We start from the raw sequence: 57,155 nt of genomic DNA, 5'->3' as shown, positions 1-57,155 counted from the left end.
CTGAAGATGAAGCCGCTCAATTTGAAAAACGCTTAGATGAAGGAAAAGTGCTTCTCTTTGTGACAGATAACGAAAAAGTGAAAGCTTGGGCATAAAGCAAGGAAAAAACCAAAAGGCCAATGTCGGCCTTTTGGTTTTTTTGCGGTCTTTGCGGTGGGATTTTGCAGAATGCCGCAATAGGATAGCGGAACATTTTCGGTTCTGAATGTCCCTCAATTTGCTATTATATTTTTGTGATAAATTGGAATAAAATCTCACAAAATAGAAAATGGGGGTACATAGTGGATGAAAAAAGTGATGTTAGCTACGGCTCTGTTTTTAGGATTGACTCCAGCTGGCGCGAACGCAGCTGATTTAGGCCACCAGACGTTGGGATCCAATGATGGATGGGGCGCGTACTCGACCGGCACGACAGGCGGATCAAAAGCATCGTCCTCAAATGTGTATACCGTCAGCAACAGAAACCAGCTTGTCTCGGCATTAGGGAAGGAAACGAATACAACGCCAAAAATCATTTATATCAAGGGAACGATTGATATGAACGTGGATGACAATCTGAAGCCGCTTGGTCTAAATGACTATAAAGATCCGGAGTATGATTTGGACAAATATTTGAAAGCCTATGATCCTAGCACATGGGGCAAAAAAGAGCCGTCGGGAACACAAGAAGAAGCGAGAGCACGCTCTCAGAAAAACCAAAAAGCACGGGTCATGGTGGATATTCCTGCAAACACGACGATCGTCGGTTCAGGGACTAACGCTAAAGTCGTGGGCGGAAACTTCCAAATCAAGAGTGATAACGTCATTATTCGCAACATTGAATTCCAGGATGCCTATGACTATTTTCCGCAATGGGATCCGACTGACGGAAGCTCAGGGAACTGGAACTCACAATACGACAACATCACGATAAACGGCGGCACACACATCTGGATTGATCACTGTACATTTAATGACGGTTCGCGTCCGGACAGCACATCACCGAAATATTATGGAAGAAAATATCAGCACCATGACGGCCAAACGGATGCTTCCAACGGTGCTAACTATATCACGATGTCCTACAACTATTATCACGATCATGATAAAAGCTCCATTTTCGGATCAAGTGACAGCAAAACCTCCGATGACGGCAAATTAAAAATTACGCTGCATCATAACCGCTACAAAAATATTGTCCAGCGCGCGCCGAGAGTCCGCTTCGGGCAAGTGCACGTATACAACAACTATTATGAAGGAAGCACAAGCTCTTCAAGTTATCCTTTCAGCTATGCATGGGGAATCGGAAAGTCATCTAAAATCTATGCCCAAAACAATGTCATTGACGTACCGGGACTGTCAGCTGCTAAAACGATCAGCGTATTCAGCGGGGGAACGGCTTTATATGACTCCGGCACGTTGCTGAACGGCACACAGATCAACGCATCGGCTGCAAACGGGCTGAGCTCTTCTGTCGGCTGGACGCCGTCTCTGCATGGATCGATTGATGCTTCTGTTAATGTGAAATCAAATGTTATAAATCAAGCGGGTGCGGGTAAATTAAATTAAGAAAGTGAAAAACACAAAGGGTGCTAACCTTTGTGTTTTTTAATTAATTAAAATGTTTATTAACTTAGTTAAGGAGTAGAATGGAAAAGGGGATCGGAAAACAAGTATATAGGAGGAGACCTATTTATGGCTTCAGAAAAAGACGCAGGAAAACAGTCAGCAGTAAAGCTTGTTCCATTGCTTATTACTGTCGCTGTGGGACTAATCATCTGGTTTATTCCCGCTCCGTCCGGACTTGAACCTAAAGCTTGGCATTTGTTTGCGATTTTTGTCGCGACAATTATCGGCTTTATCTCCAAGCCCTTGCCAATGGGTGCAATTGCAATTTTTGCATTGGCGGTTACTGCACTAACTGGAACACTATCCATTGAGGATACATTAAGCGGATTCGGGAATAAGACCATTTGGCTTATCGTTATCGCATTCTTTATTTCCCGGGGATTTATTAAAACCGGGCTCGGTGCGAGAATTTCGTATGTATTCGTTCAGAAATTCGGAAAAAAAACCCTTGGACTTTCTTATTCACTGCTATTCAGTGATTTAATACTTTCACCTGCTATTCCAAGTAATACGGCGCGTGCAGGAGGCATTATATTTCCTATTATCAGATCATTATCCGAAACATTCGGATCAAGCCCGGCAAATGGAACAGAGAGAAAAATCGGTGCATTCTTATTAAAAACCGGTTTTCAGGGGAATCTGATCACATCTGCTATGTTCCTGACAGCGATGGCGGCGAACCCGCTGATTGCCAAGCTGGCCCATGATGTCGCAGGGGTGGACTTAACATGGACAAGCTGGGCAATTGCCGCGATTGTACCGGGACTTGTAAGCTTAATCATCACGCCGCTTGTGATTTACAAGCTGTATCCACCGGAAATCAAAGAAACACCGGATGCGGCGAAAATCGCAACAGAAAAACTGAAAGAAATGGGACCGTTCAAAAAATCAGAGCTTTCCATGGTTATCGTGTTTCTTTTGGTACTTGTGCTGTGGATTTTTGGCGGCAGCTTCAACATCGACGCAACCACAACCGCATTGATCGGTTTGTCCGTTCTCTTATTATCACAAGTTCTGACTTGGGATGATATTAAGAAAGAACAGGGCGCTTGGGATACGCTCACTTGGTTTGCGGCGCTTGTCATGCTCGCCAACTTCTTGAATGAATTAGGCATGGTGTCTTGGTTCAGTAATGCCATGAAATCATCCGTATCAGGGTTCTCTTGGATTGTGGCATTCATCATTTTAATTGTTGTGTATTATTACTCTCACTATTTCTTTGCAAGTGCGACAGCCCACATTAGTGCGATGTATTCAGCATTTTTGGCTGTCGTCGTGGCAGCGGGCGCACCGCCGCTTTTAGCAGCGCTGAGCCTCGCGTTCATCAGTAACCTGTTCGGGTCAACGACTCACTACGGTTCTGGAGCGGCTCCGGTCTTCTTCGGAGCAGGCTACATCCCGCAAGGCAAATGGTGGTCCATCGGATTTATCCTGTCGATTGTTCATATCATCGTATGGCTTGTGATCGGCGGATTATGGTGGAAAGTACTAGGAATATGGTAGAAAGAAAAAGGCAGACGTAGTCTGCCTTTTTTTATTTTCACTCCTTCGTAAGAAAATGGATTTTGAAAAATGAGAAAATCCCCTGTGAAAAATGGTATGATCTAGGTAGAAAGGACGGCTGGTGCTGTGGTGAAAAAGCGGTTCCATTTTTCCCTGCAAACAAAAATAATGGGGCTGATTGCGGCTCTGCTGGTCTTTGTCATTGGTGTGCTGACCATTACGTTAGCCGTTCAGCATACACAGGGAGAACGGAGACAGGCAGAGCAGCTGGCGGTTCAAACGGCGAGAACCATTTCCTATATGCCGCCGGTTAAAGAGCTCATTGAGAGAAAAGGCGGACATGCGGCTCAGACGCAAGAGGTCATTGAACAAATGAAAGAACAGACTGGCGCGTTTGCCATTTATGTTTTGGACGAAAAAGGAGACATTCGCAGCGCCTCTGGAAAAAGCGGATTAAAGAAACTGGAGCGCAGCAGAGAAATTTTGTTTGGCGGTTCGCATGTTTCTGAAACAAAAGCGGATGGACGAAGAGTGATCAGAGGGAGCGCGCCGATCATAAAAGAACAGAAGGGATACAGCCAAGTGATCGGCAGCGTGTCTGTTGATTTTCTGCAAACGGAGACAGAGCAAAGCATCAAAAAGCATTTGAGAAATTTGAGTGTGATTGCTGTGCTTGTGCTGCTGCTCGGATTTATTGGCGCCGCCGTGCTGGCGAAAAGCATCAGAAAGGATACGCTCGGGCTTGAGCCGCATGAGATCGCGGCTCTATATCGTGAGAGAAACGCAATGCTTTTCGCGATTCGAGAAGGGATTATTGCCACCAATCGTGAAGGCGTCGTCACCATGATGAACGTATCGGCGGCCGAGATGCTGAAGCTGCCCGAGCCTGTGATCCATCTTCCTATAGATGACGTCATGCCGGGAGCAGGGCTGATGTCTGTGCTTGAAAAAGGAGAAATGCTGCCGAACCAGGAGGTAAGCGTCAACGATCAAGTGTTTATTATCAATACGAAAGTGATGAATCAAGGAGGGCAGGCGTATGGAATTGTCGTCAGCTTCAGGGAGAAAACAGAGCTGAAGAAGCTGATCGACACATTGACAGAGGTTCGCAAATATTCAGAGGATCTCAGGGCGCAGACTCATGAATTTTCAAATAAGCTTTATGCGATTTTAGGGCTGCTCGAACTTGGGGAGTATGATGAAGCCATTGATCTGATTAAAGAGGAATACGCGATGCAAAATGAACAGCATGATCTTTTATTCCATAACATTCATTCGCAGCAGGTGCAGGCCATTTTGTTAGGGAAAATAAGCAAGGCATCGGAAAAGAAGGTCAAGCTGGTGATTGATGAGAACAGCTCACTCGCGCCTCTTCCTGCACATATCGGCTTGTCCCATCTTATTACGATTATCGGAAATTTAATTGATAACGCTTTCGAAGCTGTAGCGGAGCAAAGCGTGAAGGAAGTTTTGTTTTTTATCACGGATATGGGCCATGACATTGTCATTGAAGTATCAGACACAGGGCCCGGTGTGCCGCCAGAGAAAATAGAAGCTGTGTTTGAGAGAGGCTATTCTTCAAAGGGGATGGAGAGAGGCTACGGTCTGGCCAATGTGAAAGACTCAGTGCGTGAACTGGGCGGCTGGATCGAACTGGCGAATCAAAAAACTGGCGGGGCGGTATTCACTGTGTTTATACCGAAGGAGAAACAAAGGGGGAATCCATTTGATTCACATCGCGATTGCGGAGGATGATTTTCGAGTTGCGCAAATCCATGAGAGATTGATCAAACAGCTTGATGGATTCAAGATTATCGGCAAGGCGGCTAACGCAAAAGAGACATTGGCGCTTTTGAAGGGACACAAGGCTGATTTGCTTCTGCTGGATATTTATATGCCGGACGAGCTTGGGACCGCGTTGATTCCTGAAATACGAAGCCGATTTCCTGAAGTGGACATTATGATTATCACAGCGGCAACAGAAACCCGGCATTTGCAGGAAGCGCTAAGGGCAGGAATTGCCCACTATTTGATCAAACCCGTAACGGCTGACAAGTTCAGGCAGGTGCTGCTTCAGTATAAAGAAAAAAGGAAGCTGCTCATGTCTCAGCCGGAGGTCAGCCAAGCCATGATCGACCATATTTTTGGGAACAGTGTGAAGACAGCTTTGCCGGCAGAGGATTTGCCGACTGGCATTAATTCGATTACACTGCGAAAAATTAAGGAAGCGCTTCAGACTGCGTCAGAAGGATTGACAGCGGAGGAACTTGGGGAAAAAATGGGGGCGTCACGAACAACTGCCCGCCGTTATGCCGAGTACCTTGTGTCAAAGGAAGAAGCAAGAGCCGAGCTTGAATACGGGATTATCGGCAGGCCGGAGAGAAAATATTATTTGGCGGCGGATTAGATATGAAAAGATCTATAATATTATTGATTTTTCTATTGATCTTTATGCAGGGTGATATCAGGCAGGCGGCTGCGCCGCGCCTGCCGGACGGGCCGATAGAAATTGTCGTCCCTGCCGAACCTTCTGGCGGTTGGGATGTCACAGCGCAGGCGATCCAATCAGTTTTGAGGCAGAAGCAGATCGTGAAGGATGATGTTCATATCGTCTATAAATCCGGCGGCGGGGGAGAGAAAGGCTGGAAATATGTCAACAAAAGCAGCAAACAAACCATCAGCATGACGTCCAGCTTAATATTGAGCAATGATCTTCTCGGGCAAAGCAAATTAAAAATGGCTGATTTTACTCCGCTCGCCATTCTCTCCAAGGAATGGCAGACGGTTGCATTGCCAAAAGGATCAGCGTTAACAAATGGCAAAGATGTGCTGAATGAGATCAACATGCATCCCGGCAAGGTGAGAATCGGCTTTGCCCCGGGGTTTGGCAATGATGATCAGCTCTCGTTCGTCAGAGCGGCAGATATGTACGGCATTGACCCGTTTGACATTCAATTCTCACAGTATGACAGCAGCGAACAGCTCATTCAGGCGCTGATCAGACATGAGATAGAAGCGGCTTCCATGACACTTTCTGAAGCGAAACCATATGAACGAAACGGCGATATCACGTTAGCCGCTGTAACATCTGATAAAAGACTTCCCGGTTTTCCAAATGTACCGACGTGGAAGGAGCAGGGAATCCCGTTTGTTTTTTCTCATTGGAGAGGGATTTTGGGCCCGAAAAATATGTCTGAGGAAGAGATTTCTTACTGGGATCAAGCGCTAAAGAAGGTCACCTCCTCACCTGAATGGAAGCGGAAAATAAACGAACAGGACTGGGAAAGCTTTTATTTGAACAGCAGGGAAACGAAACGGTTTTTAGAAGAGCAATCTGCTTTTTATCAAAGCATCATGACAGGAAATTAAGATCCCGGCATCCCGGGATTTTTTTCATGCCGAAAATTGATCAAAAAGAACAAAACGGTTTTAAAAAATTAAAAATACAAAAAAACCAAATTATTTACTTGCGGTTGGTTTTCCCATACGATGGCAAAAAGGCAAGACAAAAAGGGGAGTAAGGGAGAAAAAAATGTAAGCGGATTCATTTAAGGGGGAATGGATGTGTTAGCAATCTTAGGCTTTCTCATGATGCTTGTGTTTATGGCATTGATCATGACAAAACGGCTTTCTGTTTTAACAGCATTGGTTTTGACGCCGATTGTGTTTGCGCTTATCGCCGGATTTGGATTTACTGAAGTTGGGGACATGATGATTTCCGGGATTCAGCAAGTCGCGCCGACTGCGGTCATGATTATGTTTGCGATCTTATATTTTGGAATTATGATTGATACAGGCCTGTTTGATCCAATGGTTGGCAAAATTTTAAGCATGGTCAAAGGAGACCCTTTAAAAATTGTTGTCGGGACAGCGGTTCTTACAATGCTCGTCGCCTTGGACGGAGATGGCTCGACAACGTACATGATTACGACAAGCGCCATGCTTCCGCTCTATTTGCTGCTAGGCATCCGGCCAATTATCCTGGCGGGAATCGCGGGAGTCGGCATGGGAATCATGAACACGATTCCATGGGGCGGTGCGACGCCGAGAGCGGCGAGTGCGCTGGGGGTTGATCCAGCTGAGCTTACAGGTCCGATGATTCCTGTTATTGCAAGCGGGATGCTTTGTATGGTGGCGGTTGCGTATGTGCTTGGAAAAGCGGAACGAAAGCGCCTTGGTGTGATTGAACTGAAACAGCCAGCCAATGCCAATGAACCGGCTGCTGCGGTTGAAGATGAGTGGAAGCGGCCGAAGCTTTGGTGGTTCAATTTATTGTTAACGCTTTCTTTAATAGGATGTTTAGTATCGGGTAAAGTCAGTTTAACCGTACTGTTTGTCATTGCGTTTTGTATTGCGCTGATTGTGAATTATCCCAATCTCGAGCATCAGAGACAGCGTATCGCGGCGCATTCCAGCAACGTGCTGGCTATCGGTTCAATGATTTTTGCCGCGGGGGTGTTCACGGGGATTTTGACAGGCACGAAAATGGTTGATGAAATGGCGATCTCGCTCGTGTCCATGATACCGGAACAAATGGGCGGATTGATCCCGGCGATTGTTGCCTTAACAAGCGGCATTTTCACATTCTTGATGCCGAATGACGCGTATTTCTACGGGGTGTTGCCGATTTTATCAGAAACAGCTGTCGCATACGGTGTGGATAAAGTGGAAATTGCCAGAGCCTCTATTATCGGCCAGCCGATTCATATGCTGAGTCCGCTTGTGCCATCCACTCATTTGCTTGTCGGACTCGTCGGAGTTTCTATTGATGACCATCAAAAATTCGCATTGAAATGGGCGGTTCTCGCAGTGATCGTCATGACGGCTATCGCTCTATTGATCGGTGCGATCTCTATTTCCGTATGATCTCCGTATGATAATTCAGGCGTAATGACACACACTAACGGCATACAACATTCCGGAGGTGTCATTATGAGTGATCCTTATATGCCGCTGACTTCAGTCAGAAGCGGAACGGGGTTCGAAGCGGCAAAAGGGGTGCACGGCCTGACTGTGCAAATTGCGAATGTCTATTTTATTCAGCTGCCTTCTGAACCTCACTCATTTGTTTTAATTGATGCCGGCATGCCCCAATCAGCCGGCATGATTGTCAATGAAGCCAAACAAAGATTCGGTGAAGGGTTTCAGCTGAAGGCGATTATCCTCACACACGGGCACTTTGACCATATTGGGGCAATCGAAGAGATCCTTGAGCATTGGGATGTGCCTGTTTATGTCCATTCTCGGGAAATGCCTTATGTAACAGGTAAAGAGGATTATCCTCCGGCTCGTCCTGACAGCAAGAGCGGGCTGGTCGCTAAGCTGTCGCCGCTGTTTCCGCGGCACTCCATCGATATTTCCTCACATGTCCAGGCACTGCCGGAAGACGGTTCAGTTCCTTTTCTTGACGAGTGGATGTGGATCGCGACACCAGGACACACGCCGGGCCATATTTCGTTATTCCGCGATGACGGCCGCGTGCTTGTAGCAGGTGATGCTGTTATTACAGTGGAACAGGAGAAAATGGCTGACGTCTTGATACAAAAACAGGAGCTTCACGGTCCGCCGGCTTATTTCACGCCTGACACAGAGACGGCCGCGGAGTCCATTCTAAAGCTGGCCGGTCTTGAACCGGAAGCGTTATTGACAGGGCACGGCATACCGATGACCGGCAAAAACTTTCGAAGTGACTTAACTGAATTGGCAAATCGGTTATCGTCTATTTGACACCCGCACCACGCGGGTGTTTTTTATTGTTTTCCAGGAAGTTGCAGAAAAATCATTTGTCTTGCCGCTTAAAAACGATACAATGAAAAGCATGAAGTGATGTGAAGGGGAGAGTTTGTTGGAAGAAAAAGAAATACTCTGGAACGAAGCGAAAGCGTTTATTGCCGCATGCTATCAGGAATTGGGAAAGGAGGAGGAAGTGAAAGACCGTCTCGAGGACATTAAAAGTGAAATTGACCTGACCGGAAGCTATGTACATACGAAGGAAGAGCTAGAGCACGGAGCGAAAATGGCTTGGAGAAACAGCAACCGCTGCATCGGCAGATTGTTCTGGAATTCGCTGAATGTTATCGACAGACGAGACGTCCGGACGAAGGAGGAAGTGCGTGATGCCCTCTTTCACCATATTGAAACCGCCACCAATAACGGAAAAATCAGACCGACCATTACGATTTTCCCTCCGGAAGAGAAGGGTGAAAAGCAAGTCGAGATCTGGAATCATCAGCTGATCCGGTACGCTGGATATGAGTCAGACGGAGAAAGAATCGGCGACCCGGCTTCCTGTTCCCTGACAGCAGCTTGCGAAGAGTTCGGCTGGCGCGGAGAGCGAACGGATTTTGACCTGCTGCCGCTCATTTTTCGCATGAAAGGCGACGAGCAGCCTGTCTGGTATGAGCTGCCGCGTTCACTTGTGATCGAGGTTCCAATCACACATCCGGACATCGAGGCGTTTTCTGATTTGGAGCTGAAGTGGTACGGCGTGCCTATTATTTCTGATATGAAGCTTGAGGTCGGGGGCATTCATTATAATGCCGCGCCATTTAACGGCTGGTATATGGGCACGGAGATCGGAGCGAGAAACCTCGCAGATGAAAAGCGGTACGACAAGCTCAAAAAAGTAGCGTCCGTGATCGGCATCGCCGCTGATTACAATACGGATTTATGGAAGGATCAAGCGCTAGTTGAATTGAATAAAGCTGTGCTGCACTCGTATAAAAAGCAGGGTGTCAGCATCGTTGATCATCATACAGCGGCAAGCCAGTTTAAACGGTTTGAAGAACAGGAGGAAGAAGCTGGCAGAAAGCTGACGGGAGACTGGACGTGGCTGATTCCGCCAATTTCACCCGCTGCCACTCATATCTTCCACCGCTCCTATGATAACTCAATCGTTAAGCCGAACTATTTTTATCAAGATAAGCCTTATGAGTAAACAATAGAAAATCGATGATGGCCTTCAAGGCTGCGGGATTCAGTCACAGAGATGTCGGTAACCTTTGAGAAAGGGCTTCCGTTCTTTACAGCCTCAACAAACGATTGCAGGGCGTTTTCCGGACCCTCTGCCAAAATCTCGACACGCCCGTCATCACGGTTTTTGACCCAGCCGGCCAGTTTTCGCTTATCAGCTTCCATTTGAACAAAATAGCGAAAGCCCACACCTTGAACCCGGCCGTCTACAATGATTCGGTATTGAAGCATGTAAAAACCACCTTTTCTTTTTATGATAATCAATCATTTTACAACCTGTAAAGGGGATGTGTTTGTATGAAACAAGAGCGCTATTCAGTTCTTTCTCTTAATCTGGGAAAACCGCAGACGCTTGAATATGACGGAAAGAAAATCGAAACAGGCATCATGAAGCGGCCGGCTGAATCAGCCGTCATGCTGTATCGGGAGAATTTTGAAGGAGACGGACAGGCGGACCTCGTCAACCACGGCGGACCTGATAAGGCTGTCTGTGTCTACCCGGCGGAGCATTATCCATTTTGGGAAGAGTTCCTCTCAAGACCGCTGTCAAATGCCGCATTTGGAGAAAATCTGACGGTCGCGGGCCTGACTGAGGAGAATGTTTGCATCGGGGATGTGTTCAGGCTTGATGAAGCTGTTGTTCAGGTCAGCCAGCCGCGCCAGCCGTGTGTAAAGCTGGCGAAAAAGTTTGGTGTAAAAGAAATGGTGCTGAAGGTCCAGCAAACCGGCTATACAGGGTTTTATTTTCGCGTGCTGGAGGAGGGCAGGGTGTCTCCCGGCGCGAACCTTGAATTGCTGTCCAGAGGAGAGAAAGGCATATCCGTCCAGTTCGCCAACCGCATCAACTACCATGATGCAAAAAATCTCACAGCCATTGAACGGATTTTAAGTGAGGCTGCACTATCGGAAAGCTGGAGAGCGTCCTTTATGAAAAAAAAGGACAGGCTGCTGCCGGTTGAATAGAAAAAAGCCGCGCATATCAACGGGCGCGGCTTTGCCATATTTAAGATTGTTTTTTCTTTGATTCAAGCAGGTTGGCAAGAAAATAGGTTTTATAGCTTTGAAGCTTTCTTCCTTCATGGTGCGTGATCCCCTGCTTTTTTAGTTCTGCCACATACCAGCCTTTACTGCCGTAATGCATGTCAGAAAACTCCTTTCCCTATCTGATTTCGAAACGATTGGCATTGTAACATCTATAAAAAGATGCTGAAAAGAGATACGGGGAAAACTGAGCCTTTCGCACTAGATGTACGAATGTTCTTCTGTATGTATATGCGGAGCAAAAGCCGAATATGATTTAATGGCCGGTTAGTTTGATCATGACAACGCCAAATGTCATAATGGCGAAAACAATGCCGATATATGTGAGCATCCCGTTTTTTTTCTTAACGCCGTAAACGGTCATAATGATGCCTTCAATGAAAAAAATGATGCCGAAAATAATAAACCACATGCAGATAAAGGCTCCTTTCACAGACATAATAGTAGTGTAGCATATCTGAAAGAGCCGGGCTGTGACAATATCAAGAAAGCCGGGCGCATATCGCCCGGCTCATGTTTTATTGTTTATCAACCAATTTGACCAGAAGCTGTGCCAAATGTTCTTTCTCATCTTCGTCTGCAACGCTCCAAAGCTCTTGCAGCAGCATTTCTTCACCGTTTTGCGGCTCTTCATGCTTTGCGAGGTAGTCTCCCAAGATCGCAGCGCTTTTTACAAGCTTGCCGTCATCCAATCCCAGCTTTTTGCCTCGGTTGACTTGTTTTTTCAGGTAGCCTTTAAATTCATCAAAGTCTTTTAAAATGTCTTCTTTTATTGTGCCATGCATCGCGTTCATTTCGTTTTCAATTTGGATTTTTTCTTGATCTCTGTTCATTGCAAGACCTCCTCGTGCAGAATAATGATGTTTTACCTGCTATTGGAGGAGGTTAAACCTGCCGGAAGCCCGGAATGTGTTTTACAGTTTCGTCAGGATAATCGGTTCATCTTTTGTGATGACGATCGTGTGTTCAACTTGGGCAACCATGCTTTTATCCGGCGTCTTGAACGTCCAGCCGTCTCCAGCTTCAACAATCGTTTCTGCTTTCGTTGAAATAAACGGTTCAAGCGCGATGACTGTGCCATTTTTGAACAGTGCGTTATCAAACGGATCATAATAGTTCATGATGTGATTCGGCGCTTCATGCAGGCTTCGTCCGATTCCGTGGCCGGTCAGGGTTTTGATGACGGTAAAGCCTTGAGAGCGTGCTTCATGATAAACGGCTCTTCCGATCTGGTTTTGGCGCTTGCCCGCTTTTGCCTGCTGAAGCCCCTTTTGAAAAGCGTTTTCCGCGCATTGGCAAAGCTTATGAAGGCGTTCTTCTCCTTCACCGAGCACAAATGAGATGCCTGTGTCGGAATAGAAGCCGCCAAATTCAGCGGAGATGTCGATGTTGACAAGGTCCCCTGCTTTTAAAATTTTGGATGTGCTTGGTATGCCGTGAGCCACTTCATCATTTACACTGATGCATGTCACGCCTGGAAAATCGTATTCCTTCTCAGGAGCTGAAACGGCGCCGTGCTCATCAAGCACAGCTTTTCCGATAAGGTCAAGGTCTTTTGTGCTCATGCCGGGCTCTGCCTTCCGCTTCATTTCTTCACGCGCAAGCGCGACGATTCTTCCGATTTTTTTCAGGCCTTCTAATTCTTGATCGTTTGTTACAATCATCTGTCATTCCCGCTTTCTTTTTAAATAATCTAGATTAAGCTTACCACAACTGTCTTAAAAATAGGAAACACACGGGCCTGGGAAAAAAGAAATACCCCCGGGAAAATTGGTATAGATCACTAGATATCTTATATGGTATATTTGAAAAAAAAGGGTATGAGGGGGATGGGTATGCTTTCATTTTTACAAAAACTCGGGAAGTCATTTATGCTCCCGATTGCAGTTCTGCCTGCGGTTGGAATTATCCTTGCGCTTGGCAGAGAGGATGTATTTAATATCCCGTTTGTCTATCAGGCGGGGACGGCGGTTTTTGATCATCTGCCGCTTATTTTTGCGATCGGAATTGCCATCGGCATTTCAAAAGACAGCAATGGGGCCGCGGGTTTATCAGGGGCGATATCGTATCTGATGCTTGACGCGGCAACAAAGACAATTGATAAAACAAATAACATGGCGGTGTTTGGGGGAATTATTGCCGGTTTAATTGCCGGTTACACCTATAACCGCTTCAAGGATACCAAGCTGCCTGAATATCTCGGATTCTTCAGTGGCAGACGGCTTGTGCCGATTATAACAGCCATTATTACGATCATTTTAGCGGGCATATTCGGAGTCGTCTGGCCGCCGATTCAATCGTGTATCAACTCGTTTGGAGAGTGGATGCTTGGGCTCGGCGGCATCGGGGCAGGCATATTCGGCCTATTCAACAGGCTGTTAATTCCGCTTGGCCTTCACCATGTGCTGAACAATATTTTCTGGTTCCAATTCGGAGAATATAACGGAGTGACAGGGGATTTGGCGCGCTTTTTCGCGAAAGATCCGACAGCGGGCACATATATGACCGGATTCTTCCCAATCATGATGTTCGGTCTTCCGGCGGCGTGTCTGGCTATGGTTGTGACTGCGAAGCCGTCTAAACGGAAAGCGACGGCTGGGATGATGATTGGGTTTGCTTTAACGGCGTTTATCACAGGGATTACGGAGCCGATTGAGTTTGCATTTATGTTTTTATCTCCGCTTTTATACGCTGTTCACGCGGTCTTAACCGGGTTATCTTTATTTATCGTCAACTGGCTCGGCATCCGCTCAGGCTTCTCTTTTTCAGCCGGAGCTATCGATTATGTGCTCAGCTATGGAATCGCGGAAAAACCGCTGCTTCTGCTTTTGGTAGGTATATGCTATGCGGCAGTATACTTTATCGTGTTTTATGTACTGATTAAGGCTTTGAATTTAAAAACGCCTGGACGGGAAGAAGATGATGTGGATGAAGTGCTGGATGAAAATACTGTTCAGGATGTAAATGAAAACATCATGCTGAAAGGGCTCGGCGGAAAAGAAAACCTTCAAACCATTGATCATTGCGCCACAAGGCTGCGACTGACTGTGAAGGATACCGCTTTGGTGGATGAAGCGCTGCTAAAGAAAGCAGGCGCAAAAGGGGTTGTCAAATCGGGCGGGCAATCGGTTCAAGTCATTATTGGCCCGAATGTGGAATTTGCAGCTGAGGAATTGAGGGCTGCTGTCAAATAAAAAAGCGGAGAGGGCAACCTCTCCGCTTTTTCTTATTTATCTTCGTTATCCTTTGACGTTTCGGAAGAATCTTCGTCATGTTTTGTGTAATCATAATCGGAAGGATTCACCTTCTTAAAACCTTTCGGCTCGTAGAACCGCAGCAGGTCTCCGTTTATGATTTTATCGGACATTTCAAGTTCCTTCTTGACGAGCGAGTCTTCTGACTTGTCGACTTCAGATTCATCGAGTTCTTTTCCGGTTTTCGTGTCGTAATACTTACCGGATATTTTCGTGTACTTCGGTGAAATAAAGTCTCCGTTTCGGAACGGAATCACTTCACGGTGTTCTTTCGATAAAATATCAGAACCGGACATCAGATAGTCCTTCGTATCCACTCCGAGCAGATGCAGAATGGTAGGAGCCACATCAACGTCTCCGGCATATTTATGAACTTTCTCGCCCTTCACGCCGGCAGCGTGGATAAAGAGCGGCACCCGTTGAAGCTGGGCGTTGTCGTAATCAGTGATTTCATCCTTGCCAAGCACTTTCGCCATCGCTTTATTGTGGTTTTCAGAGATGCCGTAGTGGTCTCCGTACATCACAATAATCGATTTATCATATAACCCGTCTTTTTTCAGATCATTGAAGAATTGTTCAATGGACTGATCAAGGTAATGGGCTGACTGGAAGTAGTTATCGACGACAGAGTCACCAAAGTCTCCAGCCGGGAAGTCTGTATCCCCCTCATCCATTCCGAATGGGAAGTGGTTGGACAGGGTAATGAACTTCGTATAGAACGGCTGCGGCAGGCTTTCCAGCAGCGGCATTGATTCTTTGAAGAACGGTTTGTCTTTCATGCCGTAGTTTTTCGTGTTTTCTTCGTTCATGTCATAGTAGGCAGAATCAAAGAATTTATCAATGCCTTCCGCTTTGTACATTTCGTTACGGTTCCAGAACGTCTGCGTGTTCCCGTGGAAAGTAGCAGATGTGTAATTCTTAGACTTCAGAATCGCCGGAACGGATTGCAGCGTGTTTTGCGCTTTGTTTACGAAAACTGAACCTTGAGCCAGCGGGTACAGAGAGTTTTCCATCATAAATTCAGCATCAGATGTTTTGCCTTGTCCCGTTTGGTGGAAAAAGTTATCAAAGTAGAACGTTTCGTTATCATGTGCCAGTTTATTTAAGAACGGTGTCACTTCTTTGCCGTCAATTTTATAGTCGATGATAAATGACTGCAAAGATTCAAGTGAAACGTAAATGACGTTTTTTCCTTCCGCTTTGCCGAAATACACGTTATTCGGCACATCGTAATTGGCTTTCATGTAGTTTTCTACTTCCGTCACGTCGCTGGAATCGGCAAGCGCGCGCTGGCTGTTGGACTTGATATTCTGTACAGCGTCATAAATCGTGAAATTGTATGTTCCCAAGTATTTCACAAGATAGTTCCGGTCGAATGATCTTGTCAGCAATTCAGGACGGTCTGATTCCGCAACTGCCAGGTTGATCAAGAACACAAGAATTGAAGACGCAAAAATAATTCGGAACGATTTTTTGCTTGACGTTTCGGCAGGCTTGTTTACTTTGATCGCCAAGATGATCAGGATGATCGTATCGATAAAGTAAAAGGCATCAGTCGGTCTCATCAGCGAAAATGCGCTGTCACCGAGTTGGCCGCCGTTTGTTTTAGCCTGCATAATGACCGGAATTGTAATAAAATCATTGAAAAATCTGTAGTACACAATGTTTGCGTACAGTAAAAAAGACATTAAAAAATGAATCACTATAATGGCTGTCTGCTGTAATTTTTTCTTGAACAAGAGTCCAAAGCCAAGAAAGAACAAGCTTGAGCTAAGAGGATTCACAAAAAGCAATATTTTTTGTATCGTGTTGTCTATTCCTAAGTTGAAGTTCAGGACATAACCGACATACGTTTTGATCCATAACAGGACGACCGCAATTAAGAAGAAGGCCAGTCCTCTTTCTTTTATAAATGTTTTCATTGTTACACTCCTTTTTTCCGATCCAGTTCGAGCGAAACGATAGAAAAAACGAACGTATCCAATATAACACGAATCAGCAGATTAGAAAAGTGAAAATCGTATGATGGAGAAAGTGGCGAAAAACGCCGTCGAATCAACGTTTCGCTTTGATATTACCAAATGTAAAACAAGGTAGCTTTCTAGAAATAAAGGAATAAAATGGTACATTGAGAATTGTATGATAAAATATAAGGTATAGATAAAAAGAGGTGAAATGATGGATTTTTCCCATATTGTGTCTGAAGATAAAATTAAGCGCGCCATCAAAGACGGGGACTTTCAAAACCTCCCGGGAATGGGGAAGCCGCTGCCGAAGGATGACGCAGCACACTTGCCGGAATCGCTGCGCATGGGCTATCGTATTTTGAAAAACGCGGGAATGGCAGAGGACGAGGGCGCGCTCAAAAAAGAGCTTATGACCATCGACCATTTAATCGAAAAGTGCTATGACGAAAAAGAACGCGAGCAATTAATCAGGAAAAAATCTGAAAAGCAATTGCTGCTTGATAAGCTTGTCGACAAAAAAGGCATGTTTTCAAAGCCAGCATCAGCTTTTTATAAGAATAAAGTATATGACCGGCTTGGACGAAACAGACCTTCTTCCAGCTGATTTGTCTTGTCTGCAGGATGGCGATTGATAAAAGCCATCCTTTTTATGTTCCAAGTTCTATGTCAAAAGGTTTATGTTTTTCCATCTATGGGAAATGACCCATAAACGAAAAAAGGGTGATGGGATGGAACGTCTATTAGTATGGATAGAGCATATATCTGATTGGCTGTGGGGGCCGCCGCTAATCATCCTGCTGACGGGGACGGGGTTGTATTTCACAATTTTGCTGAAAGGTTTTCAATTTCGCTATCCTTTATACATTTTCAAACAGACAATCGGCAGCGTAGGAAAAAAGCCGAAGGGAGAGGGCACAGTCACACCGCTTCAGGCATTGACCTCAGCCCTCAGTTCAACGATCGGTGCAGCGAACATTGTCGGTGTGCCCGCCGCTATTATGTTTGGAGGACCAGGAGCGGTTTTTTGGATGTGGCTTATTGCCTTATTTGCCATGGCGATTAAGTTTTCTGAAAGTGTTCTTGCTGTTCATTACAGAGAAAAAAATGAGCAGGGTGAATACGTCGGGGGACCGATGTATTACATAACAAAAGGGCTGCGCATGAAATGGCTCGGCGTATTCTTCTCTGTTGCGCTGATTGTGGAGCTGATTCCCAGCATTATGGTTCAGGGAAATTCGGTTTCAGTCTCGCTTGCCGAGACGTTTTCTTTCAATAAAATATACGCAGGAATCGGAATTGCATTTTTGATTGGGTTAGTGGTGATAGGAGGGGTAAAGCGGATCGGAAAAGTAACAGAGTTTGTCGTGCCTCTTATGGCAGGGGCATACGCAGGTGCCGGTCTCCTGATTGTTCTCATGAATCTATCATCAGTGCCGGCGTTTTTCTCTCTCGTCTTTTCAAATGCGTTTACCTCTTCTTCAGCAGTTGGAGGGTTCGCAGGTGCTGCGTTGGCGGAAACCGTTCGCTGGGGATTTGCCCGCGGGCTTTATTCTAATGAAGCCGGAATGGGAACAGCCCCGATTGCACATGCGGCAGCAATGACTGATCATCCTGTGCGGCAAGGGTTTTGGTCTGTGATCGGCATTGTCATTGACACCTTGATCATCTGCACGACCACCGCTTTTGTCGTTCTTGCATCTGGTGTCTGGACAGGGAAGAACGCCTCAATTGACCCGGCAGCACTGACGACGGCTGCATTTCAGCATTATTTCGGTTCTGGCGGAGGGTACTTCGTTTCGGTTTCCCTAGTCTTCTTTGTCGTATCAACCATTATGGTTGTCATTTTTTACGGTGTAAAGCAAGCTGAATTTCTGTTCGGGCGGCTGGCAGGACACGTGATTAAATTCGTATATTTAGCGGCTATTATCATAGGTGCCGCAGGCGGAGCAAAAGCCATTTGGGGCTTTTTGGACTTAGCATTGGCTTTTATTCTCGTTCCAAATGTGATTGCGCTGTTGTTATTGAGCAGAAAGGTAAAAGCGCTGTACACCGAATTCTTTACATCTGAACAGTACTACCTGAAAGATATAAGAAAAACAAAACAGAATCCTGTTTATCAAACAAAAGAAGCTAAAAATTCCTAGTGCTTTGCTTTGGCGCTGAACAACGCTTTGCTTTTTATGATCAAATAAATGAGTAAAGGCAGCAAAATAGAAATCACTACATTAATGATTGGTTTGATTCTGTTAAAGTCGAAGCTGATTTGTATGTAAGAAGAACCAAAAGCTGCCGGTTGGTGTATACATGGCTTTCGGGTCGTTTTTAGAGCGATAGGCTGTACCACGATACTTCACTATAATGACGGAAATCCAAAAGGCCGTGATGATCAGGCCTGAACGATCCAAGATACAATCATTACCATGGGGCAGACACAATTTCCGCATCAGTACTGTCCCAATAACAAGAGCGCCGAGGATGCTGACCGTCTGACCAACGGTTTTCGGCAGGCGCACTCCCTCTTCACGGAGAGCCTCAGCTGTATGGCGGGGAAAGAAATCGGCTAGCGGGCAGACGCCGCGCTGAACATTATACCCTGAGGCTTTCAGTGAAGCCCTCTCTCGATCCTTTGATGGTCGATTCTGTTATTAACTTTTCAAAGTTTCTTCATAAACAATAAATCCGCACAGCCCGTTTCCAAAGTCAAATTGTCTAAATACGATGTTTGAGCAACCTTCTGTAAGCTGGGTCAGATTATCGAGGTTTTCCTTCAAATTGGGAGAGATCGGTCTGTCCTGATTGTCTTCAAGCTCTTTGATGAGCTGAAGCGCTTTGTCGCGTTTATTCATAGAGGCTCACCCTGCTTTTTAATGTCATATTCAATAAGTGCTTGTGACTTTTAGGGTAACCTTGTCTGTTTCATATAATCCAGACTAGGATGAAAGCGCTATAAAAAAGTGTTGACTACCTGTATATACAGGAATACAATATGATTATAAGTTGTATATACAAGTTATAAAAACGGATACGGAGGGGTTGGCATGGGGGAACTGAACAAATCGGCACGTCAGATTGTCGAAGCAGTCGGCGGTGCAGAAAATATTGCAGCGGCAACTCATTGTGTTACACGTTTGCGTTTTGCTTTAATAGATGAAAGCAAGGTTGACCAAGAGATGCTTGATCAAATTGATGTGGTAAAGGGATCATTCTCGACAAACGGACAGTTTCAGGTCGTAATCGGCCAAGGAACTGTCAATAAAGTATATGCTGAACTGGTTAAGGAAACGGGGATTGGCGAGTCAACAAAGGATGAAGTGAAGAAGGCCTCAGAAAAAAATATGAATCCTTTGCAGCGTGCTGTGAAAACGCTTGCAGATATTTTTATTCCAATATTGCCTGCGATTGTCACGGCGGGTCTTTTAATGGGGATCAATAACATTTTAACGGCGGAAGGCATTTTCTTCAGTACAAAATCGATTGTGCAGGTTTATCCGCAGTGGGCGGATCTTGCTAATATGATTAACCTGATTGCAGGCACGGCCTTTACGTTTTTGCCTGCGTTAATCGGATGGTCTGCCGTCAAGCGGTTCGGCGGCAATCCGCTTCTCGGCATTGTGCTCGGAGTTATGCTCGTGCATCCTGATTTGCTGAATGCGTGGGGATATGGAGCGGCAGAACAAAGCGGAGAGATCCCGGTATGGAATCTATTCGGCCTAGAGGTGCAGAAAGTCGGCTATCAGGGCCAGGTGCTCCCAATTTTGCTTGCTTCTTATATGCTGGCGAAGATTGAGGTATTTTTAACAAAACGCACACCTGAGGGCATACAGCTGCTCGTTGTCGCACCAATTACGCTTCTCTTAACAGGATTTGCCTCTTTTATCATTATCGGCCCGATTACATTTGCGATCGGTAATGTACTGACTTCAGGGCTGATCTCGGTGTTCGGTTCTTTTGCCGCACTGGGCGGTCTGTTATATGGCGGTTTCTACTCAGCGCTCGTGATTACCGGTATGCATCACACGTTTCTTGCAGTCGACCTGCAGCTCATCGGATCAAAGCTCGGCGGCACCTTTTTATGGCCGATGCTGGCGCTTTCTAATATCGCACAAGGTTCGGCGGCTCTGGCCATGATGTTTATCGTGAAGGATGAGAAACAAAAAGGCCTCTCCCTCACATCAGGGATTTCTGCTTATCTTGGCATTACAGAGCCTGCCATCTTTGGGGTGAATCTGCGATACAGATTCCCGTTTATCATTGCAATGGTCAGCTCTGGCCTGGCCGGAATGTATATTTCTTCTCAAGGTGTGCTGGCAAGCTCCGTCGGTGTCGGCGGCGTGCCGGGGATTTTCTCAATCATGAGCCAGTACTGGGGCGCGTTTGCAATCGGGATGGCTATTGTATTGATCGTGCCGTTTGCCGGAACATACGCGTATGCGAGATTCAAACATAAATAACAAGTGGGGAGCGGGACGTGTTGAACGTTCCCTTTTCCCGTTTTCAATTTAAATATGGTGGTGGAGACAGATGAAAACAGAACAAACGCCATGGTGGAAAAAAGCTGTGGTTTATCAAATTTATCCGAAAAGCTTTAACGATACAACGGGAAACGGTGTCGGCGATTTGAACGGTATTATTGAAAAGCTGGATTACTTAAAAACACTTCAGGTGGATGTGCTTTGGCTGACACCGATTTATGATTCTCCTCAGCATGATAATGGGTACGATATTCGTGATTATTACTCGATTTATCCTGAATATGGAACGATGGAGGATTTTGAGCGGCTAGTGTCCGAAGCGCATAAAAGAGACTTGAAAGTCGTCATGGATCTTGTTGTCAATCATACGTCAACAGAGCACAAATGGTTTCGCGAGGCGATCTCTTCCATAGACAGCCCGTATCGTGATTTTTATATATGGAAAAACCCGCAGGAAAACGGTTCTGTTCCGACGAACTGGGAATCGAAATTCGGCGGCTCGGCATGGGAGCTTGACGAAGCGTCGGGCCAATACTATTTGCATCTGTTTGATGTGACGCAGGCTGATTTGAATTGGGAAAATGAAGAGGTCAGAGAGCATGTCTATGACATGATGCATTTTTGGTTTGAAAAGGGAATAGACGGCTTCAGGCTTGATGTCATCAACCTGATTTCTAAAGATCAGCGCTTTCCGGATGCGGAGGACGGCGGCGACGGCCGCTCTTTTTACACTGACGGGCCGCGGGTGCACGAATTTCTGCATGAAATGAACGAAAAGGTGTTTTCGCATTACGACAGCATGACGGTCGGTGAGATGTCTTCAACAACCGTAGACCACTGTATCCGGTATACGAATCCTGACAATAAAGAACTTGATATGACATTCAGCTTCCATCATCTCAAGGTTGACTATCCCAACGGCGAAAAATGGGCCTTGGCGCCGTTTGACTTTTTGAAGCTGAAGGAGATCCTATCCGACTGGCAAACGGGGATGCATGCAGGAGGGGGATGGAACGCTCTGTTCTGGTGCAATCATGATCAGCCGCGCGTTGTATCAAGATATGGAGATGATGGCGCATATAGGGTGAAATCGGCGAAAATGCTTGCTACGGCCATTCATATGATGCAGGGCACGCCTTATATTTATCAGGGCGAGGAGCTGGGGATGACGAATCCGAAGTTTAATGACATCAGTTCCTATCGGGATGTCGAATCGCTGAACATGTATCACGCCTTTAAGGACAAAGGAATGGCTGATCAAGAGATCACAGCCATTTTACAGGCGAAATCCCGTGACAATTCCAGAACCCCTGTTCAGTGGGATGATACGGAGAATGGCGGTTTTACAACGGGCACCCCATGGATACCGGTCGCCGGCAACTATCGGGAAATCAATGCCGAAGCGGCGCTGAGGGATCAAAATTCGGTGTTTTACCATTATCAAAAATTGATTCAGATTCGCAAAATGTATGACATTGTGACAGAGGGAACGTATGAGATAATCGCAAAGGATGACCCGAACATTTTTGGGTATCTCAGACACGGCAGCAATGAAAAGCTGCTCGTGATCAATAATTTTTACGGGACAGAGGCGGCCTTTACACTGCCGGACTCTTTAGCGCCTGACGAATGGAAGGCAGAGGTGCTGTTGACGAACGATGAAGCAAGGGAAGGGCTTCAGAACATGACGCTTCGCCCGTATGAGTCCATTGTTTATCGTTTAACGAAACCGTGTTAAACTAAGCTGGGTGGTCCATAATGAAGGTGAATAAATTCATCACAATTTATAAAGACATCGCACAGCAAATTGAAGGCGGCCGATGGAAAGCGGAGGAGATTCTTCCGTCTGAACATGAGTTGACCGCACAGTACGGTACATCAAGAGAAACGGTCCGAAAGGCGCTTCATATGCTCGCGCAAAACGGTTATATCCAGAAAATCAGGGGAAAAGGCTCCGTCGTGCTCAACCGTGAAAAAATGCAGTTTCCCGTTTCGGGTCTTGTCAGCTTCAAGGAACTCGCGCAAACGCTTGGCAAAGAAACGAAAACAACTGTACACAAATTCGGGCTGGAGCCTCCGTCAGAGCTGATCCAAAAACAGCTCCGGGCCAATCTGGATGACGACATCTGGGAAGTCATCAGGTCTAGGAAGATTGACGGGGAACATGTGATTTTGGACAAGGATTACTTTTTCAGAAAGCATGTCCCTCACCTGACGAAAGAAATTTGTGAAAACTCCATATATGAATATATAGAAGGAGAGCTCGGTCTTTCGATCAGTTACGCCCAAAAAGAAATTGTCGCCGAGCCGTGTACGGACGAGGACAGAGAGCTGCTCGATTTACGCGGCTATGACCATATGGTCGTGGTGAGAAACTACGTCTTTTTGGAGGATACCAGTTTGTTTCAATATACGGAAAGCAGACACCGTCTCGACAAATTCCGATTTGTTGATTTTGCGCGGCGGGGGAAATGAGAGAGGCGCCTGCCTGCGGCAGCGCGCTTTTTTGTTTGGTATCAAAATTGATACTATCCAACAAAAATGTGCGTACTTTTACTTTTTATCATAATGGCTACAATAGAGATGAGAGTAACCTAAAGGAGAGGTGTTTTACATGGCAGATCTAAAGAAACAAATTCTGGATGCATACAATTTCAGGCATGCGACTAAGGAATTTGACCCGAATAAAAAAGTGTCAGACAGCGATTTTGAATTTATTTTAGAAACAGGAAGACTGTCTCCGAGCTCACTCGGCCTTGAGCCTTGGAAATTTGTCGTCGTCCAAAATCCGGAATTCCGCGAGAAGCTTCGTGAATACACATGGGGCGCGCAAAAGCAGCTGCCGACCGCAAGCCATTTCGTCCTGATTCTTGCGCGTACAGCGAAGGATATCAAATATAATGCGGACTACATCAAACGTCATTTAAAAGAAGTAAAACAAATGCCTCAAGACGTGTACGAAGGCTATTTAAGCAAAACAGAAGAATTCCAGAAAAACGATTTGCATTTGCTTGAAAGTGACAGAACATTGTTTGACTGGGCATCAAAACAAACCTATATCGCGCTTGGCAACATGATGACTGCCGCTGCGCAAATCGGTGTTGATTCCTGCCCAATCGAAGGCTTCCAGTACGATCACATCCACCGTATTCTTGAAGAAGAAGGCCTTCTGGAAAACGGAAGCTTTGATATTTCTGTGATGGTGGCATTCGGCTACCGAGTGAGAGACCCTCGTCCGAAAACAAGATCTGCTGTTGAAGATGTTGTGAAGTGGGTTTAAAAGAAGAAAGCTGCTCGCATAGCGAGCAGCTCTTTTTTATGCCTGATTCGCTCTATTCTGTTTTCTCCTCTGATGTAAGTACATTGCCGTTCCGAGTGCGCTGATCAGAAATCCGGCCAACAGGATCGAGTACATGGATGTGGCTGTGTCCGGAAGCAGGCCGCCAGCCGGACCGTCTGTTCCTGATCCGCCCGAACCGTTTCCACCAGAGCCGTTAGTCGGTTGAGTGCCGGGAGGCGTATCATTTCCTCCGTTTCCGTCAGTTGGCTGTTTCCCGCCTGGTTTGTCGGAGCCTCCGCCATGACTGCCGTCATCACCGCCTGTCGGTTGGTCGGACGGGAATGCCGGCGGTTTGTTGTTTGAACCGGAATTTAAGATCGTGTATTCGCTGAAGTGGTTTGTATACCCTGTCACCATATCATCGTCAACTGATCCGTTATCTGTCTTTGTGAAAGCTTTCTTTTTTCTGTCGACATGATAAATGGCAGGGTTATGGGCTTCTTCAATGTCAAACATGCGAAGCGAAAGCTGAACGGGCTCCTTGAATGATTTTATTTCTTTTCCTTTTTGCTTCACTGTAAAGTCATATACATCTGCCAGTGACACATCCAATTCTCCCGTCGACTTGATTCCGATTGCAGTGTCTGCGGTTTTAAGGTTCGCCATTGGCATCTTCATGCTGTACCAGTAGTTGAACACCGTCAATGAAGGATCTGACTCTCTTTCTTTCAAAAGTTTGACCTGATCTTTTTTCATTTTAAGATTGATAGGCTTCTCTTGAGATCCTTCATGTGTTCCATAATAGACAAACGGCGTGTTGGCATTTTTAGCGTAAATCGCAAATTTGTCTTCATCAAGTGTCCAGCTGCCGTCCTTCTGCTTTGTCGGCAGGAATACTTCTTTGATCCGTCCTTCAAGCTTAGGAGAGACCTTGTTTCCTAGTTTTTTCAGCTGTTCGGTGAAAATCTCATAATCAACGTAGCCAAGGTCTTCACCATGGGAGGCTTCTGTAAAGACAGAATATCCGTCTCCTCCGGCACCGACAAAATTATTCGTTGCCACGCGGTAGGTATCATCCGTATTTATAGCAACTTTGTCTCCGTTAGGCGATTCAATTTTCACTTCTAATACACGGTGTCCAGGTTCGTTGTTTAATGTAAAGGTATATTCGATTCCGGCCACCTGAGGGAAAGCGCCGCCGCCATTTTCCACATTGCTTAGGCCTTGTTCAAGGGCTTCTTTAATTTGTTTTCCGGTTAAATCGGCCACGTAAAGCGTATTGCCGAACGGCATCACGTTGAGCACCTCGCCGAGTGTGATATCACCTTTGTCAATGCCTGCTCTGATGCCGCCGCCATTTGTTATCGCTATTCTGGCGCCGGCTGCTTCTTTCGCTTTTGCCAGCATACCGTCCGCGATGAAGTTTCCGAGATTCGTTTCTTTCGTGCGCACATGCTCACGCTGGCCGTCAAGCGCCACATCCGTATAGCCGACTTTTTCATTTTTCACGTCTTCTAATTCACTTTTGAACTGATCAAGCTCTTGTTTTGCTTCTGCGTTTTCTTCTGTATGCTCATCAATTGGCAGCACGCTCAGATTTGATTTGTCTGTTTGCACAACGCCATTTTCATCAAACGCGACATCAACGCGCCCCAAGAATTGGCCGTATTCTTTTGCCTGCGCCACGATCGTCGGTTCTTCGTTGTTTACGACCTCCATTTTGTCAACGAGGGTGTGAGTGTGTCCGCCGATGATCAAGTCAATGCCTTTTACTTTTTTGGCTAGCTCAAGATCACGGTTATGACCGATATGTGTTAAAGCAATAATTTTATTTACCTTTTCTTCTTCCTGAATCGCTTTGACGGTGTTTTGTGCTGTTTCAAAGGCATCATTGAATACGATGCTTTTGCCCGGGCTTGATGTGGTAGCCGTATCTTCCGTTGTCAGGCCGAATACGGCGACTTTCTCCCCGTCAACGTCTAACAGAATGTAAGGGTGGATGCCGACCTCTTTCTTTTCACCTGCCGTAAAGGTTTGCGGCTTTTTGGCAAATGATTTCAGCTTGGGTTCATTTGACACATCTACGTTTGCACTGACAATCGGAAATTCCGGTGCTTCAAAGTGATAGCGGTTCGCCGGATCAACGGTTGCGCTGTTTCCGCTTAGAAAATCAGAAAGCACTGTCGGGCCTTTGTCAAATTCATGGTTCCCGAAGGTCATGGCGTCATAGCCCATCATGTTCATCATTTTCAGATCGGCCAAACCGTTCCATTTTGTAAAATACAGATCGCCGGAAAACACATCTCCCGCATCAAGGAGAATGTTGTGATTTGTTTCGCTGCGTACTTCGTTGATTTTCGTCATTCGTCTCGCTGCATCATCGAGATGTGCGTGCGTATCATTGGTGTGCATGACGGTCAGATCCCACAGTCCGTCTTTAGGAGGATCTGGATTTGAATCATCATCGAATTGCAGCTTATACACACCATAGCCTTCATTCGCAGACTTGCCTACATAAGCGACGTCGTCTGCTTTATCGGCAAATGGCTTGGCCAAAAGTGAGGATTCAAACGTCACATTCGTGCCGGAAACAGGCGCGATAGACCAGTTGTTGTCTGCTTTTGGATTGACTGTTTTTTGTTCAATAATGTAATCCATCAGCACCTGCCTGTTTTCAACCGCAGAGCCGTGGACAATTTTATCGCTCGTCAGATGAGGGAACCCGCCGCCTCCGGACGCACGATAGTTATTGGTGACCACGAGAAATTCCTGGCTTGGGCTGATCGGCTTGCCTTCATAGGAAAGGTTGATGATCCGGGATGAATCCGCATTGATCACTTTTCCGTTCTCATTGTATTTAGCCGGTTTTGTCACATCGACCTGATATGTGACACCGTCAATCACGTCAAAATTATAGGAGCGGAAATTCTCGTTCAGCAAGGCCTGATCGCCGCCTTTGGCTGGATCAATTTGATTGAATTGGCCTGCTGACATCTCCAGCCAGTCCTTGACCTCGCTGCCTGTCAGCTTGACGATTTGAACAGTATTATCGTAAAGATACAAGTCACCGACATTTTTAATCGCAAGATCTCCGGCTGGAATGTTTGTATAGTAATTGGCTCCGTTTCTGCCGCCTGCTTTAAACGGCGCTCCAGCGGATAAAATCGGCAGGTCCTTGTACTCGGTATCCTTCATTTCTTTTTCGGCATACCATTTTTGCGCGTCAGTCACGATCTGAATGGAAGGATCATCTTTGACCTGTGCAAAGAAGCTGTTAATATCTGCTTCGGTTTTGCCGACTGGCTTTCGGACATACTCCAGTGTGTTTTGGTGTGTTTGCTGAATGGTGTTTGTAACGGTTTCGTTTCTTGATATGACGTTGCCAGCAATAGATTCAATACTTCCTTTGGAATCTGCTACCTTCCATGAGCCGTCCGCCTTTTCAAGCTTGAGGTCAATCACGCCTAAATATTTGCCCCAGCTGCTTGGCATGACGACAGGAATGCCGTTAATTGTTCCCTTTTCCACATCGAACTGAGCAACACCCGCATACTCGGCGGAAGGAAAGAGTCCGTGCTGATGGCCCGAGATAATCGCGTCAATGCCTTTCGTTTTGGTGGCAAGGTCAAACACGGCGTTTTCTGCACCTGATGATTGTGACTGCTTTTCAATGCCGGTGTGGGCGAGGGCAATAATGACATCTGCGCCTTCCGCCTTCATTTTCGGAATCGTTTCATTGGCGGATTCTACGATATCCTGCACCTGCACCTGTCCCTCGAGATTCTTTTTGTCCCATGTCATGATTTGCGGCGGGACAAAGCCTATGTAACCGACTTTTACTTTCTGCTCATTACCGTTTTCATCAATGAGGGTTTTTTCATTAATCACATACGGCGTATAACGGTTTTCACCGCTAGTTGTTTTGACGTTGGCATTTACAATCGGGAAATCGGCTCCTTTGATTGTGCCGTCGAGAAAGTCGAGCCCGTAGTTGAATTCATGATTGCCAAGCGTTCCGGCGTCGTATTTCAGCGCATTCATGACGCTGATAATCGGATGGGTTTTCGTGCCGGAGATAATGTCGTCTTTTTGATATTTCACCGCGTATTCACCCAGCGGATTCCCTTGAATCAAGTCGCCGTTATCCACAAGCAGGGTGTTAGGGTTTTGCTCGCGGTGCTTTTGGATCAATTGCGCTGTTCTCGCCAGACCGAAATCCGCCGTTTCTTTGTCGCTGTAGTAATCGTAATCCATCATGTTGGCATGAATATCAGTCGTAGCCAAAATACTCAGATGCACCTGAGGAGCCGCGCTTTCTTCTGCATGAATGGGTGGTGTTGGGAGGATTAGGCTAAGTATCATAATTGGGGGCAAAAGAATACGGAGAATGTTTTCGACGTGTGTTCGTCTTTTCTGTATTCTCACCAGTTCTCCACCTTTCAACGAAATTTGTGTTACAGCTCCTATTGTAAGAATATTTTGTAACTATTTGTAGGTGTTTCTTTATGATTATTGTAAAAGGGAGAAAAATGAGTACTATGTAGCAGCTTCAAGCGACAAATACTGGGTATTTATGCTTATCGTTTGTCCATATTCGCAAAATGTTTATTTTAGTGTGGCTGGGGTAGAGTGTTTTATGTAGACATATAAAGCGGGAGGTTATGAACCATGGGGAAAAAAATTGCAGTTGTTTTGACAGATTATTTTGAGGACAGCGAGTACACTGAGCCTGCGAAAGCCTTTAAAGAAGCGGGACATGAACTGACTGTCATTGAAAATGAGAAAGGAAAAACAGTAAAAGGCAAGCAGGGAAATGCTGAAGTGACGGTTGACGCGTCCATTGACGACGTAAACCCTTCAGACTTTGATGCGCTTTTAATTCCCGGAGGATTTTCACCAGACCAGCTTCGCGCTGACGATCGTTTCGTCCAATTTGCAAAAGCGTTTATGACTGACAAAAAGCCGGTATTCGCTATTTGCCATGGCCCGCAGCTTTTAATCAATGCGAAAGCGCTCGATGGCCGAAAAGCGACAGGCTATACGTCCATTCGTGTTGACATGGAAAACGCCGGTGCCGACGTTGTGGACAAGGAAGTGGTTGTTTGCCAGGATCAATTGGTCACTAGCCGGACACCTGACGATATACCGGCATTTAACCGCGAGTCATTGGCATTGCTTGAGAAATAAAGAAAAAACGGACGCCCGCGGGCGTCCGTTTTTTTGATCATAACGTGACATCAGCTTGAACAGCCGTCAGTTTCTTGTACCTGTAATACAAGAAAGCAGCTGCAGCCGTTCCGATGACCGCAATGCCGAAGTCGAATATGAAAATATGGGCGATGCCCCCCGCTTTTGCGATAAGCCCTGTTGCAATCGGCAGCAGAATCGATGCAAGGCTTGAAGCGGTCGCTACAATTCCGGTAACGGTTCCTTTTCGCTTCCAGAAAAGCTCTGTCATTAACGTAATGGTAATTTGAAACACACCCGCAGTTGAAAAGCCTAAGAAAAAGGCAGTGATGTCCAGCACAACTGGGATATGAACGGTCAGCATGACTGCGAGTGTACATAAAGTAATAATAGGATATAAGAGCGTTATGAAGACAGGTTTGACCCATCTGTTCAGCAAAACGGCTAATAATAAAACAGATGCCAGAGATCCTATACTATAATAGCTCAGCAATTGTACAGATGCTGATTCAGCTAAACCGGCTGCCTTTTGCGCGTAGCTCGGGAGCCAGATTTGAGAAACCGTAAATAAAGCCGTGGATGTAAAACCGATGATAATCAGTGCAGTGCCTTCTTTCTGAAAAACGGGTTCAGACAAGAAAACGGGAGATTCCTGTTGGCCGCTATTAGTTGGTTTCTTATGTTTTTTAGGAAACGAAAGCGTTGATAAATAAATAATATTCAGGAGATAGACCGCTGCCGGCAGATAAAAAGCAAATCCGTAAAACATGCTGTGGTCTGCTAAAAATGTGATCAAAAGCGGCAAAAGTGCGGCCCCCACAGACATAAAGGCTTTAACCAAGACATTTGCCGAACCGGAAGCAGACGGAAAGAGCTCGGTTAGGGCCGGATATGTTCCGGCATCCATGGCTGAATTAGCGACTCCGGCTAATAAAGCGAACACAAACGCCAGTTCATAGCTCGGTGATAAAGGAATACCGACTAAAAAGACGGCCATAATTCCCGCAGAAGCGACAACAAGCGGCTTTCTGCCGATTTTATCTGATAGAACTCCGGAAATGCCGTATGTCAGCAGTTTGCCAAACCCGATAGCGGCAATGACATAACTGATGCCGGTCGGATCGGTATTCCACTGTTTTGTTAATGAGGACATATTGGATGCGAGAATAATGTTGACCATCCCCAGAAAGAAGTAGTTGATATACATTCCGGATGCTGTTTTGATAGATGTCGTTTGCATGCTTGTACTCCTTCAGATCTTATTCGAACACTTTACTGTTTTGGTTTGAGGAAATGATAAAAAAGACTCGCCGAGTTTCCGGCCAGTCTCCATTATTTACGAAGCGAGGCTAATTCTTGAGCAATCGCCTGCATTTCACTTGGGCTGAATGATTCTTTTTTCATCACCATGCTGTGAAGGTACGTGAGGTCTTCAATCTTCTCATCACTGAAATCCTCCGCTTTGATTACGCCGACGTTCAGCATGTTCAGCTTTTGGGAAATCTCTTCAATCATTTGAGTTAATGTTTCTGTATTTGGGCTGGACAAATGGTTCCATCCTTTCTATGCGCAATATAGGTATGTTTTATTCTAACAGAATTCCATCAGAAAAAAACCCTATTCTAAAAGCAGGCTTTTAATTCCAAAAAAGTGAAGACATCAGTTGAAAAGGAAATGAACATCCTACTAAGATATTCATGAAGGTTTCTTTTTAGAGAAATAGGGGCAAAGAATAGGGAGGTTGCACATCATGATAAGCGTGTTATTTGTTTGTTTAGGTAACATTTGCCGGTCTCCGATGGCGGAAGCGATTTTTCGGGACCTGGCAGCCAAAAAAGGATTAGAGGGGAAAATCAAGGCGGACTCAGCCGGTATTGGCGGCTGGCACATCGGCAACCCCCCGCATGAGGGAACGCAGGAGATATTGCGCAGAGAAGGAATCAGCTTTGATGGCATGCTGGCGCGTCAAGTCAGCGAACAGGATCTGGACGATTTTGATTACATCATTGCGATGGACGCAGAAAATATCGGAAGTCTCAGAAGCATGGCGGGATTTAAAAACACCTCGCATATCAAAAGGCTTTTGGACTATGTTGAAGATTCAGATCTTGCCGACGTTCCCGATCCTTACTACACAGGGAACTTTGAAGAGGTCTGCCAATTAATCAAAACGGGCTGTGAGCAGTTGCTTGCATCCATTCAAAAAGAAAAACAATTGTGAGTGAAAGGAGAATTTGCATGAACAACGAACGTTTAATGCTGAAAGGGATATTTCTCGGAGCTGCGGCAGGCGCGGCGTTATCACTGCTCCATAAGCCGACAAGACAGGCGTGCGGGATGAGATGGCTGACATGCAAGCATAAACTTTCACTGTACAAAAGCAACCCAGAGCTGTTAAAAAACACTGTCATCACAAAAGTGGATGAGACCAAAAAGCTCGCCCGAACGCTTTCAAAGGAAGTCGACTTTGTGAACCAGCAGGTGAAAGAGCTGAAGAAAACAACGCCGCAAGTGATGGAACTCGTGCAAGAAACGAAAGAGCATTTTTCAAAAAAATGATCAAACATGCGAGGTGAGACGACATGAGTTTTTTGAAAGAGCTTTTCAGCAGATACACCCTTCATGAAGGACAAAGTAAATCAGCGGAGCTGGCGTATTTTTTTCTATTGTCACTGTTTCCGTTTTTGATTTTTATGCTGACGCTCACCGCGTATCTTCCGCTTTCTACCGATGATGTTTTAGGAGTCATAGAACAATATGCTCCCGCCAGTGCGATGTCACTCGTTGAATCCATTACCCATCAAACCTTAAATAATCGAAATGGCGGTTTGCTGTCATTCGGGATTATCGCCGCATTATGGTCTGCGTCTAATGGAATGAATGCGATCGTCCGGTCGCTGAACCACGCGTATGATGTGGAAGAAAACCGCTCTTTTATCATTGTTCGTCTAACCTCGATTTTTTTGACGGTTGCCATGGTATTTACGATTTTAGTGGCTTTGCTTCTGCCGGTATTTGGCCGGGAGATTGGAAGGCTCGCTTCTGACTTTGTCGGCGCGTCGGATCTGTTTTTATCCGTCTGGGCCGCCATTCGCTGGGGTGTCAGCCCGCTTGTGCTTTTGATTGTTTTTTCCGCGCTGTATGTGATTGCGCCGAACAAAAAGCTGTCTCTCCGGTTTGTCATGCCGGGTGCGGTCTTTGCGACCATCGGCTGGATCATTGTCAGTACATTGTTTTCATTTTACGTCAGTACGTTTGCGAACTATAGCGCCACTTACGGGAGCATCGGGGGAATCATCGTTCTGATGATTTGGTTTTACTTGAGCGGCATTTTAATTATCCTAGGCGGAGAAATCAACGCTCTTTTACATAAACGTAAAAAGCTTCCTGATGAAAATCCCTACCATTAGCGCACCCTATAAACGAACTTCGGTTCAAAAAGAAGTCGGGGGGGATATCGTGATGACCAAGCATACGAAAAAAGGCGGAAGCCATAACAAACAAAATTCGAAAAGCAAATCGAGCCATAAAACAAGCGGAAGCGCCAACGGACAAAACGGCTACCATTAGCATAAAAGCCTCCTGACATGATGTCGGGAGGCTTTTTGATTAAGAAGATGAAGAATAGGTTTCAGCCGGTGACCAGCTTTTCGGTTTGCCCAGCACAAGGGCCAGCCACACAGCGCTAAGCGTGAGAGTAATGAAGTAGAACAAGTTTGCGCTTTCAAATGTCTGCATATACCAGCCGCCGGCAACCGGGCCGAGGATGCTGCCGAGACTGAATGTAATGCCGCAAAGCAGGTTTCCCGCCGGCAGGAGATGAGGCGGAAGAAGATCTGTCATATAGCTGATGCCAAGTGTAAAGGTTGATCCGACTGCCATTCCTGCAATAAAAAAGCAGCCGCCGATCACGTAAGGCGAAGGAAATACACCGGCGATGAAAAAGCAAAGAGCCCCAGTCAGTAAAATCACCAGCAGCACATTCCGCCTGCCGTATTTATCGCTGAGGATGCCGAGCGGAAACTGAAAGATAATGCTTCCAATCGCAAATGCGGGAAGGATGATCGCTACTGCGTCTACTGATATCCCCAAACGGAGCGCGTACACCGGAAAGCTTCCGTTCAGCGCCGTTTCCAGAAAGCCGTAGCCAAATGTAGGCATAAAGGCAACCCACCCAAACAGCATGGCCTGATAAAATCGCCTGAAACTATTGTCTGATTTGGTTTCATGAGGACTGGTTTCCGGGTATGTATTTTGTAGAAAGAAAACAAAAAGCCACGCAAACAGACTGATGCAGCCGGACACGATAAAAGGAAGCGACTGACTCAGCTTGACAAGCGGCACCATGAACGGGCCTGCGGCAAAGCCAAGGCCAAAGGAAAGCCCATAAATAGACAGGTTTCTTCCGCGATTTTGTTTTGATGACATGGAGGTCACCCACGTTTGCGTAGAAAAGTGAAGCATGTGGTCGCCGATTCCAATGAACAGGCGAAGCAGGAACCAGACCCAAACTGACTGAAGCCAAATAAATCCGAATAAGCTTAAAATGACAATGCTTCCGCCCATGACGATCAGCGGCTTGAATCCGAGCTTTCTGAGCGGCGCTTCCATAAACGGCGAAGCCAAAAGCACACCGATATACAGCCCGGTCGCGTGCAGGCCGTTGATAGCAGCGGATTCTCCATTTGTTTCAAAAATGATTGAAATGACAGGCAGCAGCATGCCTTGTGAAAACCCAGAAATGGAAACGAGCAAGACAAGGATAAAGAAATGAAATCGTGACATCGTGTCAGTTCTCCTTATGTGGAATCTATGTTGATCGTACAACGTTTTCCAAAAGCAGGCAACCTGAAAAAAGCCTATATCACGCTATACATTTGCCCTCGTGTAATCATGAAGGTTTTTGTGAAGAATAAAAATAAAACAAGTCATAAAAAAGGAGCTATTTCACCATGAATCGTATCTTTTTTATTTTAGTGGCGGCCGGTGTTCCGCTTTCTGTGATTGGCAGTTTGATGCATTGGCCTTCCGCGGTTCTATTTGCCGTTTATTGCGTGACGATTATCGCGCTTGCAAGCTATATGGGGAGGGCGACAGAATCACTGTCCATTATTGCAGGACCGCGTATCGGCGGTTTGTTGAATGCCACCTTCGGGAATGCGGTGGAGCTGATTATTTCCCTTTTTGCATTAAAAGAAGGCCTGACAGGAATCGTGCTTGCCTCTTTAACCGGTTCAGTGCTGGGAAACCTGTTGCTGGTAGCGGGTCTATCGTTTTTTGTCGGCGGTTTAAAATATAAGCGGCAGGAATTTAATATCCATGATGCCCGCCATAATTCCGGGCTTCTGATTTTTGCCATCATTGTCGCCTTTGTGATTCCGGAGGTATTCTCTGTTGGTATGGGAAACGCCAGCAAGCTCAATTTAAGCATCGGCATCAGCATCATTATGATTCTGTTATATGTGGCGGCGCTGTACTTTAAACTTGTCACGCATCGGGGCGTTTATCAGCCGAATAATGCCGCTCAGACTGAAGAAGAGGAAGAGCCGGAATGGTCAGGGAAGGTTGCGACGGTTGTCTTGTTTGCGGCAACGATTGTGGTTGCATACATATCCGAAAACCTGGTCCATACCTTTCACTCGGTTGCTGAACAGTTCGGGTGGAGCGAGCTGTTTATCGGGGTCATCATCGTGGCGATTGTAGGAAATGCGGCGGAGCACGCGTCAGCGATTATTATGGCCTTCAAAAATAAAATGGACATTGCGGTTGAAATTGCAGTCGGCTCTACGCTGCAGATCGCTATGTTTGTCGCACCGGTTCTCGTCATCTGTTCTATCTTTTTTCCGACAAGCATGCCGCTTGTATTTACATTGCCGGAGCTCGTCGCAATGGTATCAGCGGTTCTCTTGATGATCGCGATTTCGAATGACGGGGATTCCAACTGGTTTGAAGGGGCGACACTGCTTGCTGCATATGTCATTATGGCGATCGGCTTTTTCCTTCTTTAACCTGAAAAAATGATGGATAACAACAAAGCGGGATGAAAAGACTAAGGGAAAATGCCATAGAAAGAGTGATATGATGAAAAAGCTATTTCATTCCACACTTATTGTGTTGTTATTCTTTAGTTTTTTCGGCGTTCAGCCCATCCACGCGAAAAAGCAGTTTAAGGTTCCTAATTCTGTCGCAAGCATTTCAAAGGAAAACACGTATCCGAATGCTTCACAGGATCAGCCAATGCTTCAGCCGAGCAAGCTGGCAAAGGAATTGCTCGATCATTCTGAGGTAAAGATTGAAAATCCGCATCTCATCAAAATGCTGAATGAATCCAACATATCCGGCACACCGCTTGCAGTAGGTTACCGGGCGACAATATTTCTCGGGAAATGGGCGCTCGGCTATGAATCAAATGAAACAGTCGCAAACTGGGAATATAAAAAAATCAATACAAACCGTGCGGATAACCGCGGCGGGAAAGAAACTGCTGAAATGCATTATGCCCAGGAACAGCAGTACAGAGTGAAGGGTGGCTTGACAGCTAAAGTTCCAAATGCTGAAGATGTCAAAAGCATGATGATGCAAAAAGCAATGAAGAAAACGAACCTCCCGCTTGCATTTGAGACGGTCATTGGGGCTGGCACAAAACGGGATCAGATTTATAAGGTCGCTCCTAAAAAAATCGGTTATCTACATGCATATGCACCGGCTGTGAATGAAAAAGGAAAAGTGACTTACGGAGAAGTATACTTAGTGCTGAAAGGAAATAAACGAAAACTCGTCGTGAAAAATGTCACGTCACAGGGAATCGGCGCGTGGATTCCGGTTCAAGATCATGTCACATTTGGTTTTCAGCTTTCCTCACTGCCAAGATAAATAAAAAACTGATTCCAACTCGGAATCAGTTTTTTTGTTTATTGGGTTCTCTCGATTCGGACCGCTTCCTCAAGCATTTGCACATTGTTTTGGTAGAGCTGGCGAACGAGAACCCGTCTTACTGCAAGGCTGGCACTGAAATAATCATCATCTTTCACCATGCCTTTAACCGTAAATTCGACGCCGCGATTGATTTTATTCAATGCGGTGATGCCGTGGATTTGAAACGGTTCTGTCGGATTGCCGAATTCATCCCGCTTCAATGAATCACGAAGCTCTTCATTCAGCATGTCACATGCCTCTTCCAACACGCTGTACACGCGGTCCGGATCTTCTTTAAAGCTGATAAGAAAGGATTCGGTAATCCGCATAAAATCAATATTATAGTTCTCTATTTGTCTGACCTCGCCGTTGCTGATGGTGAGCAGCTTCCCGCTCCATTCCCGGATTTGCAGCGAGCGGAGGCCGATTTCCTCCACTGTCCCGTTGAACAAGTTGTTGACGGTGACATAATCGCCTTTGTGCAGCTGGCGTTCATATATTAAGAACACACCAGCCAGCACATCTTTGATCAGCGATTGGGCGCCAAAACCGATCACGATACCTGCTACGCCCGCCCCGGCCAATATCTTGCCGAAATCATGCACAAATAAAGAAATAACGTAAAAGATAAAACCAATTGTCGCCGTATACTGGGTGACAGAACGGACAAGGCTTTCAATCGTTTTTTCCTTTTTTTCTTCAATAAAATCCGTCCGTTTAAAAAATAGCTGTACCAGCCGGTTGATGATAAAGACACCGATCCAAAGGATAACGGCAACGAGGAGAATATCGACGATTTTATTTTGAAAAATCTCCGTAAGTGTTTCTTTCATCCGCATCTAACTCCTGGCTTGACGTTTTGTGAAGTCTGTATCCTGATAATAACTGTTTTTGACAAGAACATTCGGTCCGAGGCACCGGACATTCGGGCAGTGGCAACTTAGTTCCTTCGCAAGCTTGGTCTCTCTCCACTTTTCATAGGCGGAAGTGAGGCTGTCCGTCTGAATGTTGCCAAGCGGCGGGGTATCACCGAAATCGGTCACGATAATGTTTCCGTCGAAAATGTTCACATTCAGGCGGGATCGGCCGTCAGGGTCATTTCGCACTGTGACGTTTTTCGCCGCGCGAAGCCGGCGAAGCAGCTTTTGGTCGTCTTCGTCCGGACTGCAGGCATAAAACGGCAGCGTTCCGAACAGCATCCACGTATTTTCATCACGAATATCCAGCAAGCGGTGAATGGCCTGTCTCATCTCTTTCAGGCTGAGGGATTCAAGAGCGCTTGCGAAATCGCTTGGATACATTGGGTGGACCTCGTGACGCTGACATTTCATATCTTCTGTGATTTGGCGGTGAATATGCTCAATATGCGGAAGTGTTCGTTTGTTCAGCATCGTTTCCGCAGATACCATTACTCCTGCATCCACGAGCGTGCGGCTGTTTTCGATCATTTTTTCAAAATAGCGCGCGCGCTGTTCGAAGGTCGGTTTTCTGTCCATCATGGCAAAGCCGATTTCAGCAAAATCTTCAACTGTACCCCAGTTATGAGAAATATGTAGCACATCGAGATACGGAATGATCCATTCGTACCGCTCGATGTCGAGGGTCAGATTTGAATTAATTTGTGTCCGCACACCCCGTTCATGGGCATATTTCAATAAAGGAACAACATATTCTTTTACTGATTTCAACGAAAGCATCGGCTCTCCGCCTGTGATGCTGATGGATCTGAGGCGCGGGATTTCCTCCAGCCGTTTTAACAGAAGATCTATTGGCAGAGCATTCGGGTCTTTAGGCTGCAATGTATAGCCTACAGCACAATGCTCGCATCTCATATTGCACAGTGTCGTCGTTGTGAATTCAACGTTTGTCAGCTGCATGTCTCCGTATTGGTCAACATCCATATAGGCTTCCCAAGGGTCAAACTCGGGCGTAATCGGACGCAGCTTCGTGTTTTGTGTCATGACTATCTAACTCCTTTATAAATGGGCATACTAACACTGCCAACAGTTAATTTTAGACCTGATTTGCCAAGATCGCAAGTAGCGCGGCGATTGAAAAACGGCAAAAAATGAGCTACCATAATAAAAAATGAATGGAGGAACAGAATGGGGAACGCCGTAAACAATAAAGATCAGCAGATTGATTATTTAAAGAACAGACTTGACATGTTTATGAACGTCATCGATTCATTAGACCCTGAAGTAACCGACGTTGAAGATATAGACAGGCTCATCAGCATGCTTGATGACCTGGAAGCCAAATACGAACGTTTTAAAAAAGATTGGGAATAAAACCGCGCGCCCGCCGCGGTTTTTTTATTGGCATAAAGCAACAGTATAAAACAAAGCCCCTATCTGTAAAATAAGAAAAAATGCAGAAGGAGCGCTGGCCATGAAGTGGATGTGTTCAATATGCTGCGCCGCCGTATTGCTTGCCGGAGGTGCAGCACAGGCGGAAGCGGTGCCGAATGAGCCGATTAATTGGGGCTTTAAACGAAGTGTCAATCATCAGCCGCCAGATGCCGGGAAGCAGCTGAACAGTTTAATTGAAAAATATGACGCGTTTTATTTAGGGAATACAAAGGAAAAAACGATTTACTTAACGTTTGATAACGGATATGAAAATGGCTATACGCCAAAAGTGCTTGATGTCTTAAAAAAACATCGCGTAACAGGAACGTTTTTTGTCACCGGGCATTTCGTAAAGGACCAGCCTCAGCTGATCAAACGAATGTCAGATGAGGGCCATATTATCGGCAACCATTCCTTTCACCATCCGGATTTAACGACAAAAACAGCTGATCAGATTCAGGATGAACTTGATTCAGTCAACGAAGAGGTTTATAAAATTACGGGAAAGCAGGACAACCTGTATTTGCGTCCGCCGCGCGGCGTGTTCAGTGAGTACGTACTGAAAGAAACGAAACGCCTCGGCTATCAAACCGTTTTCTGGTCGGTCGCTTTTGTTGATTGGAAAATCAACAACCAAAAGGGGAAGAAATATGCCTACGATCATATGATTAAGCAGGCGCACCCGGGAGCCATTTACCTGCTGCACACCGTATCAAGGGACAATGCAGAAGCGCTGGATGACGCGATTACAGATCTGAAAAAACAGGGCTACACTTTTAAAAGCATTGATGATCTGATGTTTGAGAAAGAAATGAAGATGCCGTCCTTGTAATGAGAAGAGCCTCTCCTGAAATGGAGAGGTTTTTCTTTATTTTATACATTTAATCAGTGCGGCCCAGTCCAGATCCCCGAAGCCTTTCTCAATCCCGCTTTCAAAATGGCTCTTGGCCAGCTCGGCAAGAGGAAGATTTGCAGAAACCCGTTTTGCGGCGGCGAGTGCCAGGTTGGTATCCTTCAGCCCTAAAGACATTTTGAAGCCGGCCGGCTCAAATTTCTGCTCGGCCATAATGGTTCCGTAATTTTGATAGACTGGAGAACCAAAGAGCGCGCTGGCGATTTCTAAAAATTGTTTTTGTTCTAAGCCGTATTTCTCCATCATTAAAAAGGATTCAGATAACGCCTCCAGCATGGACACAAGCAAGAAATTGATGCTGATTTTGGCTGCATTTGCCGTCTTGCTTTCTTCGCCGACGTCAAATACCTGCTGGCTCAGGCTGTCGAGCAGAGGCTTGGCAGCTTGCTTTGCTTCCGCCGGTCCGGCTGTTATGATACGGAGCGCGGCTTTGGCTGCGGCATCCGGTCTGCCAAGAACAGGAGCGGCGAGAAAAAATTGTCCTTTCTCTGCATGAGCTGCTGCGAGCTTTTCTGAGAACTCAACACTGATTGTGCTCATCGAGATGTGAATGCCGTTCTCTGCTAATCCTTCAAGCAGCCCGTCTTCTCCGAATGTCACGGTGCTGACTGAATCATCATCTGCAAGCATTGTGATGACAATATCAGCGGATTTTGCCGCCAGCCGTGGCGTATCAGCTGCCTGTGCGCCTTCTGTGACAAGGTCTTCTGTCTTTTGTTTCGTCCGGTTATAGACAGTCAATTCGTAGCCTGCTTGAAGAACATTTCGGGCAATGGGCTGTCCCATATTGCCGAGTCCGATGACAGCAATTTTCAATCTAATCACTCCCTGAATATTTTTTCCATTATAAACAATATGAACAGAATATGCATAGCGATCGGCTTACAACAAAAAAGAACAGCTGCTCGCTGTCCTCATTTAAAAATATTGAACCATCCTTTATGTACAAACCAAATCAGCATTCCAATCACAAGCGCGGCCATCAGGCCAAGTACAGCGAAATATCCGTATTTCCAATGCAGCTCCGGCATAAAGTCGAAGTTCATACCGTATACACCGGCAATAAAGGTGAGCGGGATGAAAATGGTTGATACGATCGTCAGTGTCATCATAATCGCATTCATCCGGTTTGAGTTTAGCGTCACGTAGCTGTCACGCAAGTCGGACGTCATGTCACGGTTGGATTCCACAATTTCAGACAACTTTAACAAATGATCATATATGTCGCTGAAATAGGCTTTCGTTTCCCGCTGCTCTTTCACATGGTCAAGGCTTAAAATCCGGTAGAGCAAATCACGCATCGGGATAATCGTCCGTCTCAAATGCAATAGGTCTGTTCTGAGATCAAACACCTCGTTCATCAGCGTTCCATACGTTTTGTGGGGACGGCTTTCTTCAATTTCATTCAGCCGGTCTTCAATTTTATACACGAGAGGAAAATATTCATCAACAAGCTGATCCATGATCATATAAGAAATATGCCCGGGCCCTTTTTTCAATATGTCCGGTGAAGCATACAAACGCTCCCGGACTTTAGCGATACCGGGCGTTTCGTGTAAATGAAAGGTGACGACAAATTTTTCGCCTTGAAAGATATCGACTTCCTCCGTCTCAAGTGTTTCCTTATTCAGCGCATGAATCACGTAAAAACGATAGCCATCATAATGGTCAAGCTTCGGCCGCTGCATATGCTGGAAGCAATCCTCAATGGCAAGCGGGTGAAAATGAAAAAAATCTCTCAATAACGCCGTTTCCGTATCCTCCGGGCCGTAAAAATCAACCCAGTACCATGCAATATCAGGCTGTTCCACTCGTTCGATCGGTATATTTTTCAGCAGCTGATGCTCTGTTGTGATTGCGGTAATGTTGATCATAAACAACCCTCCACCTGCCATTATATCATGCGGTCTTTATGAGAAAAGTATACGGTACTCTCTGCCTAATTCAAGCGGCATGTTATACTGAACAAAAACGGAAAAAGGGTGGATCTCATGTGGAAGGAAAAAGTATCTGTCACGCCTCCGTATCATTTTGACCGCGTGCTGGACAGGCTGTCTTTAGACCCCCTCAATGCTGTTGATCGAGAGGCGAGGGAAGTCCGTGTGCCAATCAGAAATCAAGCGGGGGACGTATGTATTGTAAAGGTACAGGCGTTAGGACATGCGGGCGAGCCTGAGTTCCTCGTCAGCGGGGAAACGGATCAGGGAGAAATGATGAAGGAAATCAAGCGGATTTTACAATGGGAAAATCATTTGCAGGACGTTCTGGATCATTTTTCAAAAACGAGCCTGTCCGCCATTTTTGAAGAGCATGCCGGGACGCCGCTTGTTCTGGACTACAGCGTGTACAACTGCATGATGAAATGCATTATCCACCAGCAGCTCAATCTTTCCTTCGCTTACACGCTAACAGAACGGTTTGTTCATGCGTTTGGCGAGCAGAAGGATGGCGTGTGGTGCTATCCAAAGCCGGAAACGATTGCAGAACTCGATTATCAGGATCTGCGTGATCTGCAATTCAGCATGAGAAAAGCGGAATACACCATTGATACATCAAGGATGATCGCAGAAGGCACACTCAGCTTGTCAGAGCTGCCACATATGGCGGATGAAGACATTATGAAGAAACTGATCAAAATCAGGGGTATCGGCCCGTGGACCGTGCAAAATATCCTCATGTTCGGACTTGGCCGTCCCAATTTATTCCCGCTTGCCGATATCGGCCTCCAGAATGCCATCAAACGCCATTTTCAACTGGACGATAAGCCGGCAAAGGATGTCATGCTGGCGATGAGCAAGGAGTGGGAGCCTTATTTAAGCTATGCGTCTTTGTATTTGTGGAGAAGTATAGAATAATTCGTCTGACAATGAAGGAAATCCTGCAAACGTGTTATACTAGAAAGATGTGAAAAAACCATTTCACTTTCTGCCAGCTGCAGAAAGCTTCATATAGAAACGGAGAGAACAACGTGAACCAACAAAAGAAACAGGCGCCCGTCGAACTGAAGGTCGGACAAACCTTTCCGCTGACGATTAAGCGTCTCGGCATTAACGGAGAAGGTGTCGGCTATTTTAAGAAAAAAGTCGTCTTCGTGCCTGGCGCGCTTCCTGGTGAAGAAGTTGTTGTGCAGGCCACAAAAGTCCAGCCGAAGTTTTCGGAGGGCCGCATTAAGAAAATCCGCAAGGCATCTGAGCACCGGGTGGCACCGCCTTGCCCTGTTTATGAACAATGCGGCGGCTGTCAGCTTCAGCACCTTGCATACAGCCAGCAGCTTCGGGAAAAACGCGATATCGTCATTCAGTCTCTTGAACGCCATACGAAGTTTAAAGTTGAAAACATGGAAATCAAAGAAACGATTGGCATGGACAACCCGTGGAATTACCGCAATAAAAGCCAATTCCAGATCGGGCGCTCGCAAAGCGGCAGCATCATCGCCGGCTTATACGGCCTTGATTCTCATGATATCGTGCCGATTAAAGACTGTATCGTTCAGCATCCGGCAACGAACAAAACAACAGGCATCGTCCGCCGCATTTTAGAGGACTTCAATGTGTCTGTTTATAATGAAAGAAAACGAAAAGGCGACGTTCGCACGATCGTGACGAGAGTCGGCTTTGAAACAGGCGAAGTGCAGGTCGTGCTTGTAACCGCAAAAGAAACGCTTCCGCACAAGGAAGAAATCGTCAAAGCGATTCAAAAGCGATTGCCAGAGGTCAAATCCATTATTCAGAATGTAAACGGGGCGAAAACTTCAGTGATTTTTGGCGAGAAAACAAAACAGCTCGCCGGAAAAACAGTAATTCAAGAAGTGCTCGGCGACGTATCTTTTGAATTGAGCGCCCGCGCTTTCTTCCAGCTCAATCCGGAACAGACCGTCAAGCTGTATGATGAAGTGAAAAAAGCGGCGCAGCTGACCGGAAAAGAAAAAGTCGTTGATGCGTATTGCGGCGTCGGCACTATCGGCATGTGGGTTGCGGACGGAGCGAAGGAAGTCCGCGGCATGGACGTCATCAAGGAATCAATTGACGATGCTAAGAAAAACGCCAAAAAACACGGCATGGCAAATGCCACATACGTAACAGGAACAGCCGAGCACTGGCTCCCGAAATGGACGAAAGAAGGCTTCCGCCCGGACGTCGTCATTGTAGACCCGCCAAGAACGGGCTGTGACAGCACGTTCCTGGACACGATCAAAAAAGTCAAACCGAAACGCTTCGTCTACGTTTCCTGCAATCCATCCACGCTTGCGAAAGATTTGCAGACGCTGTCGAAGGACTATCGCGTGGACTATATTCAGCCTGTCGATATGTTTCCGCAGACGGCGCATGTTGAAGCAGTGGCGAGACTTGTATTGAAATCGTCTAACTAAAATAAACAATACCTAATCAGACCTGGATTTCGGTAAAATAAACAATTCCGATTTCCGGGTCTTTTTTTCATGTACAGCCCTTGTCCTGACTGTCTTTTCCCAATTTTATCTTTCTTCTTTTCGCGGAGATCTTTATTTTAACTGGCGAAAAGAGTTGATAAAAACGTGTTGAAAAGCGGGTGAAAAACAGCGTTATTTAACCGGAAAAATTTCCTTCCAGTATGATTAAAATACATGAGTAGAATGATGTAAAATCATAGATATATTTTTGATAATTTGTAAAATTATATATTGACTTGCAGTTATTACGTGTGAAATATTGATGATAGGAATATAAGGAAAGGTATGGCATTATCATTTCAAGAGTCATTCGATGTAAAAAGTTGAAACATTGTAATAAATGAAAGAGGTGAAAATGATGGCCAACCCCATTTTAAAATGAATAACGTATGAGCACTACAACAATTAAATAATAGTGCCGACGATAACAACTATTACAGTAATACCTACAATGGTTAAATCCTTGCGACAATCATGCTTCATAATATAAATTTTAGATTGACACTTGGCTAAAAAGTATTGCAGAGAAGGAAATGGATAACTAAATGGATAAAGTATATAAAAAACGACCGTTATATAAAAGAAGTTGGTTTCAAACATTTTTGGCATTTTTAGTATCTCAGCTTTATTTTAATTTTGTAGAATTAACGGGATGGGGTCCTATGTATAGAGAAATGAATGGATTCCCAGCAAACATAGGTGAACTAGATTTCTTTCAAACATATCTTTCATTCTATGATAATTCATGGTTTAATATTATTACTGTTTTCTTGGGAGTTTTCACTATTATACAAATAAATACAGGGATAACAAAGGATATTCGAAATTAAAGCAATAACTTCTGATGCCTTATTTAATGATGAAAGAAAATGAACACTTTCTTAATTATCTTATGAGTGAAGACTGCGACACTTAGTCAGCAGTCTATTTTATTGGTTCTGGATCAGGATTACCGAATTATAACTCTATAGTAGGTTGCCACTTGCTGCGTTGGTTATTTTCTAAATCATGAGCAAATCCCAAACGATCCAGATTGAAGTTCTTGAATTCTTTAAAATAAGGGTTTATTTTCTCTTCTCATCCTCTTTACTCCATGTGATTCACAAGTGGTAGCAGCTTAAGTAGGTTTTTTCGTTCTCTTGAGTACTCAGTTATACCACCCCCAACTCAATTTGCTTTATCTCTATTAGTTTTTCCGCAAATATGATATAGAGATACGGATATGGTGTAGTGTTAAATATCTTATCTTCAATAACAGGGCAATTATTTTGCGTTGGTAATATGGAGAACTCATATGATATTCTATTTAGGTTGGAATTCTTTTTATCCAAAAAGTTCAAAAGTAAGCCCACTAAGAAAGACGAAGGTCAGCGCCAGTGTTAACCACAATATATGGTGTAGATAATCATCCCACGTGAAATGTTCAAAATTTACTATAGATTGATAAGAAATGCTTTCGCATGCGATAAGTGTAAAAAGAAAGCATGGTCAGTTTTTTAATATTGAGATACAGGTATAGCCGTATCCCCTAATGAAAGGATTTGATTTTTGTTATGACAGAAAATTTCTGGCGTGAATTACCACGGCCATTTTTTGTACTGGCACCAATGGAAGATGTGACAGATGTTGTTTTCCGGCATGTAGTAAGTGAAGCAGGCAGACCGGATGTATTTTTTACAGAGTTCACAAACTCAGAGAGCTATTGCCATCCGGATGGGAAGGATAGCGTACGCGGCCGTTTAACTTTTACAGAGGATGAACAGCCAATGGTAGCCCATATATGGGGAGATAAGCCTGAAAACTTTCGTAAAATGAGTATTGGCATGGCAGAGTTAGGATTTAAAGGACTAGATATCAATATGGGCTGTCCTGTGCCTAATGTTGCGGGGAATGGAAAGGGAAGCGGCCTTATTTGCCGTCCTGCAGTTGCGGCAGAATTAATACAAGCTGCAAAAGCAGGGGGATTGCCTGTAAGCGTGAAGACAAGACTTGGATACACGGATGTGGATGAATGGCGCGAGTGGCTGACACACATTTTGAAACAGGATATTGCGAATCTTTCTATTCATCTGCGTACTAGGGCAGAAATGAGCAAAGTAGATGCGCATTGGGAGCTCATCCCGGAGATTAAGAAACTTCGTGATGAGGTGGCACCAGATACACTTTTGACGATCAATGGTGATATCCCTGACCGCCAAACTGGCTTAAAACTTGCTGAACAATACGGTGTTGATGGGATTATGATTGGGCGTGGTATTTTTACAAATCCATTTGCCTTTGAAAAGGAGCCGAAAGAGCATAGCAGCAAGGAATTGCTTGATCTCTTAAGGCTGCATCTGGATCTTCATGATAAATATTCAGCATTAGAAGCCCGTCCGTACAAGCCTCTTCCTCGTTTTTTCAAAATTTATCTCCGCGGGTTCCGAGGGGCAAGTGAATTAAGAAATCAATGCATGAACACAAAGTCAACAGATGAAGTGCGTGCATTGCTCGACGACTTTGAGAGAAAGTATCTTGATGGGATAGAGTAACAGCAGTGCTTGATTCAAAAAAAGCTAACAAAATCAAGGGATTTTTACACCATTCTTGACTAAAATAAACCTGGATTTTCGGTAAATCCGGGTCTTTTTTGTACGCAGCTTTTACTCAGCCTGTCTTTTCTCTAATGTATTGTAAGAAAATAATGGTATATTTAGTGGAGATATCTTATAAAGGGGGAGAGAAAAATGAAACGGCTATGCATCATCCCCTGCGGCAAGAAAAAAATCTGGGATGTCCAGCCTGATGCCGGGCCGGTAAGAGCAGAGGACGCTTATCTCAGCCCGTTTCATCAGGCGTGCGAGCGGTATGCGAAAGCATTTTTCGATGAGTGGGTGATTTTGTCTGCGAAGCACGGGTTCCTCCGCCCTGATGATCTCGTTTCGGGAAATTACGATGTCACTTTTGGCACCGGTCATCCGGAAATCATGACAGCGGACGAGCTGAGCCGCCAATTTCACGAAAAAGGCTTTTCTGATATCGAAGAGCTAGTCATGCTTGGCGGAAAAAAATATCGAAGCGTTCTAAACGCCGTCATCGGAGAACACCAGCATATCAGCTGGCCGCTATCATCTTACAAAGGCATAGGCTATATGCTCCAAGCGCTGAACCGGGCTGTTGAAGAAAAGCATGAACTGTAGCACGTACATATGAAGAAAAGAGTGGGAACATGAAAAAACTTGTGTTTGGCTTGCTTGCCATTGCATTATTCGGATGCGGACTATATATCTATCATGTATGGTTCGGTGATCCATTTTCGAAAAATGCTGCAGAACAGAAGCTAGTCTCTTATGTGAAACAAACCTATCCTAAGAAAGAAATCAAGATCACGAATGGGGTATATAACGCTAAAACCTCTGAATATGTATTCGAAGCAACCTCCCAATCTCATCGCTACCCAATGTGTACGAAGGGATTTCTGCATCCTAAAGTAACGTGCGATGGAATTGAAGAAGCGTATACCGAATCAGTAGCAAAACATGTAAATGAAGAAGCAACGAAGACAATCGAAGCAGATCTGAAAAAAGCGGTTCCTCGACTTATAAAAGCTGATGCTGCTTTGAGTATTGAAAACGGACAGTTCACGTTAGATACAAAATGGAACAAACAGCTGGCTGAGAAAGCGCCTATGAGCATGACGATTCAGTTAGACGCCAGCGGGTTATCAAAAACAGATGCCGCAAAGATGGCGGAAACGGTCAGAAAAACGCTTAATGAAAAGGGATATACATACTCAAACGGCACGATAGACTGTATGCAGAAGGACGGGGACGGCGGTATCGGATATGTCAAATATTCAATTGATTTTCTTTCAAAAGCAGCTATTCAGTCAAACGATGCAGAGGAACTAGGAAGTTAAAAAGATTTCCAAGGAAATAAATAAGTCGATCATTGTCAAAGGCCGGGTGATATCCGGTCTTTTTTTGCATGCTGTAAAACGAGACAAATGAATCAGTTTGAGACTAAACGAGACACACGTCTCAAACTGTCTCCAAGGTGAAGACGAGAAGACTGATTTTACGGGCTCAAAAGACTGGCACACTTCTTGCATTTTTAATGGTGAACCCTAAATAGAAGGAGGCGCACAAAATGAAATTGTTAAAACGAGAAGGCTTGTCATTAACTGAGGAAAAAGCGCTGTGGATGTACCAAAAGATGCTGGAGATCAGGGGCTTTGAAGACAAAGTGCATGAACTGTTCGCCCAGGGAGTGCTTCCCGGATTCGTTCATTTATATGCCGGTGAGGAAGCCGTGGCTGTAGGGGTGTGCGCTCATTTACATGATGGCGACAGCATTACAAGCACCCACAGGGGACATGGACATTGTATCGCCAAAGGCTGTGACCTGGACGGCATGATGGCGGAAATTTTCGGGAAAGCGACCGGATTGTGCAAAGGCAAGGGCGGCTCTATGCACATTGCGGATCTTGATAAAGGCATGTTAGGCGCAAATGGAATCGTCGGGGGCGGCTTTACGCTCGCATGCGGATCAGCGCTCACGGCTAAATATAAACAGACTAAAAATGTAAGCGTTTGCTTTTTCGGGGACGGGGCAAATAACCAAGGCACCTTTCACGAAGGGCTGAATTTAGCGGCTGTATGGAACCTTCCTGTCGTGTTTGTCGCCGAAAATAACGGCTATGGCGAAGCCACCCCATTTGAGTACGCATCAGCCTGTGATTCAATTGCCGATCGGGCGGCTGCTTATAACATGCCGGGGGTGACAGTTGACGGCAAAGATATTTTAGCAGTTTACCAGGCAGCCGAGGAAGCGATAGAAAGAGCAAGAAACGGCGGAGGCCCGTCTTTGATTGAATGTATGACCTACAGAAACTACGGCCATTTCGAAGGGGATGCCCAGACCTATAAAACGAAGGATGAAAGAGTTGAGCACCTTGAAGAAAAGGATGCCATTCAAGGTTTTAAAAACTACCTTTTAAAAGAAACAGATGCTAATAAGCTGTCAGACATTGAACAGCGTGTCAGCGAATCGATTGAAAAAGCCGTCTCGTTCAGCGAAGACAGCCCATATCCAAAAGATTCGGAGCTGCTGACAGATGTGTACGTGTCATATGAAAAAGGAGGAATGTAAGAGATGGCGAGAGTCATAAGCATGTCAGACGCGATCAATGAAGCAATGAAGCTTGCGATGAGAAGAGACGAAAATGTGCTTTTGATCGGTGAGGATGTCGCCGGGGGAGCGGCGGTCGATCATTTGCAGGATGATGAAGCATGGGGCGGTGTATTAGGGGTCACAAAGGGACTCGTACAGGAATTCGGGCGCACAAGAGTGCTGGACACACCGATTTCTGAGGCGGGCTACATGGGTGCGGCTATGGCTGCGGCATCAACCGGTTTGAGACCGATTGCCGAGCTAATGTTTAACGATTTTATCGGCACGTGCTTTGACCAGGTGATCAACCAAGGGGCGAAATTCCGTTATATGTTCGGCGGAAAAGCGCAAGTGCCGATTACCGTCCGCACCACATACGGAGCAGGGTTCCGGGCCGCTGCCCAGCATTCACAAGCGCTTTATGGCCTTTTCACGAGCATTCCTGGACTGAAGACGGTTGTTCCATCCAATCCGTATGATGCCAAAGGTCTTCTGCTTGCAGCAATAGAAGATAATGATCCGGTGTTCTTCTTTGAAGACAAAACGTCCTACAACATGAAGGGCGAGGTGCCGGAAGATTATTATACAATTCCCCTCGGAAAAGCGGATATCAAACGCGAAGGCAATGATGTTACGCTCTTTGCAGTCGGCAAGCAGGTCAATACTGCGCTTGAAGCGGCTGCACAGCTTTCAGAGAGGGGCATCGAAGCCGAGGTCCTTGATCCGCGCAGTCTGTCTCCTCTGGATGAGGATGCGATTTTCACATCGTTAGAAAAAACAAACCGGCTGATCATCATTGATGAAGCCAATCCGCGATGCAGCATTGCCACGGATATTGCTGCGATTGTCGCTGACAAGGGCTTTGATTTGCTTGATGCACCGATTAAACGGATTACAGCGCCGCATACACCGGTTCCGTTTTCACCAGTGCTTGAAGATCAATATTTGCCGACACCAGATAAAATTGTCAGCGTCACGCTTGAATTGCTTGGCGAGCCGGCAATGAATTAAAGGGGGGACACAAATGGCGGTAAAAGTAGTGATGCCAAAATTGGGAATGGCCATGAAACAAGGGGAAGTATCGATATGGAATAAAAAAGTAGGCGACCCGGTTGAAAAGGGAGAAAGCATTGCCAGCATTCAATCGGAGAAAATTGAAATGGAGATCGAAGCGCCTGAAAAAGGAACGCTGATCGATATCAAAGTGAAAGAGGGAGAAGAGGTTCCGCCCGGCACAGCTATCTGCTATATCGGGGACGCCAATGAGTCGGTGCAGGAAGAGGCGGGGGCGCCTGTTGCTGAAGACAATATGCCGCAAGCCGTTCAGCCCGTCAAACAAGAAAACAAACCCGCAGCCTCCAAAAAAGATCGAATGAAAATATCTCCAGTCGCCAGGAAAATAGCAGAAAAAGCAGGATTAGACCTAAAACAACTGAAAGGAACTGGACCAGGCGGACGAATCGTGAAGGATGACGTAACAAAGGCTCTTGCTGAACAGAAAAAAGATCAGGCAAAGCCTGGTTCGGAACAGAAAGCGCAGGAAATCCCGGTGACAGGCATGAGAAAGGTCATCGCTGCCCGAATGCAGGAAAGCCTGGCAAACAGCGCGCAGCTGACGATCACGATGAAGGCTGATATCACTAAGCTTGCCACTCTTCAAAAACAGCTTTCACCAACTGCGGAAGAGAGATACGGCACAAAACTGACGATCACTCATTTTGTCTCAAGAGCCGCCGTTCTCGCTCTGCAAGCTCACCCTGTACTGAACAGCTTTTATCAAAATGAGCGCATCATCACACATCCCCATGTACACCTTGGTATGGCTGTAGCCTTGGAAAACGGCTTAGTGGTGCCTGTCATCCGCCATGCTGAAAAGCTATCGCTGATTGAACTGGCTCAATCCATCTCAGAAAATGCCAAAAAAGCACGCGAGGGACGTGCGGGAAGCGAAGAACTGCAAGGCTCTACCTTCTCCATTACAAACCTTGGCGCGTTTGGAGTTGAGCATTTCACACCGATACTAAATCCGCCGGAAACAGGCATTCTCGGCATCGGAGCAAGCTATGACACGCCGGTGTATCAAGGGGAGGAGATCGTCAGAAGCACGATCCTGCCGCTCAGCCTGACATTTGATCACAGAGCGTGTGACGGCGCCCCAGCCGCTGCATTCCTGAAGGCGATTAAAACATATTTGGAAGAACCCGCAGCATTAATTTTATAGGAAAAGCAGGTGAAAACGACATGACATTAGCCATTATCGGCGGCGGACCTGCAGGCTATGCGGCTGCGGTCTCCGCGGCACAGCAGGGCAGAAACGTGCTGCTCATTGACAAAGGCAAGCTTGGGGGAACCTGCCTGAATGAAGGCTGCATCCCGACAAAGTCTTTGTTAGAAAGCGCAAACGTTCTTGATAAAATCAAGCATGCCGACAGCTTTGGAATTGAACTTCCGGCAGGTGCGATATCAGTCGATTGGAGTAAAATGCAAAGCCGAAAACAACAGGTTGTCAGTCAGCTTGTCCAAGGCGTTCAGTACCTAATGAAGAAAAATCAAATACAGGTTGTAAAGGGAACAGCCTCCTTTCTTTCTGAAAGAAAGCTCTTGATCGAAGGAGAAAACGGAAAAGAAATCAGAGAGGCGGACCAAGTATTGATTGCCTCCGGGTCAGAGCCAATCGAGCTGCCTTTTGCCCCGTTTGACGGCGAATGGATCATCGACAGCAAAGACGCGCTTTCTCTTTCCGAGATTCCGTCTTCACTAGTCATTGTCGGCGGCGGTGTCATCGGGTGTGAGTATGCAGGGCTGTTCGCCAGATTGGGATCGAAGGTGACCATCATTGAAACAGCGGACCAGCTGATCCCGGCTGAAGATGAAGATATTGCCCGTCTCTTTCAGGAGAAACTTGAGGAAGACGGTGTCGAAGTGCATACTTCATCCAGATTAGGGCGGGTGGATCAAACGGCCAAAACGGCAATATGGAAAAGCGGTCAGCGAGAGTTTAAAACGAAGGCCGATTATGTGCTGGTGGCGATCGGCAGAAAACCCCGTCTTGACGGATTGCAGCTGGAACAGGCCGGAGTTGATTTTTCTCCAAAGGGCATTCCGGTGAATGGGCACATGCAGACGAACGTGCCTCATATTTACGCGTGCGGAGATGCTATAGGGGGCATTCAGCTGGCGCATGCCGCTTTCCATGAGGGCATCATCGCTGCTTCTCATGCTTCCGGAAGGGATGTCAAAATCAAAGAGAAACATGTGCCGCGCTGCATCTATACGTCCCCGGAAATCGCGTGTATCGGAATGACAGAACGACAGGCAAGAAGCATATACGGGGATGTGAAGATCGGCGAATTTTCATTTTCCGCAAACGGCAAGGCGCTCATTAAACAGCAAGCGGAAGGAAAGGTCAAAATCATGGCTGAACCGGAATTCGGCGAAATCGTGGGCGTCTCGATGATTGGCCCGGATGTAACCGAGCTCATCGGCCAAGCGGCAGCGATCATGAATGGTGAGATGACGGCAGATATGGCGGAGCATTTTATCGCCGCCCATCCGACTTTATCGGAAACATTGCATGAGGCGCTGTTAAGCACGATCGGCCTTGCGGTACATGCATAATAAAGGAAAAAGCAGGCGCATGGATATAAGGCGCCTGCTTTTTTATTGTTGAAAGCGCTTTATTTTTCCCCTACAATAGATGAAAACGGCGTGTAAGGGAGGAGCGATCAAGGAAATGAATTCGGTCCCAAACGATTTGCAAACCTGGAAACGTTTTGTGAAAGACGGTGTGCTTGACGAAGCCCGATTAAGAAAACGGATTGCAGAGTCATGGCATCGCTGCAAAAAAGCTGAGGTCAATCCTTATTTAGAAAAAGGCCCGAAGGTTTTACAGCAAACGGAGCTGGATCAGCAGTCAAAAAAACATTCATTCTTCTTGACGACCGCAAAGCCTTACCTCGAAAAACTGCTGCCTGCCATAAAAGAAATGGAAATGATGGCGCTGTTAATTGATTCAGACGGTGTTGTTCTGGCATTGGACGGCCATCCGCGCGCGCTCTATGAAGCCAAACGCATCAACTTTATTGAAGGGGCATGCTGGACGGAAACGGCTGTCGGAACAAATGCGATTGGCACGGCGCTCCACATCAGCGAGCCGGTTGCAATACAAGGATCAGAGCATTACTCCATTGCTTCACATCTTTGGAACTGTTCAGCCGCTCCGATTCACCATGAGGATGGCAGCCTTGCGGGGGTGATTGACATATCATGTCCGGCGGCAGGCGCTCATCCTCATATGCTCGGTATTGCCACTGCGATCGCCTATGCAGCTGAACGGGAACTCGCAGCTAAAAGCCGTGAGAAAGAGCTCGAGCTGATCAGCCGTTTTGGAGAGAGGGCTGCATCCAGTGTGCCGATGGTGCTATGCAATATCAAGCAGCACATCATCAGTGCGAGCATACCGATTCGAACCTCAATGCCGGATTGGCAGGGCCGGCACCTGTATGAGTTGAAGGAACGGGGCTACTCAATCGAAAAAGCTGTCACCATAGGAGATGGCGGCACTTGTTTTTATCTTTCGGAACAAAAGAAAAAGAAGGCGTTTCGATTCAATGGAGTGATCGGGAAAAGCGGCCGATCGCAAGCAATGCTGATGAACCTTGAACGTGCAGCTGCGGCAGATGCAACGGTCTGTTTGTCAGGCGAAACTGGTACGGGAAAGGAAGTCGCGGCTCGCGCGCTTCATGAGAACAGTGAGAGACGGCACGGTCCGTTTGTTGCTGTCAATTGCGGAGCGATTCCGTCTGATTTGATTGAAAGCGAACTGTTCGGCTATGCAGAGGGCGCTTTTACGGGAGCGAAACGAAATGGCTATAAAGGCGCCTTTCAAAAAGCGAATCAAGGCACATTATTTTTAGATGAAATCGGAGAAATTTCCCACTCGATGCAGGTTGCACTTTTACGGGTGCTTCAGGAACGCAAGATAACGCCAATCGGCGGGACGAAAGAAATTCCGGTTGATATCAGAGTTATTGCCGCCACACATTGTGATTTACGCGAGCTTGCCGAAAACGGAAAAATCAGAGAGGACTTGTTTTACCGTCTTCATGTCTATCCAATTGAACTCCCTCCATTACGCGATCGCACCGAGGATATCCCGGATCTCTTTGAGTACTACAAACAGAAGAATCATTGGCCAGGCGAACTTCCTTCTGATTTTTGTAATGTGCTGAAGCAATGGAAGTGGCCGGGGAATATCCGCGAGCTGTTTAATGTGTTTGAACGTCTTTCTATCAGATTTCCGGACGGCCGGCTGAGAGATGAATCGCTTCCCGCTTTACTGGAAGCCGCTGGATTGCCGGCCAGCTCTGCAGAAAAAAAGCCGGCTGCTGCCGGCGTGCTTACTTTTCGTGAGCAAATCCAAAAGGATATGATGATCAAAGCGCTTGAATCTGCAAAAGGAAACGTCTCTCAAGCCGCAAAAATCAGCGGGATCCCCCGAAGCACTTTCTACAAACGCCTGAAAAAATTCAACTTGTCCGCTGAATCATAAAGCATACTTCCTTCGGGAAATGGAAACATTATGTATGAAGGAGGGTGTTACGATGAATATTCAAAGGGCGAAAGAAATTGTAGAATCTCCCGACATGAAGAAAGTAACATATAACGGCGTTCCTATTTACATTCAGCACGTAAATGAAGAAACTGGAACAGCAAGAATTTATCCGCTTGACGAACCGCAAGAGGAGCATGAAGTGCAGCTGACTAACTTAAAAGAGGATTAAACAAAAATGGCCCGCTTCATAAGCAGGCCATTTTGTTATCCGCGCGGCGCAAATAAAATAACACAGACACCGATGAGACAAATGAATGCGCCGACCCAGTCATACAGATCAGGTGTTTTCCGGTCAACAAGCCATCCCCACAGGACCGCAAGCACGATGAATACTCCGCCATAAGCGGCGTATACACGGCCGAAAGATGGGAAGGACTGAAACGTCGGAAGAATGCCGTATACAATGAGGATCAGCGCCCCGGCGATTCCATAGCCGGCTGGCTTTGCCTCTCTCAGCCATAGCCAAACCAGATATCCGCCGCCAATTTCAGCAAGCCCTGCCGCGAGAAATAAAAGAATGGTAATCAGCATCATGAGCACTCCTCAATTTGCATTTATCTTTCATTATAGAGGAGGAGAGCTTTTAAAGCTTCGGATGATTCTCAAATTCCTTCAAATACGCTTTTCGCTGAACCTCTGTAAATTGGCTGATCCAATTGTTTTGAGCCTCTTCATTCAAATGGGGAAGGATATAGCGTTCAACCGCTTCGAAAAACAGCGGATTCGCGATGATGTTCCAGGTCGGGATTCGAACGATTTTGCCGTCTGTTTTCTCGATGATAATATCCTCAAAAAAGATCCCTTTCAAACTGTATTGATGGCGTCCCATATAAAGCCGCTTCACCTCGGAAAACAGCACGCTGCGCTTTCTCGAGAAGATTTCGCCACTAGGTCCGGTCTTTATGGTGAAAATGACATTTCCACGGCTTGTGAACGCTGGAAAAGCTATAAAGAATGTGATCAATCCATAAATCATCGCCAGTAATCCGCCGCCCAAATAAAGCAGGGCATATTTAGATTCAAACGTGAGAGCTTCAGACACCAGCCAGACTCCCACAATAAAGGCGCCCCCTGTAGCGAGGAACAGCCATATTCTAAAAAACAGTCTGCTTTTGACCTTAATTACTTCATTGTTTTTCAATTGCTATTCTCCTTTATCGCTCTTTAGCAAAAAAGTATTCCTTTTATCACATCTTTATTTGCTGTTACGATAGAAAATTCATTTTGGGTAATACCTGTTACCAGCCAAGTATGATGGCTGCCAGGCAGAACGAAAGCCATGTCAGCCACTTCCGGGGAGTTGTCTTTGTCATAAACCAGCCGCATCAGCGTATCCATTTTTCCTTTTCGCAAAGCCAGATCATTTACAAAACGGGTAACGTCCTCTTGGTGATCATGCTTATCTAGAAACTCCTTGAGATGTGTGGGAGTGTCTGAAGCACCCTCCAAAAGCAATTCAAATTCAGTTGATGTCAGAGAGATCAGTGATTCTTTGTGATCTTCTGCATCTATTATATTTAAAAACTCGGATGTTTTAGAGAGTAATCCATTAGTTGAATCCATTTTTTTGATTCTATGCACCTGTTCATCAAACAGCAATTCATGAGAGTAAGTACCAAACTTTGAAACATGGCAGGATATATTCTGTTCTTTGCCTTGTTCATCAAATTTGGACAGCTTAACTGTATAGTCGGCGTCGTTTAACACATGGATAAACGGACAGTATTCGTCCTTTAGCCGATATTGATGATTCCGATATTCCGCCGCATCTTTGGCTAAGAGTGAGCGGCACGCGGCTTCAAATAAGGCGCCGAGCTGTTCATCTTCTATTTCGGGAAAATAGGCTTGTTTTAAGGCCATTCCCTGTTCGAAAAACCCTTCGCTGTAAAAACAAAACAAGAGTTCTTCTATGCTGATTGTAAACTGCTTCATTGTTTATTCTCCTATCCAAATGAAAATTTCCCTTTAAGGAAATGGGTTGCGCCGTGTATGAGCGAATCCGCTGTTTTCTTTGCTTTTTCTATTCCTTTTTTCGCACTGTCTATCCCTTTATGTATCGTTTTATTCGCCGCATCTATGCCGTCATTCACTGATTTGACGACTTTGCCGGCTGATTCCAGTCCTTTTTTGGCTGTATCAACGACAGCATGGATCGGTTCTTTAAGTTTTATCGCTGCTTTTTCAGCATAGACTGATGTGAATTTTGCGATTTTTTCCCCAACAAACCCTCCTACTGCCGAACCAATTGTGCCTCCGATTACTGTGCCGACAGGACCTAACACACTTCCTACGGCACCGCCCACAACAGCACCAGCTGTGGCACCGCCCGCAACAAAAATCGTGTTATTCACAGCATTTCCGACGGCCTTGGCGTTTTCACGCTTGAGAACTTCCGGTTTGTCCTGGTATTTTGCATAATTTTCAGCAATTTTCACGCCTGCTCCGAATGTTTCGGTCGCACCGGTAATCAGTGTGGCGGTAATGGCATTTCCTTTCGC

At 45.9% G+C, this 57,155-nt stretch carries 56 protein-coding genes and 4 pseudogenes (2 of these 60 cut by a window edge); 39 read left to right on the top strand and 21 right to left on the bottom strand.

All coding sequences use genetic code 11. The annotated features are described in order from the left end of the window. The 10 genes from AC07VD_RS19170 to nosA form a co-directional block, all read left to right on the top strand. Positions 1–95, top strand: partial view of a YflT domain-containing protein gene (locus AC07VD_RS19170; RefSeq protein ID WP_003233729.1) — the 3' portion only. The gene continues 253 nt to the left of window position 1, outside the view; 95 of the gene's 348 nt are visible here — the last part of the coding sequence; its start codon lies off the left edge, out of view; its stop codon occupies positions 93–95. A gap of 190 nt (positions 96–285) precedes the next feature. Continuing rightward, a complete protein-coding gene (locus tag AC07VD_RS19165; RefSeq protein ID WP_134982649.1) occupies positions 286–1,548 on the top strand; it encodes a pectate lyase in 1,263 nt (420 codons plus the stop codon). Between the two features lie 126 nt (positions 1,549–1,674). Then, positions 1,675–3,111, top strand: coding sequence for an anion permease (locus AC07VD_RS19160; protein WP_015383080.1), 1,437 nt, complete (start codon positions 1,675–1,677; stop codon positions 3,109–3,111). 126 nt (positions 3,112–3,237) lie between these two features. Then, positions 3,238–4,866 carry a two-component sensor histidine kinase CitS gene (gene yflR, locus AC07VD_RS19155; RefSeq protein ID WP_494721937.1) on the top strand — a complete coding sequence of 543 codons (1,629 nt, stop codon included), beginning with the start codon at positions 3,238–3,240 and terminating at the stop codon, positions 4,864–4,866. After that, the gene (gene citT / locus AC07VD_RS19150) at positions 4,838–5,518 is read left to right on the top strand and encodes a two-component response regulator CitT (RefSeq protein WP_086343568.1); all 681 of its coding nucleotides are present in this window, start codon (positions 4,838–4,840) and stop codon (positions 5,516–5,518) included. Before yflR ends, citT begins: the two co-directional genes overlap by 29 nt. A gap of 2 nt (positions 5,519–5,520) precedes the next feature. After that, a complete protein-coding gene (locus tag AC07VD_RS19145) occupies positions 5,521–6,480 on the top strand; it encodes a tripartite tricarboxylate transporter substrate binding protein (protein WP_167560175.1) in 960 nt (319 codons plus the stop codon). Between the two features lie 26 nt (positions 6,481–6,506). Then, positions 6,507–6,632 carry a hypothetical protein gene (locus tag AC07VD_RS19140; RefSeq protein ID WP_003233716.1) on the top strand — a complete coding sequence of 42 codons (126 nt, stop codon included), beginning with the start codon at positions 6,507–6,509 and terminating at the stop codon, positions 6,630–6,632. A 43-nt stretch (positions 6,633–6,675) separates the two neighbouring features. Continuing rightward, a complete protein-coding gene (citM, locus tag AC07VD_RS19135; protein WP_003242978.1) occupies positions 6,676–7,977 on the top strand; it encodes an Mg(2+)/citrate complex secondary transporter CitM in 1,302 nt (433 codons plus the stop codon). Between the two features lie 66 nt (positions 7,978–8,043). After that, positions 8,044–8,838, top strand: coding sequence for an MBL fold metallo-hydrolase (locus AC07VD_RS19130; protein WP_015383086.1), 795 nt, complete (start codon positions 8,044–8,046; stop codon positions 8,836–8,838). A 118-nt stretch (positions 8,839–8,956) separates the two neighbouring features. Beyond that, positions 8,957–10,048, top strand: coding sequence for a nitric oxide synthase oxygenase (nosA, locus tag AC07VD_RS19125; protein WP_213418841.1), 1,092 nt, complete (start codon positions 8,957–8,959; stop codon positions 10,046–10,048). Here nosA and AC07VD_RS19120 read toward each other — a convergent pair. Next, positions 10,039–10,314 carry an acylphosphatase gene (locus AC07VD_RS19120; protein WP_003243829.1) on the bottom strand — a complete coding sequence of 92 codons (276 nt, stop codon included), beginning with the start codon at positions 10,312–10,314 and terminating at the stop codon, positions 10,039–10,041. The two genes, nosA and AC07VD_RS19120, sit on opposite strands and share 10 nt — an antisense overlap. Before the next feature lie 66 nt (positions 10,315–10,380). Here AC07VD_RS19120 and AC07VD_RS19115 point away from each other — a divergent pair, with 66 nt between their 5' ends. After that, a complete protein-coding gene (locus AC07VD_RS19115) occupies positions 10,381–11,046 on the top strand; it encodes an MOSC domain-containing protein (protein ID WP_217020663.1) in 666 nt (221 codons plus the stop codon). 40 nt (positions 11,047–11,086) lie between these two features. On the opposite strand, the gene AC07VD_RS19110 is transcribed toward AC07VD_RS19115, so the two are convergent. From AC07VD_RS19110 to map, 4 genes are all read right to left on the bottom strand, one after another. Next, on the bottom strand, positions 11,087–11,224 hold the full coding sequence (locus AC07VD_RS19110; protein ID WP_003233704.1) for a YflJ family protein: 138 nt from the start codon (positions 11,222–11,224) through the stop codon (positions 11,087–11,089). Between the two features lie 156 nt (positions 11,225–11,380). Next, positions 11,381–11,536 carry a hypothetical protein gene (locus tag AC07VD_RS19105; RefSeq protein ID WP_003244572.1) on the bottom strand — a complete coding sequence of 52 codons (156 nt, stop codon included), beginning with the start codon at positions 11,534–11,536 and terminating at the stop codon, positions 11,381–11,383. A 106-nt stretch (positions 11,537–11,642) separates the two neighbouring features. After that, positions 11,643–11,957 carry a DUF3243 domain-containing protein gene (locus AC07VD_RS19100; RefSeq protein WP_003233700.1) on the bottom strand — a complete coding sequence of 105 codons (315 nt, stop codon included), beginning with the start codon at positions 11,955–11,957 and terminating at the stop codon, positions 11,643–11,645. A gap of 81 nt (positions 11,958–12,038) precedes the next feature. Beyond that, positions 12,039–12,788 carry a type I methionyl aminopeptidase gene (gene map, locus AC07VD_RS19095; RefSeq protein ID WP_003233698.1) on the bottom strand — a complete coding sequence of 250 codons (750 nt, stop codon included), beginning with the start codon at positions 12,786–12,788 and terminating at the stop codon, positions 12,039–12,041. A gap of 171 nt (positions 12,789–12,959) precedes the next feature. Here map and nagE point away from each other — a divergent pair, with 171 nt between their 5' ends. After that, complete coding sequence (gene nagE / locus AC07VD_RS19090) at positions 12,960–14,318, top strand: N-acetylglucosamine-specific PTS transporter subunit IIBC (protein ID WP_494721936.1); 1,359 nt, start codon at positions 12,960–12,962, stop codon at positions 14,316–14,318. A gap of 32 nt (positions 14,319–14,350) precedes the next feature. Here nagE and ltaS read toward each other — a convergent pair whose 3' ends face one another. After that, the gene (ltaS, locus tag AC07VD_RS19085; protein WP_003233694.1) at positions 14,351–16,300 is read right to left on the bottom strand and encodes a lipoteichoic acid synthase; all 1,950 of its coding nucleotides are present in this window, start codon (positions 16,298–16,300) and stop codon (positions 14,351–14,353) included. Between the two features lie 100 nt (positions 16,301–16,400). Here ltaS and AC07VD_RS19080 point away from each other — a divergent pair. The 3 genes and pseudogenes from AC07VD_RS19080 (at position 16,401) to AC07VD_RS19070 (ending at position 18,489) form a co-directional block, all read left to right on the top strand. Next, positions 16,401–16,538 (top strand): annotated as a pseudogene (locus AC07VD_RS19080) (hypothetical protein). A gap of 18 nt (positions 16,539–16,556) precedes the next feature. Further along, the gene (locus AC07VD_RS19075) at positions 16,557–16,949 is read left to right on the top strand and encodes a DnaJ family domain-containing protein (RefSeq protein WP_003233692.1); all 393 of its coding nucleotides are present in this window, start codon (positions 16,557–16,559) and stop codon (positions 16,947–16,949) included. Between the two features lie 124 nt (positions 16,950–17,073). Next, a complete protein-coding gene (locus AC07VD_RS19070; RefSeq protein ID WP_015252561.1) occupies positions 17,074–18,489 on the top strand; it encodes an alanine/glycine:cation symporter family protein in 1,416 nt (471 codons plus the stop codon). Here AC07VD_RS19070 and AC07VD_RS19065 read toward each other — a convergent pair. From AC07VD_RS19065 to AC07VD_RS19055, 3 pseudogenes are all read right to left on the bottom strand, one after another. Continuing rightward, positions 18,486–18,750, bottom strand: a pseudogene (locus tag AC07VD_RS19065) (endospore germination permease); the annotation flags it as partial. The gene AC07VD_RS19070 and the pseudogene AC07VD_RS19065 sit on opposite strands and share 4 nt — an antisense overlap. Positions 18,751–18,798: 48 nt before the next feature. Continuing rightward, a pseudogene (locus AC07VD_RS19060) lies at positions 18,799–18,879 on the bottom strand (spore germination protein); the annotation flags it as partial. 126 nt (positions 18,880–19,005) lie between these two features. Next, positions 19,006–19,191 (bottom strand): annotated as a pseudogene (locus AC07VD_RS19055) (spore germination protein); the annotation flags it as partial. Between the two features lie 192 nt (positions 19,192–19,383). On the opposite strand from AC07VD_RS19055, the gene treP reads away from it, so the two are divergent. The 4 genes from treP (at position 19,384) to AC07VD_RS19035 (ending at position 24,097) form a co-directional block, all read left to right on the top strand. After that, positions 19,384–20,796, top strand: a complete 1,413-nt coding sequence (gene treP, locus AC07VD_RS19050) for a PTS system trehalose-specific EIIBC component (RefSeq protein ID WP_003233682.1) — start codon at positions 19,384–19,386, stop codon at positions 20,794–20,796. Between the two features lie 70 nt (positions 20,797–20,866). Further along, a complete protein-coding gene (gene treC / locus AC07VD_RS19045; protein ID WP_494721935.1) occupies positions 20,867–22,555 on the top strand; it encodes an alpha,alpha-phosphotrehalase in 1,689 nt (562 codons plus the stop codon). A 20-nt stretch (positions 22,556–22,575) separates the two neighbouring features. Next, the gene (gene treR, locus AC07VD_RS19040; protein WP_003233679.1) at positions 22,576–23,292 is read left to right on the top strand and encodes a trehalose operon repressor; all 717 of its coding nucleotides are present in this window, start codon (positions 22,576–22,578) and stop codon (positions 23,290–23,292) included. A 139-nt stretch (positions 23,293–23,431) separates the two neighbouring features. Continuing rightward, entirely contained in the window at positions 23,432–24,097 is a 666-nt protein-coding gene (locus AC07VD_RS19035; RefSeq protein WP_014476144.1) for an NAD(P)H-dependent oxidoreductase, read from the top strand. 36 nt (positions 24,098–24,133) lie between these two features. Here the strand turns inward: AC07VD_RS19035 and AC07VD_RS19030 are convergent, their stop codons facing one another. Then, complete coding sequence (locus AC07VD_RS19030; protein ID WP_124059994.1) at positions 24,134–28,522, bottom strand: multifunctional 2',3'-cyclic-nucleotide 2'-phosphodiesterase/3'-nucleotidase/5'-nucleotidase; 4,389 nt, start codon at positions 28,520–28,522, stop codon at positions 24,134–24,136. A 243-nt stretch (positions 28,523–28,765) separates the two neighbouring features. Between AC07VD_RS19030 and yfkM the strand changes: the two genes are divergently transcribed. Next, a complete protein-coding gene (yfkM, locus tag AC07VD_RS19025) occupies positions 28,766–29,284 on the top strand; it encodes a general stress protein 18 (RefSeq protein ID WP_047182280.1) in 519 nt (172 codons plus the stop codon). Between the two features lie 37 nt (positions 29,285–29,321). Here yfkM and AC07VD_RS19020 read toward each other — a convergent pair whose 3' ends face one another. Further along, the gene (locus tag AC07VD_RS19020) at positions 29,322–30,524 is read right to left on the bottom strand and encodes an MFS transporter (protein ID WP_029946135.1); all 1,203 of its coding nucleotides are present in this window, start codon (positions 30,522–30,524) and stop codon (positions 29,322–29,324) included. Positions 30,525–30,616: 92 nt separating this feature from the next. Then, positions 30,617–30,832 carry a DUF1128 domain-containing protein gene (locus tag AC07VD_RS19015; protein ID WP_010330293.1) on the bottom strand — a complete coding sequence of 72 codons (216 nt, stop codon included), beginning with the start codon at positions 30,830–30,832 and terminating at the stop codon, positions 30,617–30,619. Between the two features lie 202 nt (positions 30,833–31,034). Between AC07VD_RS19015 and yfkJ the strand changes: the two genes are divergently transcribed. The 3 genes from yfkJ to AC07VD_RS19000 are packed head-to-tail and all read left to right on the top strand — an operon-like array spanning position 31,035 to position 32,694. Continuing rightward, on the top strand, positions 31,035–31,505 hold the full coding sequence (gene yfkJ / locus AC07VD_RS19010; RefSeq protein ID WP_003243480.1) for a protein-tyrosine-phosphatase: 471 nt from the start codon (positions 31,035–31,037) through the stop codon (positions 31,503–31,505). 17 nt (positions 31,506–31,522) lie between these two features. Further along, a complete protein-coding gene (locus tag AC07VD_RS19005; RefSeq protein WP_130573236.1) occupies positions 31,523–31,843 on the top strand; it encodes a hypothetical protein in 321 nt (106 codons plus the stop codon). A gap of 23 nt (positions 31,844–31,866) precedes the next feature. After that, positions 31,867–32,694 carry a YihY family inner membrane protein gene (locus tag AC07VD_RS19000; RefSeq protein ID WP_041332851.1) on the top strand — a complete coding sequence of 276 codons (828 nt, stop codon included), beginning with the start codon at positions 31,867–31,869 and terminating at the stop codon, positions 32,692–32,694. A 199-nt stretch (positions 32,695–32,893) separates the two neighbouring features. Here AC07VD_RS19000 and AC07VD_RS18995 read toward each other — a convergent pair whose 3' ends face one another. Next, a complete protein-coding gene (locus AC07VD_RS18995) occupies positions 32,894–34,069 on the bottom strand; it encodes an MFS transporter (RefSeq protein WP_124059995.1) in 1,176 nt (391 codons plus the stop codon). Positions 34,070–34,236: 167 nt separating this feature from the next. Here AC07VD_RS18995 and cax point away from each other — a divergent pair, with 167 nt between their 5' ends. Next, a complete protein-coding gene (gene cax, locus AC07VD_RS18990; RefSeq protein ID WP_124059996.1) occupies positions 34,237–35,292 on the top strand; it encodes a calcium/proton exchanger in 1,056 nt (351 codons plus the stop codon). 70 nt (positions 35,293–35,362) lie between these two features. Then, positions 35,363–36,157: a YfkD famly protein gene (locus AC07VD_RS18985; protein ID WP_003233657.1), complete on the top strand. Its 795-nt coding sequence runs from the start codon at positions 35,363–35,365 to the stop codon at positions 36,155–36,157. A gap of 38 nt (positions 36,158–36,195) precedes the next feature. Here the strand turns inward: AC07VD_RS18985 and mscC are convergent, their stop codons facing one another. Continuing rightward, positions 36,196–37,038 (bottom strand): mechanosensitive ion channel protein MscC, encoded by an 843-nt coding sequence (gene mscC, locus AC07VD_RS18980; protein ID WP_010886444.1) that lies wholly within the window; start codon positions 37,036–37,038, stop codon positions 36,196–36,198. After that, positions 37,039–38,160: a radical SAM/CxCxxxxC motif protein YfkAB gene (gene yfkAB / locus AC07VD_RS18975; protein WP_494721934.1), complete on the bottom strand. Its 1,122-nt coding sequence runs from the start codon at positions 38,158–38,160 to the stop codon at positions 37,039–37,041. A 144-nt stretch (positions 38,161–38,304) separates the two neighbouring features. Between yfkAB and AC07VD_RS18970 the strand changes: the two genes are divergently transcribed. Beyond that, positions 38,305–38,490, top strand: a complete 186-nt coding sequence (locus tag AC07VD_RS18970) for an SE1561 family protein (protein ID WP_217018834.1) — start codon at positions 38,305–38,307, stop codon at positions 38,488–38,490. A gap of 100 nt (positions 38,491–38,590) precedes the next feature. Beyond that, positions 38,591–39,382 (top strand): delta-lactam-biosynthetic de-N-acetylase, encoded by a 792-nt coding sequence (gene pdaA / locus AC07VD_RS18965; protein WP_014479173.1) that lies wholly within the window; start codon positions 38,591–38,593, stop codon positions 39,380–39,382. Between the two features lie 36 nt (positions 39,383–39,418). Here the strand turns inward: pdaA and AC07VD_RS18960 are convergent, their stop codons facing one another. Together AC07VD_RS18960 and corA are read right to left on the bottom strand one after the other, a co-directional pair. Further along, positions 39,419–40,279 carry an NAD(P)-dependent oxidoreductase gene (locus tag AC07VD_RS18960; protein ID WP_014476157.1) on the bottom strand — a complete coding sequence of 287 codons (861 nt, stop codon included), beginning with the start codon at positions 40,277–40,279 and terminating at the stop codon, positions 39,419–39,421. A gap of 98 nt (positions 40,280–40,377) precedes the next feature. Beyond that, positions 40,378–41,337 carry a magnesium/cobalt transporter CorA gene (gene corA / locus AC07VD_RS18955; protein WP_003233650.1) on the bottom strand — a complete coding sequence of 320 codons (960 nt, stop codon included), beginning with the start codon at positions 41,335–41,337 and terminating at the stop codon, positions 40,378–40,380. Between the two features lie 117 nt (positions 41,338–41,454). Between corA and AC07VD_RS18950 the strand changes: the two genes are divergently transcribed. From AC07VD_RS18950 to AC07VD_RS18895, 12 genes are all read left to right on the top strand, one after another. Next, the gene (locus AC07VD_RS18950) at positions 41,455–42,318 is read left to right on the top strand and encodes a DNA-3-methyladenine glycosylase family protein (RefSeq protein ID WP_128992537.1); all 864 of its coding nucleotides are present in this window, start codon (positions 41,455–41,457) and stop codon (positions 42,316–42,318) included. Between the two features lie 113 nt (positions 42,319–42,431). Next, positions 42,432–43,832 (top strand): 23S rRNA (uracil(1939)-C(5))-methyltransferase RlmD, encoded by a 1,401-nt coding sequence (rlmD, locus tag AC07VD_RS18945; protein ID WP_003233644.1) that lies wholly within the window; start codon positions 42,432–42,434, stop codon positions 43,830–43,832. 605 nt (positions 43,833–44,437) lie between these two features. Continuing rightward, complete coding sequence (locus tag AC07VD_RS18940) at positions 44,438–44,722, top strand: YfzA family protein (RefSeq protein ID WP_124060000.1); 285 nt, start codon at positions 44,438–44,440, stop codon at positions 44,720–44,722. Between the two features lie 723 nt (positions 44,723–45,445). Next, positions 45,446–46,423: a tRNA dihydrouridine synthase gene (locus AC07VD_RS18935; protein ID WP_032726644.1), complete on the top strand. Its 978-nt coding sequence runs from the start codon at positions 45,446–45,448 to the stop codon at positions 46,421–46,423. A gap of 195 nt (positions 46,424–46,618) precedes the next feature. Next, positions 46,619–47,071 carry a DUF6884 domain-containing protein gene (locus tag AC07VD_RS18930; RefSeq protein WP_014479178.1) on the top strand — a complete coding sequence of 151 codons (453 nt, stop codon included), beginning with the start codon at positions 46,619–46,621 and terminating at the stop codon, positions 47,069–47,071. Positions 47,072–47,100: 29 nt separating this feature from the next. Continuing rightward, on the top strand, positions 47,101–47,790 hold the full coding sequence (locus AC07VD_RS18925; protein ID WP_494721933.1) for a YfjL-like protein: 690 nt from the start codon (positions 47,101–47,103) through the stop codon (positions 47,788–47,790). A 230-nt stretch (positions 47,791–48,020) separates the two neighbouring features. Further along, on the top strand, positions 48,021–49,022 hold the full coding sequence (gene acoA / locus AC07VD_RS18920; RefSeq protein ID WP_003242898.1) for an acetoin:2,6-dichlorophenolindophenol oxidoreductase subunit alpha: 1,002 nt from the start codon (positions 48,021–48,023) through the stop codon (positions 49,020–49,022). A 3-nt stretch (positions 49,023–49,025) separates the two neighbouring features. After that, positions 49,026–50,054, top strand: coding sequence for an acetoin:2,6-dichlorophenolindophenol oxidoreductase subunit beta (acoB, locus tag AC07VD_RS18915; RefSeq protein WP_024572068.1), 1,029 nt, complete (start codon positions 49,026–49,028; stop codon positions 50,052–50,054). 13 nt (positions 50,055–50,067) lie between these two features. Then, positions 50,068–51,264 (top strand): acetoin dehydrogenase complex dihydrolipoyllysine-residue acetyltransferase, encoded by a 1,197-nt coding sequence (acoC, locus tag AC07VD_RS18910; protein ID WP_129092322.1) that lies wholly within the window; start codon positions 50,068–50,070, stop codon positions 51,262–51,264. Between the two features lie 20 nt (positions 51,265–51,284). Next, positions 51,285–52,661, top strand: a complete 1,377-nt coding sequence (gene acoL / locus AC07VD_RS18905) for an acetoin dehydrogenase complex dihydrolipoyl dehydrogenase (protein WP_494721932.1) — start codon at positions 51,285–51,287, stop codon at positions 52,659–52,661. Positions 52,662–52,776: 115 nt separating this feature from the next. Continuing rightward, a complete protein-coding gene (gene acoR, locus AC07VD_RS18900) occupies positions 52,777–54,594 on the top strand; it encodes an acetoin dehydrogenase operon transcriptional activator AcoR (RefSeq protein ID WP_129092323.1) in 1,818 nt (605 codons plus the stop codon). Positions 54,595–54,646: 52 nt separating this feature from the next. Next, positions 54,647–54,826 (top strand): small acid-soluble spore protein H, encoded by a 180-nt coding sequence (locus AC07VD_RS18895; RefSeq protein ID WP_024573066.1) that lies wholly within the window; start codon positions 54,647–54,649, stop codon positions 54,824–54,826. Positions 54,827–54,861: 35 nt separating this feature from the next. On the opposite strand, the gene AC07VD_RS18890 is transcribed toward AC07VD_RS18895, so the two are convergent. The 4 genes in view from AC07VD_RS18890 to AC07VD_RS18875 are tightly spaced (at most 49 nt apart) and all read right to left on the bottom strand, a layout consistent with a single transcriptional unit that may run on beyond the window. Next, a complete protein-coding gene (locus AC07VD_RS18890; RefSeq protein WP_129092324.1) occupies positions 54,862–55,191 on the bottom strand; it encodes a YnfA family protein in 330 nt (109 codons plus the stop codon). Positions 55,192–55,240: 49 nt separating this feature from the next. Continuing rightward, positions 55,241–55,798: a YfjD family protein gene (locus AC07VD_RS18885; protein WP_160831811.1), complete on the bottom strand. Its 558-nt coding sequence runs from the start codon at positions 55,796–55,798 to the stop codon at positions 55,241–55,243. 23 nt (positions 55,799–55,821) lie between these two features. Next, the gene (locus tag AC07VD_RS18880) at positions 55,822–56,589 is read right to left on the bottom strand and encodes a YfjC family protein (protein ID WP_015252540.1); all 768 of its coding nucleotides are present in this window, start codon (positions 56,587–56,589) and stop codon (positions 55,822–55,824) included. 11 nt (positions 56,590–56,600) lie between these two features. Continuing rightward, positions 56,601–57,155: the end of a hypothetical protein gene (locus AC07VD_RS18875; RefSeq protein WP_015715519.1), read on the bottom strand. The gene runs 669 nt beyond the window's last position; 555 of the gene's 1,224 nt are visible here — the last part of the coding sequence; its start codon lies off the right edge, out of view — the gene reads right to left on this strand; the stop codon is at positions 56,601–56,603.

The organism is Bacillus sp. GW821-FHT01G09 (assembly GCF_059422205.1).
The sequence above is the reverse complement of the archived record's forward strand: the minus strand, read 5'-3'. Positions and strand labels throughout refer to the sequence as shown.

What these genes read in the sequence shown, in the direction of transcription:
- AC07VD_RS19165 (WP_134982649.1), top strand. Translation starts at nt 286, where the DNA reads ATGAAAAAAGTGATGTTAGCTACGGCTCTGTTTTTAGGATTGACTCCA.
- AC07VD_RS19160 (WP_015383080.1), top strand. Translation starts at nt 1,675, where the DNA reads ATGGCTTCAGAAAAAGACGCAGGAAAACAGTCAGCAGTAAAGCTTGTT.
- AC07VD_RS19145 (WP_167560175.1), top strand. Translation starts at nt 5,521, where the DNA reads ATGAAAAGATCTATAATATTATTGATTTTTCTATTGATCTTTATGCAG.
- AC07VD_RS19140 (WP_003233716.1), top strand. Translation starts at nt 6,507, where the DNA reads ATGCCGAAAATTGATCAAAAAGAACAAAACGGTTTTAAAAAATTAAAA.
- AC07VD_RS19130 (WP_015383086.1), top strand. Translation starts at nt 8,044, where the DNA reads ATGAGTGATCCTTATATGCCGCTGACTTCAGTCAGAAGCGGAACGGGG.
- AC07VD_RS19120 (WP_003243829.1), bottom strand. Translation starts at nt 10,314, where the DNA reads ATGCTTCAATACCGAATCATTGTAGACGGCCGGGTTCAAGGTGTGGGC.
- AC07VD_RS19115 (WP_217020663.1), top strand. Translation starts at nt 10,381, where the DNA reads ATGAAACAAGAGCGCTATTCAGTTCTTTCTCTTAATCTGGGAAAACCG.
- AC07VD_RS19110 (WP_003233704.1), bottom strand. Translation starts at nt 11,224, where the DNA reads ATGCATTACGGCAGTAAAGGCTGGTATGTGGCAGAACTAAAAAAGCAG.
- AC07VD_RS19105 (WP_003244572.1), bottom strand. Translation starts at nt 11,536, where the DNA reads ATGTGGTTTATTATTTTCGGCATCATTTTTTTCATTGAAGGCATCATT.
- AC07VD_RS19100 (WP_003233700.1), bottom strand. Translation starts at nt 11,957, where the DNA reads ATGAACAGAGATCAAGAAAAAATCCAAATTGAAAACGAAATGAACGCG.
- map (WP_003233698.1), bottom strand. Translation starts at nt 12,788, where the DNA reads ATGATTGTAACAAACGATCAAGAATTAGAAGGCCTGAAAAAAATCGGA.
- nagE (WP_494721936.1), top strand. Translation starts at nt 12,960, where the DNA reads ATGCTTTCATTTTTACAAAAACTCGGGAAGTCATTTATGCTCCCGATT.
- ltaS (WP_003233694.1), bottom strand. Translation starts at nt 16,300, where the DNA reads ATGAAAACATTTATAAAAGAAAGAGGACTGGCCTTCTTCTTAATTGCG.
- AC07VD_RS19075 (WP_003233692.1), top strand. Translation starts at nt 16,557, where the DNA reads ATGGATTTTTCCCATATTGTGTCTGAAGATAAAATTAAGCGCGCCATC.
- AC07VD_RS19070 (WP_015252561.1), top strand. Translation starts at nt 17,074, where the DNA reads ATGGAACGTCTATTAGTATGGATAGAGCATATATCTGATTGGCTGTGG.
- treP (WP_003233682.1), top strand. Translation starts at nt 19,384, where the DNA reads ATGGGGGAACTGAACAAATCGGCACGTCAGATTGTCGAAGCAGTCGGC.
- treC (WP_494721935.1), top strand. Translation starts at nt 20,867, where the DNA reads ATGAAAACAGAACAAACGCCATGGTGGAAAAAAGCTGTGGTTTATCAA.
- treR (WP_003233679.1), top strand. Translation starts at nt 22,576, where the DNA reads ATGAAGGTGAATAAATTCATCACAATTTATAAAGACATCGCACAGCAA.
- AC07VD_RS19035 (WP_014476144.1), top strand. Translation starts at nt 23,432, where the DNA reads ATGGCAGATCTAAAGAAACAAATTCTGGATGCATACAATTTCAGGCAT.
- yfkM (WP_047182280.1), top strand. Translation starts at nt 28,766, where the DNA reads ATGGGGAAAAAAATTGCAGTTGTTTTGACAGATTATTTTGAGGACAGC.
- AC07VD_RS19020 (WP_029946135.1), bottom strand. Translation starts at nt 30,524, where the DNA reads ATGCAAACGACATCTATCAAAACAGCATCCGGAATGTATATCAACTAC.
- yfkJ (WP_003243480.1), top strand. Translation starts at nt 31,035, where the DNA reads ATGATAAGCGTGTTATTTGTTTGTTTAGGTAACATTTGCCGGTCTCCG.
- AC07VD_RS19005 (WP_130573236.1), top strand. Translation starts at nt 31,523, where the DNA reads ATGAACAACGAACGTTTAATGCTGAAAGGGATATTTCTCGGAGCTGCG.
- AC07VD_RS19000 (WP_041332851.1), top strand. Translation starts at nt 31,867, where the DNA reads ATGAGTTTTTTGAAAGAGCTTTTCAGCAGATACACCCTTCATGAAGGA.
- AC07VD_RS18995 (WP_124059995.1), bottom strand. Translation starts at nt 34,069, where the DNA reads ATGTCACGATTTCATTTCTTTATCCTTGTCTTGCTCGTTTCCATTTCT.
- cax (WP_124059996.1), top strand. Translation starts at nt 34,237, where the DNA reads ATGAATCGTATCTTTTTTATTTTAGTGGCGGCCGGTGTTCCGCTTTCT.
- AC07VD_RS18985 (WP_003233657.1), top strand. Translation starts at nt 35,363, where the DNA reads ATGATGAAAAAGCTATTTCATTCCACACTTATTGTGTTGTTATTCTTT.
- mscC (WP_010886444.1), bottom strand. Translation starts at nt 37,038, where the DNA reads ATGCGGATGAAAGAAACACTTACGGAGATTTTTCAAAATAAAATCGTC.
- yfkAB (WP_494721934.1), bottom strand. Translation starts at nt 38,160, where the DNA reads ATGACACAAAACACGAAGCTGCGTCCGATTACGCCCGAGTTTGACCCT.
- AC07VD_RS18970 (WP_217018834.1), top strand. Translation starts at nt 38,305, where the DNA reads ATGGGGAACGCCGTAAACAATAAAGATCAGCAGATTGATTATTTAAAG.
- pdaA (WP_014479173.1), top strand. Translation starts at nt 38,591, where the DNA reads ATGAAGTGGATGTGTTCAATATGCTGCGCCGCCGTATTGCTTGCCGGA.
- corA (WP_003233650.1), bottom strand. Translation starts at nt 41,337, where the DNA reads ATGATCAACATTACCGCAATCACAACAGAGCATCAGCTGCTGAAAAAT.
- AC07VD_RS18950 (WP_128992537.1), top strand. Translation starts at nt 41,455, where the DNA reads ATGTGGAAGGAAAAAGTATCTGTCACGCCTCCGTATCATTTTGACCGC.
- AC07VD_RS18940 (WP_124060000.1), top strand. Translation starts at nt 44,438, where the DNA reads ATGGATAAAGTATATAAAAAACGACCGTTATATAAAAGAAGTTGGTTT.
- AC07VD_RS18935 (WP_032726644.1), top strand. Translation starts at nt 45,446, where the DNA reads ATGACAGAAAATTTCTGGCGTGAATTACCACGGCCATTTTTTGTACTG.
- AC07VD_RS18930 (WP_014479178.1), top strand. Translation starts at nt 46,619, where the DNA reads ATGAAACGGCTATGCATCATCCCCTGCGGCAAGAAAAAAATCTGGGAT.
- AC07VD_RS18925 (WP_494721933.1), top strand. Translation starts at nt 47,101, where the DNA reads ATGAAAAAACTTGTGTTTGGCTTGCTTGCCATTGCATTATTCGGATGC.
- acoA (WP_003242898.1), top strand. Translation starts at nt 48,021, where the DNA reads ATGAAATTGTTAAAACGAGAAGGCTTGTCATTAACTGAGGAAAAAGCG.
- acoB (WP_024572068.1), top strand. Translation starts at nt 49,026, where the DNA reads ATGGCGAGAGTCATAAGCATGTCAGACGCGATCAATGAAGCAATGAAG.
- acoC (WP_129092322.1), top strand. Translation starts at nt 50,068, where the DNA reads ATGGCGGTAAAAGTAGTGATGCCAAAATTGGGAATGGCCATGAAACAA.
- acoL (WP_494721932.1), top strand. Translation starts at nt 51,285, where the DNA reads ATGACATTAGCCATTATCGGCGGCGGACCTGCAGGCTATGCGGCTGCG.
- acoR (WP_129092323.1), top strand. Translation starts at nt 52,777, where the DNA reads ATGAATTCGGTCCCAAACGATTTGCAAACCTGGAAACGTTTTGTGAAA.
- AC07VD_RS18895 (WP_024573066.1), top strand. Translation starts at nt 54,647, where the DNA reads ATGAATATTCAAAGGGCGAAAGAAATTGTAGAATCTCCCGACATGAAG.
- AC07VD_RS18890 (WP_129092324.1), bottom strand. Translation starts at nt 55,191, where the DNA reads ATGATGCTGATTACCATTCTTTTATTTCTCGCGGCAGGGCTTGCTGAA.
- AC07VD_RS18880 (WP_015252540.1), bottom strand. Translation starts at nt 56,589, where the DNA reads ATGAAGCAGTTTACAATCAGCATAGAAGAACTCTTGTTTTGTTTTTAC.